Source organism: Bradyrhizobium sp. Y36 (genome assembly GCF_002531575.1).
GTDB lineage: Bacteria > Pseudomonadota > Alphaproteobacteria > Rhizobiales > Xanthobacteraceae > Bradyrhizobium.
Genome location: NZ_NWTI01000001.1, coordinates 542,216 through 597,125, shown reverse-complemented (window position 1 = coordinate 597,125; position 54,910 = coordinate 542,216). Strand labels below are relative to the sequence as shown.

57 protein-coding genes and 1 tRNA gene (1 of these 58 only partly in view) are annotated in these 54,910 nt (G+C 65.3%); 28 read left to right on the top strand and 30 right to left on the bottom strand.

The window, feature by feature from the left end; all coding sequences use genetic code 11:
* Positions 1–125 precede the first annotated feature (125 nt).
* Both CO669_RS35585 and CO669_RS02905 read right to left on the bottom strand, forming a co-directional pair.
* Complete coding sequence (locus tag CO669_RS35585; protein ID WP_158228732.1) at positions 126–716, bottom strand: DUF2846 domain-containing protein; 591 nt, start codon at positions 714–716, stop codon at positions 126–128.
* Between the two features lie 95 nt (positions 717–811).
* Positions 812–1,156, bottom strand: coding sequence for a hypothetical protein (locus tag CO669_RS02905; protein ID WP_097657664.1), 345 nt, complete (start codon positions 1,154–1,156; stop codon positions 812–814).
* Here CO669_RS02905 and CO669_RS02900 point away from each other — a divergent pair.
* Positions 1,155–2,162 carry an RluA family pseudouridine synthase gene (locus CO669_RS02900; RefSeq protein ID WP_097657663.1) on the top strand — a complete coding sequence of 336 codons (1,008 nt, stop codon included), beginning with the start codon at positions 1,155–1,157 and terminating at the stop codon, positions 2,160–2,162. The genes CO669_RS02905 and CO669_RS02900 overlap by 2 nt on opposite strands.
* A 217-nt stretch (positions 2,163–2,379) precedes the next feature.
* Complete coding sequence (gene rpoH / locus CO669_RS02895) at positions 2,380–3,279, top strand: RNA polymerase sigma factor RpoH (protein WP_018318222.1); 900 nt, start codon at positions 2,380–2,382, stop codon at positions 3,277–3,279.
* 282 nt (positions 3,280–3,561) lie between these two features.
* Here rpoH and CO669_RS02890 read toward each other — a convergent pair whose 3' ends face one another.
* Entirely contained in the window at positions 3,562–4,065 is a 504-nt protein-coding gene (locus CO669_RS02890; RefSeq protein WP_198963780.1) for a hypothetical protein, read from the bottom strand.
* Positions 4,066–4,172: 107 nt separating this feature from the next.
* Here CO669_RS02890 and CO669_RS02885 point away from each other — a divergent pair, with 107 nt between their 5' ends.
* Positions 4,173–4,514 carry a hypothetical protein gene (locus CO669_RS02885; protein WP_097657662.1) on the top strand — a complete coding sequence of 114 codons (342 nt, stop codon included), beginning with the start codon at positions 4,173–4,175 and terminating at the stop codon, positions 4,512–4,514.
* Positions 4,515–4,524: 10 nt separating this feature from the next.
* On the opposite strand, the gene CO669_RS02880 is transcribed toward CO669_RS02885, so the two are convergent.
* The 4 genes from CO669_RS02880 to CO669_RS02865 form a co-directional block, all read right to left on the bottom strand.
* Positions 4,525–5,148 (bottom strand): peptidoglycan recognition protein family protein, encoded by a 624-nt coding sequence (locus tag CO669_RS02880; RefSeq protein WP_097657661.1) that lies wholly within the window; start codon positions 5,146–5,148, stop codon positions 4,525–4,527.
* Between the two features lie 38 nt (positions 5,149–5,186).
* Positions 5,187–6,392, bottom strand: a complete 1,206-nt coding sequence (locus CO669_RS02875; protein WP_097657660.1) for a GGDEF domain-containing protein — start codon at positions 6,390–6,392, stop codon at positions 5,187–5,189.
* A gap of 756 nt (positions 6,393–7,148) precedes the next feature.
* Complete coding sequence (locus CO669_RS02870; RefSeq protein ID WP_097657659.1) at positions 7,149–7,760, bottom strand: LysE family translocator; 612 nt, start codon at positions 7,758–7,760, stop codon at positions 7,149–7,151.
* Positions 7,761–7,931: 171 nt separating this feature from the next.
* On the bottom strand, positions 7,932–8,306 hold the full coding sequence (locus CO669_RS02865) for a response regulator (protein ID WP_097657658.1): 375 nt from the start codon (positions 8,304–8,306) through the stop codon (positions 7,932–7,934).
* Between the two features lie 121 nt (positions 8,307–8,427).
* Between CO669_RS02865 and CO669_RS02860 the strand changes: the two genes are divergently transcribed.
* Positions 8,428–9,258: an SDR family NAD(P)-dependent oxidoreductase gene (locus CO669_RS02860; protein ID WP_097657657.1), complete on the top strand. Its 831-nt coding sequence runs from the start codon at positions 8,428–8,430 to the stop codon at positions 9,256–9,258.
* An 840-nt stretch (positions 9,259–10,098) separates the two neighbouring features.
* Here the strand turns inward: CO669_RS02860 and CO669_RS02855 are convergent.
* Positions 10,099–10,905: a lytic murein transglycosylase gene (locus CO669_RS02855; RefSeq protein ID WP_097657656.1), complete on the bottom strand. Its 807-nt coding sequence runs from the start codon at positions 10,903–10,905 to the stop codon at positions 10,099–10,101.
* 178 nt (positions 10,906–11,083) lie between these two features.
* Between CO669_RS02855 and CO669_RS02850 the strand changes: the two genes are divergently transcribed.
* From CO669_RS02850 to CO669_RS02835, 4 genes are all read left to right on the top strand, one after another.
* Positions 11,084–11,611, top strand: a complete 528-nt coding sequence (locus tag CO669_RS02850) for a hypothetical protein (RefSeq protein ID WP_097657655.1) — start codon at positions 11,084–11,086, stop codon at positions 11,609–11,611.
* A 116-nt stretch (positions 11,612–11,727) separates the two neighbouring features.
* Entirely contained in the window at positions 11,728–12,675 is a 948-nt protein-coding gene (locus tag CO669_RS02845) for an OmpA family protein (RefSeq protein WP_097657654.1), read from the top strand.
* 119 nt (positions 12,676–12,794) lie between these two features.
* On the top strand, positions 12,795–13,145 hold the full coding sequence (locus CO669_RS02840; protein ID WP_097657653.1) for a hypothetical protein: 351 nt from the start codon (positions 12,795–12,797) through the stop codon (positions 13,143–13,145).
* A gap of 502 nt (positions 13,146–13,647) precedes the next feature.
* Positions 13,648–13,884 (top strand): hypothetical protein, encoded by a 237-nt coding sequence (locus tag CO669_RS02835; protein WP_097657652.1) that lies wholly within the window; start codon positions 13,648–13,650, stop codon positions 13,882–13,884.
* Here CO669_RS02835 and CO669_RS02830 read toward each other — a convergent pair.
* The 3 genes from CO669_RS02830 to dnaG all read right to left on the bottom strand — a co-directional run bounded on the left by CO669_RS02830 (position 13,847) and on the right by dnaG (position 19,680).
* The gene (locus CO669_RS02830) at positions 13,847–14,875 is read right to left on the bottom strand and encodes a DUF817 domain-containing protein (protein WP_245444145.1); all 1,029 of its coding nucleotides are present in this window, start codon (positions 14,873–14,875) and stop codon (positions 13,847–13,849) included. The two genes, CO669_RS02835 and CO669_RS02830, sit on opposite strands and share 38 nt — an antisense overlap.
* A gap of 254 nt (positions 14,876–15,129) precedes the next feature.
* Positions 15,130–17,274 carry an RNA polymerase sigma factor RpoD gene (gene rpoD / locus CO669_RS02825; protein ID WP_097657651.1) on the bottom strand — a complete coding sequence of 715 codons (2,145 nt, stop codon included), beginning with the start codon at positions 17,272–17,274 and terminating at the stop codon, positions 15,130–15,132.
* A gap of 375 nt (positions 17,275–17,649) precedes the next feature.
* Complete coding sequence (gene dnaG, locus CO669_RS02820; protein ID WP_097657650.1) at positions 17,650–19,680, bottom strand: DNA primase; 2,031 nt, start codon at positions 19,678–19,680, stop codon at positions 17,650–17,652.
* Positions 19,681–19,840: 160 nt separating this feature from the next.
* Between dnaG and CO669_RS02815 the strand changes: the two genes are divergently transcribed.
* Positions 19,841–20,404, top strand: a complete 564-nt coding sequence (locus CO669_RS02815; RefSeq protein ID WP_097657649.1) for a chlorite dismutase family protein — start codon at positions 19,841–19,843, stop codon at positions 20,402–20,404.
* Here the strand turns inward: CO669_RS02815 and CO669_RS02810 are convergent.
* Positions 20,401–20,799 carry a gamma-glutamylcyclotransferase family protein gene (locus tag CO669_RS02810; RefSeq protein WP_097657648.1) on the bottom strand — a complete coding sequence of 133 codons (399 nt, stop codon included), beginning with the start codon at positions 20,797–20,799 and terminating at the stop codon, positions 20,401–20,403. The two genes, CO669_RS02815 and CO669_RS02810, sit on opposite strands and share 4 nt — an antisense overlap.
* Positions 20,800–20,874: 75 nt before the next feature.
* Between CO669_RS02810 and CO669_RS02805 the strand changes: the two genes are divergently transcribed.
* Positions 20,875–21,681 (top strand): N-formylglutamate amidohydrolase, encoded by an 807-nt coding sequence (locus tag CO669_RS02805; RefSeq protein WP_097657647.1) that lies wholly within the window; start codon positions 20,875–20,877, stop codon positions 21,679–21,681.
* Here the strand turns inward: CO669_RS02805 and CO669_RS02800 are convergent.
* From CO669_RS02800 to CO669_RS02790, 3 genes are all read right to left on the bottom strand, one after another.
* A complete protein-coding gene (locus tag CO669_RS02800; protein WP_097657646.1) occupies positions 21,678–22,661 on the bottom strand; it encodes a DUF3592 domain-containing protein in 984 nt (327 codons plus the stop codon). The two genes, CO669_RS02805 and CO669_RS02800, sit on opposite strands and share 4 nt — an antisense overlap.
* Before the next feature lie 85 nt (positions 22,662–22,746).
* Positions 22,747–23,367: a LysE family translocator gene (locus CO669_RS02795; protein WP_198963779.1), complete on the bottom strand. Its 621-nt coding sequence runs from the start codon at positions 23,365–23,367 to the stop codon at positions 22,747–22,749.
* Positions 23,368–23,624: 257 nt separating this feature from the next.
* Entirely contained in the window at positions 23,625–25,070 is a 1,446-nt protein-coding gene (locus CO669_RS02790; protein WP_097657645.1) for an LVIVD repeat-containing protein, read from the bottom strand.
* A 116-nt stretch (positions 25,071–25,186) separates the two neighbouring features.
* Between CO669_RS02790 and CO669_RS02785 the strand changes: the two genes are divergently transcribed.
* From CO669_RS02785 to CO669_RS02775, 3 genes are read left to right on the top strand one after another with little or no spacing between them, the layout of a single operon-like run.
* Positions 25,187–25,501, top strand: a complete 315-nt coding sequence (locus tag CO669_RS02785) for an ArsR/SmtB family transcription factor (protein WP_097657644.1) — start codon at positions 25,187–25,189, stop codon at positions 25,499–25,501.
* Positions 25,494–25,964, top strand: coding sequence for an SRPBCC family protein (locus CO669_RS02780; protein ID WP_097657643.1), 471 nt, complete (start codon positions 25,494–25,496; stop codon positions 25,962–25,964). The genes CO669_RS02785 and CO669_RS02780 overlap by 8 nt, the downstream gene beginning before the upstream one ends.
* On the top strand, positions 25,961–26,473 hold the full coding sequence (locus CO669_RS02775; RefSeq protein WP_097657642.1) for an SRPBCC family protein: 513 nt from the start codon (positions 25,961–25,963) through the stop codon (positions 26,471–26,473). Before CO669_RS02780 ends, CO669_RS02775 begins: the two co-directional genes overlap by 4 nt.
* A 177-nt stretch (positions 26,474–26,650) precedes the next feature.
* On the opposite strand, the gene CO669_RS02770 is transcribed toward CO669_RS02775, so the two are convergent.
* Positions 26,651–27,421: a DUF2189 domain-containing protein gene (locus CO669_RS02770; protein WP_097657965.1), complete on the bottom strand. Its 771-nt coding sequence runs from the start codon at positions 27,419–27,421 to the stop codon at positions 26,651–26,653.
* 238 nt (positions 27,422–27,659) lie between these two features.
* Between CO669_RS02770 and CO669_RS02765 the strand changes: the two genes are divergently transcribed.
* Positions 27,660–29,891: an ATP-binding protein gene (locus CO669_RS02765; RefSeq protein WP_097657641.1), complete on the top strand. Its 2,232-nt coding sequence runs from the start codon at positions 27,660–27,662 to the stop codon at positions 29,889–29,891.
* A 1-nt stretch (position 29,892) separates the two neighbouring features.
* On the opposite strand, the gene CO669_RS02760 is transcribed toward CO669_RS02765, so the two are convergent.
* The 7 genes from CO669_RS02760 to CO669_RS02730 form a co-directional block, all read right to left on the bottom strand.
* Complete coding sequence (locus tag CO669_RS02760) at positions 29,893–30,336, bottom strand: hypothetical protein (RefSeq protein WP_097657963.1); 444 nt, start codon at positions 30,334–30,336, stop codon at positions 29,893–29,895.
* 2 nt (positions 30,337–30,338) lie between these two features.
* Entirely contained in the window at positions 30,339–30,722 is a 384-nt protein-coding gene (locus tag CO669_RS02755) for a nuclear transport factor 2 family protein (protein WP_097657640.1), read from the bottom strand.
* 80 nt (positions 30,723–30,802) lie between these two features.
* Complete coding sequence (locus CO669_RS02750) at positions 30,803–31,270, bottom strand: MarR family winged helix-turn-helix transcriptional regulator (protein WP_097657639.1); 468 nt, start codon at positions 31,268–31,270, stop codon at positions 30,803–30,805.
* Between the two features lie 10 nt (positions 31,271–31,280).
* Positions 31,281–32,891, bottom strand: coding sequence for an acyl-CoA synthetase (locus tag CO669_RS02745; protein ID WP_097657638.1), 1,611 nt, complete (start codon positions 32,889–32,891; stop codon positions 31,281–31,283).
* Between the two features lie 127 nt (positions 32,892–33,018).
* Complete coding sequence (locus CO669_RS02740; RefSeq protein WP_097657637.1) at positions 33,019–34,155, bottom strand: epoxide hydrolase family protein; 1,137 nt, start codon at positions 34,153–34,155, stop codon at positions 33,019–33,021.
* A 228-nt stretch (positions 34,156–34,383) separates the two neighbouring features.
* On the bottom strand, positions 34,384–34,839 hold the full coding sequence (locus CO669_RS02735; protein WP_028140491.1) for a GatB/YqeY domain-containing protein: 456 nt from the start codon (positions 34,837–34,839) through the stop codon (positions 34,384–34,386).
* Between the two features lie 33 nt (positions 34,840–34,872).
* Positions 34,873–35,601, bottom strand: coding sequence for an alpha/beta fold hydrolase (locus tag CO669_RS02730; RefSeq protein WP_097657636.1), 729 nt, complete (start codon positions 35,599–35,601; stop codon positions 34,873–34,875).
* Between the two features lie 146 nt (positions 35,602–35,747).
* Between CO669_RS02730 and carA the strand changes: the two genes are divergently transcribed.
* Complete coding sequence (gene carA / locus CO669_RS02725) at positions 35,748–36,938, top strand: glutamine-hydrolyzing carbamoyl-phosphate synthase small subunit (protein ID WP_097657635.1); 1,191 nt, start codon at positions 35,748–35,750, stop codon at positions 36,936–36,938.
* Positions 36,939–36,980: 42 nt separating this feature from the next.
* Here the strand turns inward: carA and CO669_RS02720 are convergent, their stop codons facing one another.
* The gene (locus CO669_RS02720) at positions 36,981–37,262 is read right to left on the bottom strand and encodes a hypothetical protein (RefSeq protein ID WP_245444143.1); all 282 of its coding nucleotides are present in this window, start codon (positions 37,260–37,262) and stop codon (positions 36,981–36,983) included.
* Between the two features lie 77 nt (positions 37,263–37,339).
* Here CO669_RS02720 and CO669_RS02715 point away from each other — a divergent pair, with 77 nt between their 5' ends.
* Positions 37,340–37,861 carry a cupin domain-containing protein gene (locus tag CO669_RS02715; protein ID WP_097657633.1) on the top strand — a complete coding sequence of 174 codons (522 nt, stop codon included), beginning with the start codon at positions 37,340–37,342 and terminating at the stop codon, positions 37,859–37,861.
* A 122-nt stretch (positions 37,862–37,983) separates the two neighbouring features.
* On the opposite strand, the gene CO669_RS02710 is transcribed toward CO669_RS02715, so the two are convergent.
* Positions 37,984–38,508, bottom strand: a complete 525-nt coding sequence (locus CO669_RS02710) for a Dps family protein (RefSeq protein WP_097657632.1) — start codon at positions 38,506–38,508, stop codon at positions 37,984–37,986.
* Between the two features lie 114 nt (positions 38,509–38,622).
* On the opposite strand from CO669_RS02710, the gene CO669_RS02705 reads away from it, so the two are divergent.
* Positions 38,623–39,324, top strand: coding sequence for a class I SAM-dependent methyltransferase (locus CO669_RS02705; RefSeq protein WP_097657631.1), 702 nt, complete (start codon positions 38,623–38,625; stop codon positions 39,322–39,324).
* 54 nt (positions 39,325–39,378) lie between these two features.
* Positions 39,379–39,454: transfer RNA gene (locus tag CO669_RS35580), tRNA-OTHER, on the top strand.
* 107 nt (positions 39,455–39,561) lie between these two features.
* Here CO669_RS35580 and CO669_RS02700 read toward each other — a convergent pair.
* Complete coding sequence (locus CO669_RS02700; RefSeq protein ID WP_097657630.1) at positions 39,562–39,933, bottom strand: ArsR/SmtB family transcription factor; 372 nt, start codon at positions 39,931–39,933, stop codon at positions 39,562–39,564.
* Positions 39,934–40,044: 111 nt separating this feature from the next.
* Here CO669_RS02700 and CO669_RS02695 point away from each other — a divergent pair, with 111 nt between their 5' ends.
* The 3 genes from CO669_RS02695 (at position 40,045) to greA (ending at position 45,511) form a co-directional block, all read left to right on the top strand.
* On the top strand, positions 40,045–41,214 hold the full coding sequence (locus CO669_RS02695) for an MFS transporter (RefSeq protein WP_097657629.1): 1,170 nt from the start codon (positions 40,045–40,047) through the stop codon (positions 41,212–41,214).
* A 150-nt stretch (positions 41,215–41,364) separates the two neighbouring features.
* Positions 41,365–44,829: a carbamoyl-phosphate synthase large subunit gene (carB, locus tag CO669_RS02690; RefSeq protein ID WP_097657628.1), complete on the top strand. Its 3,465-nt coding sequence runs from the start codon at positions 41,365–41,367 to the stop codon at positions 44,827–44,829.
* A 208-nt stretch (positions 44,830–45,037) separates the two neighbouring features.
* Positions 45,038–45,511, top strand: coding sequence for a transcription elongation factor GreA (gene greA, locus CO669_RS02685; protein WP_097657627.1), 474 nt, complete (start codon positions 45,038–45,040; stop codon positions 45,509–45,511).
* Positions 45,512–45,873: 362 nt separating this feature from the next.
* Here greA and CO669_RS02680 read toward each other — a convergent pair whose 3' ends face one another.
* Positions 45,874–46,353: an Lrp/AsnC family transcriptional regulator gene (locus tag CO669_RS02680; protein WP_008135853.1), complete on the bottom strand. Its 480-nt coding sequence runs from the start codon at positions 46,351–46,353 to the stop codon at positions 45,874–45,876.
* A 266-nt stretch (positions 46,354–46,619) separates the two neighbouring features.
* Between CO669_RS02680 and trxB the strand changes: the two genes are divergently transcribed.
* The 5 genes from trxB (at position 46,620) to CO669_RS34885 (ending at position 50,531) form a co-directional block, all read left to right on the top strand.
* Positions 46,620–47,585 carry a thioredoxin-disulfide reductase gene (gene trxB, locus CO669_RS02675; RefSeq protein WP_097657626.1) on the top strand — a complete coding sequence of 322 codons (966 nt, stop codon included), beginning with the start codon at positions 46,620–46,622 and terminating at the stop codon, positions 47,583–47,585.
* Positions 47,586–47,590: 5 nt separating this feature from the next.
* Positions 47,591–48,514 carry a LysR family transcriptional regulator gene (locus CO669_RS02670; protein WP_026201990.1) on the top strand — a complete coding sequence of 308 codons (924 nt, stop codon included), beginning with the start codon at positions 47,591–47,593 and terminating at the stop codon, positions 48,512–48,514.
* Between the two features lie 460 nt (positions 48,515–48,974).
* On the top strand, positions 48,975–49,883 hold the full coding sequence (locus CO669_RS02665; RefSeq protein WP_097657625.1) for a 4-hydroxy-tetrahydrodipicolinate synthase family protein: 909 nt from the start codon (positions 48,975–48,977) through the stop codon (positions 49,881–49,883).
* A gap of 204 nt (positions 49,884–50,087) precedes the next feature.
* On the top strand, positions 50,088–50,234 hold the full coding sequence (locus CO669_RS35850; RefSeq protein WP_198963778.1) for a hypothetical protein: 147 nt from the start codon (positions 50,088–50,090) through the stop codon (positions 50,232–50,234).
* A 132-nt stretch (positions 50,235–50,366) separates the two neighbouring features.
* Positions 50,367–50,531 carry a hypothetical protein gene (locus CO669_RS34885; RefSeq protein WP_198963808.1) on the top strand — a complete coding sequence of 55 codons (165 nt, stop codon included), beginning with the start codon at positions 50,367–50,369 and terminating at the stop codon, positions 50,529–50,531.
* A 79-nt stretch (positions 50,532–50,610) separates the two neighbouring features.
* Here CO669_RS34885 and CO669_RS02660 read toward each other — a convergent pair whose 3' ends face one another.
* Positions 50,611–51,288, bottom strand: coding sequence for an AAA family ATPase (locus tag CO669_RS02660; RefSeq protein WP_028150667.1), 678 nt, complete (start codon positions 51,286–51,288; stop codon positions 50,611–50,613).
* Positions 51,289–51,648: 360 nt separating this feature from the next.
* A complete protein-coding gene (locus tag CO669_RS02655; RefSeq protein WP_097657624.1) occupies positions 51,649–51,993 on the bottom strand; it encodes a hypothetical protein in 345 nt (114 codons plus the stop codon).
* A gap of 479 nt (positions 51,994–52,472) precedes the next feature.
* On the opposite strand from CO669_RS02655, the gene CO669_RS02650 reads away from it, so the two are divergent.
* Positions 52,473–53,639 (top strand): CaiB/BaiF CoA transferase family protein, encoded by a 1,167-nt coding sequence (locus CO669_RS02650; protein WP_097657623.1) that lies wholly within the window; start codon positions 52,473–52,475, stop codon positions 53,637–53,639.
* A 2-nt stretch (positions 53,640–53,641) separates the two neighbouring features.
* On the top strand, positions 53,642–54,565 hold the full coding sequence (locus CO669_RS02645) for an HpcH/HpaI aldolase/citrate lyase family protein (RefSeq protein ID WP_097657622.1): 924 nt from the start codon (positions 53,642–53,644) through the stop codon (positions 54,563–54,565).
* Positions 54,566–54,765: 200 nt separating this feature from the next.
* Here the strand turns inward: CO669_RS02645 and CO669_RS02640 are convergent, their stop codons facing one another.
* Positions 54,766–54,910, bottom strand: partial view of a helix-turn-helix transcriptional regulator gene (locus CO669_RS02640; protein ID WP_097657961.1) — the 3' end only. It continues 995 nt past the right edge of the window; 145 of the gene's 1,140 nt are visible here — the last part of the coding sequence; its start codon lies beyond the right edge, outside the window; it ends in the stop codon at positions 54,766–54,768.

Here is a 54,910-nt window from a genome sequence, read left to right as displayed (position 1 = left end):
GAATTTTGCCCACGGCAAGCCTCGATCGGGTGCGAAAGTCCCGGATATTCTCGATGGGTGCGGGTCAGGCTTAACGGCGCGGCGGCCTTTCAGGCGCGCGCGTCCCGCAAAGACGCCGGGAACACTCACGGCGTCTTCAGTTTCTCGATCGCGGCGGCCCCAGCGGCAGGCTCGAACCGGAACAAGCCCGCGCCGGCGAAAGAGGCCTTGAAGGGCGATGACGAGCGGATCTGCTCGCCGCTGCTGCCCGCGATGGCCTGGTTGAGCAGATCCTGAACGGGGGCGCCGCCACGCCGGGTGCCGACGCCGAAATAATAGGTCTTGCCGGCCTCGATCGGGACTTCGATCTCGTAATCCGCGATCGACAGCTTCATGTGAGTGGCGATCTTGATGAGACCCGGCGGCCGATCGACGGCGAAGAATGTCCCCATGTCGACCTTTCCGGCGGACTTGCCGTCGATCAGTATCTCAGTGGAGGCGGCGAGCCCGCCCACCGCGCCCAAAATGCCCTTCTCGCGCAGGAAAAAGAGCCGCGCGTTCCGCGACCCCACCGGCTTGGCCTGTGCAGCGGCGCGCTTCGCCGGCGCCGCGAGTCCAGCCTGTTTGGCGGGGGCTGCGGGCTGCCCGGCCGGCTCTGCAAGCGCCGCAAATCCAGCACAACCGAGCGATCCGACGACGAATGTCATCGCAACCACGAGTGACTTGATATGCCCCATTCCCAGTCCCGACCCAACGTCCCCTCGCAAAAGCTAAATCAGAAGTTGCGTGGCAAGACAATGTGGACCGGGCACGATCCCCAGATCGCGCCGCCTTAAGGCTCGTTGGCGAATTTCAGCCGTCCGGACGGCTTCAGGGTGCGGGCATCGAAAGTGCGGATCTCGATAACCCCGCCCAAATCCAGCGTGACGACGAGGCGGTCGCCGGCAACCCCGGTGGAGACGATTTTGGCGCCCTTGGGCAGGGTGGCGGTGACGTCGCCAGCGGTCTCGACCGCCCTTCCCTCCGACTTGAAAAGGCGGTAGCCCACCGCGATCAGCACGGCGCAGACAGCCAGCGCCGTGGTCAACCCCGCGATCAGCATCATCCGCCGCACCCGCGCGAACAGCGCGGCCTGCTCGGGGGTCGGTTCGGGAACAGCGGTGTCAGACGTCGTCATGGAAAGCCCGGGTTCAGCGCAGAGGTTAGAGGTCGTGGTCGAGGGCGACGAGGGCTCGGCCCGGCTCGACCGCGTGCTGGCGGCGCGCCTGCCGGACCTGTCGCGATCAAGGCTCAAAGCCCTGATCCTGGCGGGCGCGGTGAGCCTGAAGGCCACCCCCGTCCGCGACCCCGCTTATCACGTCGCATCCGGCGATACGATCACAATCGAGGTGCCGGAGGCGGCGCCCGCCGAGCCCAAGGGCGAGAAGATCGCCCTCGATATCGTGTTCGAGGACGACGACATCGTCGTTCTCAACAAGCCGAAGGGGCTGGTGGTGCACCCCGCCGCCGGCCACGAGACGGGGACGCTGGTGAACGCACTGATCGCCCATTGCGGCGCCTCGCTCTCGGGCATCGGCGGGGTGCGCCGGCCCGGCATCGTGCACCGGCTCGACAAGGACACGACCGGGCTGATGGTGGTCGCCAAGAACGACATGGCCCACGCCTCGCTGTCGGCGCAGTTCGCCGACCACGGCCGCACCGGCGAGATGCGGCGCGGCTACATGGCCTTTGCCTGGGGCGTGCCCGGCCGGCATCGTGGCACCGTCGACGCGCCGATCGACCGTCACCCGCATGCGCGCGAGAAGATGGCGGTGCGCCAGGGTGGCCGCGAGGCGGTGACGCATTGGGAAATCCTGGAGAGCTTTACGGGGCGCGACGGCAAGCCCATCGCAACGTTGCTCGCTTGCGAGCTCGAGACCGGACGCACCCACCAGATCCGGGTCCATCTCGCCCATATCGGCCACCCCCTGATGGGCGATGCGGTCTATGGCCCGCATTTCAAGACCAAGGCGAACCAGCTTGGGCCCGAGTCGCAGGCCGCCCTCGCCGCACTCGGACGGCAGGCCTTACACGCTTACCTGCTGGTATTGGAGCACCCGAGAACCGGAGAATTACTCCACTGGGAGGCGCCTTTGCCGGAGGATTTGCTTCTCCTGCAGAGCGCTCTCAAAGCGGCGCTATGACGCAGGGCCCTTGAGAAAAGCGTTACATTACAAAAAGTTATAGCTGCCACACGGGGACGTGACGTCAGCAATCCTTCCCTTTTCGACCCCCGATGGGGTATATTGCGCCTGCGTTGGAAATGACCGACGCGGAACATCGCAGCCCGACCGGCTTTGACACAGCGGTCGTCTGCCTGGCCCGCCGCTATCGGGGGCCTGAACCTTTGGAGGGCGCACAATGGCCCGTACCGCTGCTTTGCCGGTCCTCAATGGAGAATCCGGCCTATCTCGCTACCTCGCCGAGATCCGCAAGTTCCCGATGCTGGAACCCCAGCAGGAATACATGCTCGCCAAGCGTTGGCGCGAGCATGACGATCGCGACGCGGCGCACCAACTCGTCACCAGCCATCTCCGGCTCGTCGCCAAGATCGCCATGGGCTATCGCGGCTACGGCTTGCCGATCTCCGAGGTCGTCTCGGAAGGCAATGTCGGCCTGATGCAGGCGGTGAAGCGTTTCGAACCCGAGAAGGGATTCCGTCTCGCCACCTACGCCATGTGGTGGATCAAGGCGTCGATTCAAGAGTACATCCTGCGTTCCTGGTCGCTCGTGAAGATGGGCACCACCGCGAACCAGAAGAAGCTGTTCTTCAACCTGCGCAAGGCGAAGAGCAAGATCAACGCGCTGGACGAAGGCGATCTGCGCCCCGACCAGGTGAAGATCATTGCCAAGCGCCTCGGCGTCACGGACCAGGACGTGATCGACATGAACCGCCGCCTCGGCGGCGACGCGTCGCTCAACGCACCGATCCGCGACGACGGCGAAGCCGGCGAATGGCAGGACTGGCTGGTCGACAATACGCCCAACCAGGAAGCCATGCTGGCCGAGCACGAGGAATATGACGAACGCCGCGACGCCCTCAACGGCGCCATGGGCGTGCTCAACCCGCGCGAACGCCGCATCTTCGAGGCGCGCCGCCTCGCCGATGAGCCGATGACGCTGGAAGACCTTGCCGCCGAGTTCGGCGTGTCGCGCGAGCGCGTCCGCCAGATCGAGGTCCGCGCCTTCGAGAAGGTGCAGTCCGCGGTCAAGGGCACGATCGCAAGGGCCGAGCAGGCCGCGCTGGAAGCCGCGCACTAAAGCGAGGCTTCGCCGCGACGAGAGATTGGCGGATCGAAAAAGACGGAAAGCCGGCGGCAACGCCGGCTTTTTTGTTTGGGTGGGCGAAGCTGTGGTCGAACAAGGCACAGCGGCAACCCCACCCTCGGTGTCATGCCCCGCGCAGGCGGGGCATCCAGTACGCCGCAGCGCTAATGGCATCAGCGAGATCTTCAACGCAGGTCTCTGGAATACTGGATCGCCCGGTCGAGCCGGGCGATGACAGTTGCCGGGGCGTTCTCAGTACCGGCCGCTCGACAGCGCTCAATAAAACGCCCGGAAATAATCCGCGAGCGATTCCGGCTCGACCTGATCCTCCAGCTGCGCCGGCGTCTCGTCGAGCAATGCGCTGGCCTGCGTCTTGTAGTCGGCGGAGACGATGTCGGGCTGGTCCGCGCCGCGGCTGAGCATGCCGCGATAGGCCGCATAAGCAGCCTGCGAGCCGATGAAGACGCAGACGCAATGAAGCGGCTCGGCGTAGAGATAGCGGATGTCGCCGCCGTTGCGGTGCATCACGAAGCGATGCGGCGGCAGCGCGCGCAACGCCTTCTGGCCCGCCGCATCGTTGGCAAGCTGCACGCGGAAGCCGGCGGAGGCGAGGTAAAAGCTGTTCTTGTCGAGGAAGGGTTTGCTCGGCATCTCCAGCGCCACCAGCAGCGACGTACAAAGCGACAGTACGATCGCCGGCATAACGCCGAACGCGCGCAAGCCGCGCGGCAACGCGTGACGAAGCCCGACGCATGCCGTGTTGCCGAATGAGACAGCCATCACATTCCCCTCCCCCTCGCTGCCGTAGAACGAGCTTGCCTTGAACCCGCGCGTCCGGTCAACCGACCCACGATGACCGAACCGACAGCATCGATTGGACGAACACCATGTCGATCATCCTGCAATCCACCGTCGGCGGCTTCTCGGCCCAGTTCATGCGCAAGCTGCCGCTGGTCGAGCAGGCGATGCGCGAGCATGGGCTGGAGCCATGCGAGTTCGTGATCTCCAAGGACTATGCGTCGACCGCGAGCTATCCGATCATGGGTCCGTTCTTCTACAGCTACAGCGTGTTCTTCGGCGACGAGACATTCACCGTCACCGAGCCGAACGACATGGTGTTCCTGGACTACTTCCTCAAACGCGTGCTGGCCGCGGACCAGCCGCCGGAATTGCCGCAGCGGCCGGGATTGATGCGACGGTTCTTCGGCTGGATGGCGCAGGCGTTGTGACGCCCTTCGCCTACTCCCCCCACATCCGCGCCAGCGTCGCCAGCCAGCAGCCTTCGCAATAGCGCGCGTCCTTGTAGTCGATCCAGTTGTGGGCATAGACGCGGTCGAGCGGGATGTCGTAGCGCGCGCGCAGCACCTTCACGAGGGTCTTCCACGCCGCGACCTGCGCGTCGGTCGGACCGGTCGTCACGTCAGGATAATTGCCGGCGAACTCGACGCCGATCGAATTGTCGCGCACCACTTGGCGGTAGGTCGCGCTGTTGTCGATGTACTTGTTGTCGTTGCGGTTGGCGCCGTCGCCATGGGTCGGCACCAGGTTTTCGGCGACCGCCCAATAGACCGTGCCGTCGGTCTCGACCCACACCGTGACGCCGCGCCGGGTCGGCTTCTTCGCCTGCTCCGCCGCACCGCCGCGCGCCGAGCCGGCCGGTCCCTCGGTCTGGTGCACGATGACGTTGCGCCAGGGATTTGCATTGCGGACATCGCCCCAGGGGGCAAGCCAGACGATCTTCAAGCCGGGAATGTCGGGCGTGCCCGAGGCGCGCGCGAGCGTCGTCAGGTCAGCGGCGGCGGCAGCGGCGGGTGAGATCAGAACGAGGGCGGCGAGAACGGCCGCGAGCAGGCGAGAGATCATCAGGCAGGTCCCGTTACGGCCCCTGATGTAGCACGGCCTCACGCGAATGTGCGCTGGCTCAGGTCCGTCAGGTCGGGCGACAGCGGCGGCACCGGATCGTAGACGGCGAAGTCGTTCTTGCCGTTCTTCTTGGCGGCATAGAGGGCGTTATCGGCATTGGCCAGCAGGCGATCCGGGAAGGCGCCGATGCCGGCATCCCATTGGGCGACGCCGATCGAGATCGCGATCGGGATGTCGCTGCCGGTGCAGGCCTCGGCATCCTGGCGGCAGACCTCGAGCACGCGGCGGGCGATCGCGGCGGCCTCGCGCAAGGACGAGGACGGCAGCACGACGCAGAACTCGTCGCCGCCGGTGCGGGCGAGCATGTCGCCGGGCCGCAGCCGCGTCTGCGCCATCAGCGTGAAGTGCTGAAGGCAGGCGTCGCCGGCGGCATGGCCGTGGGTGTCGTTGATGGTCTTGAAGCCGTCGAGATCGATCACCAGCAGCGAGAACGGTGCGCCGCTGCGCTCCGAGCGGGCGCACTCCTCGGTCAGGCGCTGCAACAGATGCCGCCGGTTGGCGACGCCGGTGAGATCGTCGAGCAGTGCGAGATCGGCAACCTCGCCGCGCAGGCGGTCCATCGCCATCAGCAGGAAGCCGAAATTGAGCGTCATCGACAGGAACAGCAGCCCCAGCACCATGACGGCATGGGTCTGGCCGCCGGCCTTCGCCGACAGATCGTAACCGAGCAGATTGCCGGCGGTGCGCACCATCAGGATCGCGATGATGGCGAGGATGACGATGCCGGACAGGCGCGCGCCCGGGCTGGCGCGGCCTTCGGGCGGCCACAGCAACAAACGCAGCGCCAGCACCAGCGGCAGGGCCTGACCGAGCGTGTAGCTGAGCATGCGCAGCTGCATGTGCTCGAAGCCGACCATGAAGAGAACGACGCCGCCGAGGCTCAGGCTGCCCGCGATACTCATCAGGCGCCAGGAGACCGGCCGGTCGTAGAAGCGCTGAATGCCCATGGCGGCAAGGCAACTGGCGGCGATGACGCCGGCAGCGCCGAGCAGAAGCGGCAAGGGAGAGGCAACGAACAGACGGATCAGCGCCGTCATCGCCCCGATCGCGCCGACGAAGGACGAGGCCATCCAGAACCGAGCGGCGGCGAATTTCGGATAGGACCGCGTCACGTAGGCCCAGATCACGCCGAGCGCCAGGAAGTTGACGACGAAGACGGTCCACAAGGTCGATACGTTCAGCATGACACGTGCAGCACGCGCAGCCTCGCGCCCCCCGTCCCTGGTAGCCGTCCGTCCATGACTCGTCCCCGTTTTCTTGCGGAGACGATGCGCCGGTTGCGCTTAATGGAGTCTCACTGCGATCGTCGAAAGTTCCCCTTTGGTTTTGGATTCATGAACGGCGCGCGGCCGTTGGCGGATCGTTAAGCGTGTCCGCGGCGATGACGAGGCGGCGCGTCGATGCGGATTCGCGGACCAAAATCACCCGAAAACGCATCTGAGCTGTGGATAACGCGATGACACGGATGTGACAGCGCGGGGCAGAAAGCTGCGAATCTGCTGATCTGATCGTCGAGGATGTTGCGAGGCTGGCCCTCCGCCGAGCATCCCTCGTGTCGCGTTCCACCATTAACCCTTAAGAGGATCCTATGGCTAAGAAAGCGAAGAAGGCGGCGAAGAAGAAGGCGAAGAAGGCCAAGAAGGCGAAGAAGAAGTAACGAGGCTTCTTTTTCTTTGCCCGGGTGGAGCCTCGCTCCGCCCGGGCGTCGGGAAGAGAGTTGAGAGGCAGCGGGCGCAAGGCCCGCTTTTTTATTGGCCGGCGCCCGGCTCTCCCTCGCCCGAGCGCACGCCTCGTCCGTCGAGACGACCGCTTCGCGGTCTCCTCGGGGTGAGGCCGAGCAGCATCGTTGCTCGTCGAGAACGGGTGCCGCGTACGCGGTCCTCATCCTGAAGGCCTGCCAACGGCGGGCGTCTCGAAGGATGGCCACAGGTGAGAAGAAGCTACCGCTCCGCGAAGGCCAGCTTGGCGCCGAGCGCGGCGAAGCCGGCCGCGAAGCTGCGGCGCAGCCAGGCCATGACGCGCGGACGGGAGATGACACGCTCGCGCACCGAGGCGGCGCAGAGGCCGTAGACGACGAACACCGCAAAGGTCATCGCCATGAAGGCGCCGCTCAATTCCAGCATGCGCGCCAGCACATGGGCCTCGTCCGCCGCGATGAACAGCGGCAGGAAGGCGAGGAAGAAGATCGACAGCTTCGGATTGAGGATGTTGATCAGAAAGCCGGTGACGATGACGCGGCCGCTCGAACGCTCGCGGATGTTGCCCTCGACCGAAAGCGCCCCGCTCTCGCGCAGCGCCTGCCAGGACATGTAGAGCAGATAGGCGACGCCGCCCCATTTCAGCGCGGCGAAGGCCAGCGCGCTGGTGTGCAGCACGGCGGCAAGCCCCAGCATCGCCGCAACCATGTGCGGCACGATCCCGAGCGTGCAGCCGAAGGCGGCGGCAACGCTGGCGCGCGAGCCGCGCGTCAGCGCGGCGGCCAGGGTGTAGAGCACGCCGGTGCCGGGCGAGGCGACGACGATGAGCGAGGTGAGCAGGAAGGACCAGGACATGGGCGGACCTTATCAGCCCGCCTCGCGGCCGGAAAGCCGGGCGGTCACCCTGAGAGCTTGTGACCCCATGAGTTGGGAGCAAGCTCTTAGGATGACAGATTGGGAGCGGACCTGCTTGGCAACAAAGCGAAGCCTTGTCTCAGGAAAGCCTTGCCTCGAGGAAGCCTTGCCTCAGGACAACTGCGCGAGCTCGGCCTCGCGGAGCACGTCGAGCGGCGCCCAGGGCTTGGCCCAGAATTTCGCACCCGCGGGCAAGGGCTGCATCAACGGGCGGCCGGAAGTGACGACGACGTCGAGCCTGGGATTGCGATCCTTGGCGACGTGGGCAAGCTCGACCCCGTTCATGCGGCCGGCAAGCTGCACGTCGGTCAGCATCAGGCAGAGGGCGCTGGCGTTCTTGTCGAGCACGCGTTCGGCGGCCTCGGCGCTTTCGCACTGGATGACCTGATAGCCGCTCTCTTCCAGCAGGAGACAAAGCATCTCTCGCTGCATGACGTCGTCCTCGACGATCGGTGCAGTCGCGCGGAATGGTTGTGCTTGTCCCATCAGCGTCTCCCAATGATTGCTCGCGTCACGTATGTTAAGGGGCCAGTTCGCCTGCGGTTCGGTTCCATTCTGAAAAAATGTAAAGCATAGTTCCCGGATCAGAGGCTTGACGGGGGACATCATGACTGCGATTCGCGGCGCCGCCGCCATCACGGGAGCTGCCAGCGGCATCGGCCGCGCGCTGGCCATCGAGCTCGCGCAGCGCGGCTGCGATCTGGCGCTGGCCGATCGCGACGAGGCCGGGCTGAAGACGCTGGCCGCCGAGATCGGGGCGGCGCGCAAGGTCAGCGTCCACCGGGTCGACGTCGGCAGCGCCGACGACATCGCGCAGTTCGCGCGCGAGGCGACCTCCGCACATCCCGCACTCGGCATCGTCATCAACAATGCCGGCGTCGCGCTGATGGGCTCGTTCGAGGAGATCGACCAGGCGCAGATGGACTGGCTGTTCGACATCAATTTCTGGGGCGTGGTGCACGGCACGCGCGCCTTCCTGCCGCATCTGAAGACGTTGAGCGAGGCGCACATCGTCAACCTCTCCTCGATCTTCGGCATCATCGCGCCGCCGGGACAATCGGCCTATGCGGCGGCGAAGTTCGCCGTGCGCGGCTTTTCAGAGAGCGTGCGGCATGAGCTCAGCGTGGCGGGCAGCCCGGTGAAGCTGTCGGTGGTGCATCCCGGCGGTGTCGCCACCGCGATCGCGCGCAACTCCCGCACCGGCGTCGGCGTCACCGACAATGCGCGTCGCGCGCAGTCGATCGAGCGGTTCGAGAACGCGGCGAAGACCACGCCGAAAGCCGCCGCGCTGCGCATCATCAGGGGCATCGAAAAGAACGAGCCGCGCATCCTGATCGGCAACGACGCCCGCTTCATGGACCTGTTGCAGCGCTTCCGCCCGGGGACATATTGGGCGCCGCTGCAGCGGAAGCTGGAGAAGATGGCGAAGGGGACGTAGTCGACGCGATGGCGTTGCCTCGCCCTCCGCTGTCGTAGGGTGGACAAAGCGAAGCGTGCCCACCACCCGTCAGCCATTTCAAAGATAACGTCGGCACGGCGCTATTGCGCCTTCCACCCTGCGAGCTGTCGCTTCCCCACCGCTGTCATGCCCCGGCTTGACCGGGGCATCCAGTACGCCGCGGCGTCTCGGCTCCATCACGGCTGTCTCTGGGATACTGGATCGCCCGGTCGAGTCGGGCGATGACACCGATCATGTGGCTCCTCACTGCCCCGCCAGGCGGTCCGCGAAATTGGCGATGCCTTGCCGCAGGGTGGGCAAAGCGGAGCGTGCCCGCGCATCTTGTGTCATCGAAAGAGAACGTGGGCACAGCGCTTTGCGCCTTCCACCCTGCGAGCTGTCGACTCCCCACCGCTGTCATGCCTCGGCTTGACCGGGGCATCCAGTACGCCGCGGCGTCTCGGCTCCATCACGGCTGTCTCTGGGATACTGGATCGCCCGGTCGAGTCGGGCGATGACACCGATCATGTGGCTCCTCACTGCCCCGCCAGGCGGTCCGCGAAATTGGCGATGCCTTCGCCGCAGGGTGGGCAAAGCGGAGCGTGCCCGCTCATCTTGTGTCATCGAAAGATAACGTGGGCACGGCGCTTTGCGCCTTTGCCCACCCTACGAGCTGTCGCCTCCCCACCGCTGTCATGCCCCGGCTTGACCGGGGCATCCAGTACGCCGCGGCGTCTCGGCTCCATCACGGCTGTCTCTGGGATACTGGATCGCCCGATCGAGCCGGGCGATGACACCCAGTCCGAGGCTCGAGCGCTCCGCCCCACTCGTCGTACGGAGTCACTGCCCCGCGAGACGATCCGCGAAATAGCCGATGGTCTTGCGATACACCACCGCCCTGTTCCACTCGCGCATCGCCTCGAAATTGGCGGTGCCTTCGCCGTAGGGCTGGCCCATCTTGAAGCCGTTGGTGTGGAGCAGGTTCGCGGTCGAGGCGAGCACGTCGGGCACGCTGTGGCGGAGGTCGACATGGCCGTCGCCGTCGAAGTCGACGCCGTACTTGATGTAGGACGACGGCAGGAACTGGGTCTGGCCGATCTCGCCGGCGAAGGCGCCGATGAGGTCGCGCAGCGGCAGGTCGCCGCGCTGCACGATCTTCAGCGCGGCGAGCAGCTCGCCCTGGAACAGATCGGTGCGGCGGCAATCATGCGCCAGCGTCGCCAGCGTGCGGACCACCGGCATCTTGCCGATGTCGCCCTTGCCGAAATCGCTCTCCAGGCCCCAGATCGCGACCAGGATGTAACGCGGCACGCCGAACTGCTGCTCGATGCGCGAGAGCAGCGCGGCGTGGCGCTGCAACAGCGCGCGGCCGCCATTGATCCGGCCGGGGCCGACGCGGGTCGAGACGTACTGCTCGAAGCTCTTGTTGAAGGTGTGGCGCTGGCGGCGGTCGAAAGCAAGCACGGCGCCATCCGGGGTCACGCCGCTGAGCGCCGCATTGGTCACTCCAGCCGAGACGCCGGCCGCCTGGGCCTCCTGCGCCATGGTGGCGACGAACGCGTTGAAGTCGCCGCCGCAGCGCGCGGCCTGCGCCGACCCGCCGGCCAGACACAGGACGGACACGGCGGCGAGAAGCAGTCTCAGCATGTGGAGCAATCCCTTGAAGGAAAATCGTGGCGCGAAGCAGCGCGCGGATCATGCCCGGGAAAGCCGCGAGCGTCAAAGCACCGGGTTTCAAAGCACACGGCTTGATCCGCATCAAACCGTCTCACGCCCTGCTTCCTACATTGAAAGCGAACAGGAGAGCCGCCCAGGAGACGCGTCCATGACCGGAATTACCTTGACCGCCGAGCAGATCCGCAATGCCCCCGCAGCGGTGCGGCAATGGATCGAGCAGGAGGTGATCACTGCGCTCGGCCTTGAGCCCCGTGCGCCCGTGACGATCCCGCCCCAGGCCTCCCACCTCGTCGCCTGCAGCGTGGAGGACGTCGCCGGCGTGCTCGAGCACATCAGGGGCGTGCTTCCGGCCGTGAACGTGCTGCTCGAGCTCGGCCGTCCCGGCATCAGCTTCGGCCAGCCCGCGGTGATGACGTTCCGCCTGATGGATATCCTGCATCACACCCGCCTGCCCGACATCGGCGGGGTCATCACGTGCCTGGAGATGATCAACCAGGCGCTGACGGAGGTGAAGAAGGACCCCTCCGTTCGGTTCTGCGGCTTCGACAATGAAGGCCACTGCCTGATCGCACCGCAGACGCAAGCGAGCATCGCAGCGCTGTGGCAGACCATGATGGAGCGGCAGCAGGCGGCGCAGCAGCGTGCGGCCGTCGGCCGGGCCGCGCCAGCCGCGTGAGGTGAGGCGGCGCGAGTTCCGGGACAATCGGATCGGGAATGATGCGTCGGTTAGAACCGGCAGGACGGCGCGCGAGACTAACGTCTTGCGCCCCCGTCCCCCGCAACCGACAGAGAATGCCGATGTCCGCGCCGCAGACCATCCCGGGAATGCTCGTCCTTGCCGCCCTGCTCTGCCTGCCCGCAATCCCCACCTCCGCGCAGACGCGCGACGTGGCGGGCGCGCGCGACTATCCCGGCATCGGCCGGTTCGCCGGCAGCGTCGTCACCGGCTATGTGGTGAAGGATTTCGACGCGGCGCGGATGCAGGCCGCAAGCTTCAGGGACGGCCAGCCGACCGATGCGCGGCGGCTCGAAGGCCGTATCGTCCGCATCGCCTATCGCACCAGCCCCGGCCCCTCGATCCTAGAGGTGTCGCGCAATTTCGAGACGCAGCTTGCCAAGGCCGGCTTCGAGACCTTGCTGGCCTGCGACACCGACGTCTGCGGCGGCATTCCCTTCACCGAGAGCATCGAGGCGCTGCCGATGCCGCAGATGTGGGTCGACGGTTTCAACTACCGCTACGTCGCCGGCCGCAAGGTCGAGGGCGGACGCGAGACCTATGCCAGCGTCATCGTCAGCCAGAACAACCAGGACGTCACCGCGCAGGTCACCGTCGCCGAGGTCGGCGCCATCGCGAACAAGATGGTCGACGCCGCGGCGATGGCGAAGGGCCTCGGGGAGACCGGCCATATCGCGCTCTACGGCGTCTATTTCGACACCGACAAGGCGGTGCTGAAGCCGGAAAGCCGCCCGACACTGGAGCAGATCGCAAAACTGCTCGCGAGCCAGCCGCAGCTCAGCGTGTTCATCGTCGGTCACACCGACAGCCAGGGCGCCTATGAGTACAATCTCGATCTGTCGAAGCGCCGCGCGGAAGCGGTCGCGGCCGAGCTTGTGAAGAGTTTCCGGATCGTGCCGACACGCCTGCGCACCGCCGGCGTCGGCTTGCTGGCGCCGGTCGGCTCCAACGCGACGGATGCGGGGCGCGCACTGAACCGGCGGGTGGAACTGGTGGCGCCGTGAAACATCGTGTGCGAGTTTGATGCGGGTCAATATCGCGGCACGGACGACGTGAGATGGATGGCTGCGGACATCCTCTCTCTCGTCATTCCCGGGCGCGACAAAGTCCGAGGCAACCGGCCATGCCCGACCATCAGAACAAGCCGACCCGCGCTTTGCTCCGCATCCCGCTGTTCCGCCTGCTCGCCATCAACCTTGCGATCGGCGCCTGTGCGGCGACGATTCTCGTCGGCGGCCTGCTCTGGCTCAATCCCGGACATCTGCGCGAATTGATCTTCGCCGACACTTCGCCCGGCATCGCGCTCGCACTGCTGCTGGCGTCCTTCCTCATCACCTTCGGCTCGGCCGCGATGGGCAGCGCGATCATGGCGCAGGGGCGCAAGGAGGACGGTGGCAAAGGCGGCGGCAAGGACAGCGGACGGGGATCGCGACTCGCCGTGCAGGAGGTGGCGCAGCGCACGCACACGCGTTGAGATATGCGCTGCGACAATGGAGCCGCCCTTGCGCGCGTGGGATCACAGTATCTGCACGCAGGCGGGAAGATATGCAGACTGATGCGCCCTTCCGCACGACGCGCGTCACGCGCTGCGTTGCGCGGGCCTCGCGAACATGAACAAAGTGGTTCGATAATCCAAACAATTACTTCGACGCGTGCGAGAACCGGATATCGCAACCAGCGCATATCTGATGCGCTCGCTGCGACACCAGCGCGCCACGATTTGCCTTGCCATCGCAGGGCGTCTTCTATAGCCTTCTATTTTAGGTTGTCGCCCCGCCAGCCCCGGGCGACACTGAAGACCAAAATAAACGGCGGGCTCCGAGCCCGCCGTTTATTGAGGCAGGGTGTTTTGGCGCCCCGCAGCCCGTTTCCGCAGCCCATTCAATCAGCCGCATCGTGCTCCGCCCGACCGCAGCCAAGGTCGATCGCCGCCAAAGTCATTTGACTGCGGCGCTCCAATCGACGAAAAGCCGGCCATGGCCAAGAAACCCGGAACCAATCCCAAAGGCGAATTTGCCTTCTTCAACGTCGTCTATGAAGACGATTCCCAACGCTCCAACCGCCGCGTCCCCTCCGAGCTGCTCGGCGGCCTCGACGGCGACGAACCCGCGCGCAACTTCATCATGGAGCAGGACCGCGAGATCGCCGAAAAGAGCGGCCGCCCGGCGCTGGAGATCAAGCGGCTCGAGCGGGTCGGGGCGAAGAAGAAGTAGCGGCCACCGCCGCCAACGCGGGCATGGCCGGAGCCGTCTTGCTCGGCCCACGCCGAACCCGCGGTTTGTTGATCAGGCTCACCAGCGTGTAGCTGATGATCAGCAGCAGGAACCACGCACCGAACTTGGCGGGCGAGACCATCGCCCAACCGTGCTGCTGGGACGGATAGAGCCATGTCCGCGTGAAGGTGCCGATATTCTCGGCGAACCAGATGAACGCCGTCACCAGCATAAGTCCGAGCAGCAGCGGCATCGAACGGTCATCGTTCCAGACTCTGAAATAGACCGTCGTGCGCGCGAACAACAGCGCGGCTGCGCCGAACAGAACGAGACGCAGGTCCGGCACATAGTGATGGCTGAAGAAGTTGACGTAGATTGCCACGCTCAGCGCCACCAGCGCCCAGCGCGGTGGATGCCGCTCGAAACGGAAATCGAATAGGCGCCACACGCGGCAGAGATAGCTGCCGATGCATGAATACATGAAGCCGGTGAACAACGGCACGCCGGCGATCCTGAAGAAGCTCGGGTCGGGGTAGATCCAGGAGCCGACCGACGTTTTGAAGATCTCCATCGCCGTGCCGACGACGTGATAGATCAGGATGATTTTCGCCTCGTCCAGCGTCTCCAGCCGCGTCGCGAGCAGCATGATCTGGACCACGATCATGCAGAGAAACAGGAAGTCGTATCGGGCCAGCGGCGCTGCTGCCGGATAGTAGCGCCAGGTCGCGATCATCAGCGCAACCGCGATGCCGCCGAACAGACAGGCCCAGCCCTGCTTGATACCGAAGCGAAGGAATTCATAGGCAAACGCCGTCGCTCGGCGGCGGGCCATGAAGCGACCGAGCCGCCGTTCGCCGACGATGAAGCGACGCAGGGGCGGCCAGATCGCGGCGGCGCTCGGCGGCGTGACGCCGGGTGCAGACGCTTCGGACAGAGGTGGTTGATCGGAGGCATGAAACACGGTCGAGATATGGCGGTGGAGCGCGGTCAAAGCATGACGTTTTCATGCAAGGTTTGAGCAGACCAAACAATGTGGCGGGAACAGCCTGCCTATGAAGCAACGGCTGCTTGCGTGGGGACGCAGGCCTCTCCGCCCGTCATTGCGAGCGCAGCGAGGCAATCCAGAATCCCTCCGCTGAGACGGACTGGATTGCTCCGCTGCGCTCGCAATGACGGAGAGAACGGGATCGAAACAAAAACGGCGGGCTTTCGGCCCGCCGTTTTGCTCTGGATTGGTATTTGCGCTCAGTTGTCGAGGAACGACCGCAGCTTCCGGCTCCTTGACGGATGCTTCAGCTTCCGCAGCGCCTTCGCCTCGATCTGACGGATACGCTCGCGCGTCACGCTGAACTGCTGGCCGACTTCTTCCAGCGTGTGGTCGGTGTTCATGCCGATGCCGAAGCGCATGCGCAGCACGCGCTCTTCGCGCGGGGTGAGCGAGGCGAGGACGCGCGTGGTGGTCTCGCGCAGGTTGGACTGGATCGCGGCGTCGATCGGCAGGATCGCGTTCTTGTCCTCGATGAAATCGCCGAGATGCGAATCCTCTTCGTCACCGACGGGCGTTTCCAGCGACAGCGGCTCCTTGGCGATCTTCAGGACCTTGCGGACCTTCTCCAAGGGCATGCCGAGCTTCTCGGCGAGTTCTTCCGGGGTCGGCTCGCGGCCGATCTCGTTGAGCATCTGCCGGGACGTGCGCACGATCTTGTTGATCGTCTCGATCATGTGCACGGGGATGCGGATGGTGCGGGCCTGGTCCGCAATCGAGCGCGTGATCGCCTGCCGGATCCACCACGTGGCGTAGGTCGAGAACTTGTAGCCGCGGCGATACTCGAACTTGTCGACCGCCTTCATCAGGCCGATGTTGCCTTCCTGGATCAGGTCGAGGAACTGCAGGCCGCGGTTGGTGTACTTCTTCGCGATCGAGATCACGAGACGGAGGTTGGCTTCCACCATCTCCTTCTTGGCCTGGCGGGCTTCGCGCTCGCCCTTCTGCACGGAGTGCACAATCTTGCGGAACTCGATGATCTCGAGGCCCGTGAGCGCGGCGAGCTGATGCACCTCGTGACGGAGGTCCTTGATGCGGTCCTTCTCGTGGTGGACGAAGTTCTTCCAGCCCTTGGCGGACAGCTTCGAGACACGGTTGAGCCAGCGCGGATCGAGCTCCGAGCCGGTGTAGTTGCGCAGGAAGTCCTCGCGCGCGACGCCGTGGCTGTCGGCGAGGCGCATCAGGCGGCCCTCATGCGAGACGAGGCGCTTGTTGATGTCGTAGAGCTGCTCGACCAGTGAATCGATACGCGCCTGGTTGAGGCGCAGCGACTTCACCTCGACGATGATCTCGTCCTTGAGCTTGCGGTACTTGCGCTCCTGGTGCGGCGACAGCGAGGGACCGTGCGAGGTGCTCTCGAGCTGGTTCTGGATGTCCTGCTCTTGCAGCTTGCGCAGCTTCTTGTAGCTCTCGGCGATCTTGTCGAAGATCTCGACGACCTTCGGCTTGAGCTCGGCCTCGATCGCCGCAAGCGACATCTGGTTCTCGAACTCGTCGTCCTCGTCCATGTCGGCTTCGGCCGCGGACTCGGCGGGATCCTTCTCGGCTTCGCCACCGGCGGGCGCCGCGCGGAACGGGGTCGGCGCCGGAGGCGCCGCGGGCGGGGCGACATGCGCGGGCGCGCCGGCGGCAGCGGCAGGCTGGCCGCCCTCGGCGGAGGCTTCACCGTTCTCGCCGGTGGGACCTGCGATCATCGCATTGTTCATGCCGCCCTTGGCGTCGGGGCCGGCATAGGTGGCTTCGAGATCGATGATGTCGCGAAGGAAGATCTTTCCTTCGTTCAGTTCGTCGCGCCAGATGATGATGGCCTGGAAGGTCAGCGGGCTTTCGCAGAGGCCCGCGATCATCGCCTCGCGGCCGGCCTCGATGCGCTTGGCGATCGCGATTTCGCCTTCGCGGGACAACAGCTCGACCGTGCCCATCTCGCGCAGATACATGCGCACGGGATCGTCGGTGCGCTCGCCCGGCTCGCTCTTCTTGACCTCGGTGACGGCCTTCTGGGTGACCTCGACGAGCTCGTTGTCGGTCTCGTCCTCGCCCTCGTCCTTCTCCTCCTCGCCTTCGCTATCGTCGGCTTCGGTGACGTTGATGCCCATGTCCGAGAGCATCGACATGATGTCCTCGATCTGTTCGGGCGAGGTCTGGTCGGACGGCAAGACTTCGTTGAGCTGATCGAAGGTCACGAAGCCGCGCTTCTTGGCCTGCTTGATCATCTTCTTCACCGCCGCGTCGGACAGATCGAGCAACGGCGAGGGCGCGTCCTGGGAATCCTTCTCCGGAGCATCCGCTGCCTTGTCGTCTTTTTCCTTGTCCTTCGCCTGCAGCGTCTTTGCCTTGGTGGCCATCCATTGCTCCTAAACGCGCTTCATGCGAGGCGCTTCGCCGCGCCTGCCTGAATTCACATGAACCTGTTGCCCGACGCTCTCGCTTCGGCAGTTCTCGACACGGAAAGGGCGGCGCACATGTCTCTCGCCACCCCCAACTCTCTCTCGCCGGAATTGCCTAACGCTTCGTCAGCCTCTTTGTCGCAGCGGATGCAGGTGTAGTGCCAACAGCGATTGCGCGGATTCATTCCTGACGCGTCTGTTCTGCCTGCGGCCGCCTCTGGGCCAAAGTGCTACAAGACCGTTAAGCCTCGATTAACCCTGTTTTGTCGCCAAACCTTGGATTTGGCGAGTCTTTTAGCGGTTCCGACTTCGGCCGTCCGCATGATTCTTTCATCACACGCTCTTCTGGAACCGGCCCGACAGCTCGCCAAAACCCTCGATCAGGGCCTCGGTGCCATCGACCTCGGCCAGCCGAGCCTTGATATCACGCAGCCACGTCCAGTCGGCCTCGCTTGGGTTGTCCCCCAAGGCCAGCTCGGCATCCTTCAGCTCTCTAAGTAGTGAATGGTATTGGCGATGCAAGGCAACCAGCTGATGCCAGGTGGCAAGAACGTCGTCCCGCGCCGCGCCCTCGCGTGCGCCAAACACCGCGGCGGTCGTGATGCCGTTCTCAACCCTTTGAAGAACCTGCGAAAATCCTCCCTTTTCGAGATCGCCGCGCATCTTCTCGGCCTGCTCCTCGGGGTCAGGCGAATGGTGATGGTCGTTGGCGAAGGCGGCGATGATGCCGGCCCGGAGCTTGTGGGCCTCGGGATGGGCAAGCTCCAGCGCCGCGACCTCCTCGAGGTGGTCATGCAGCAGCCAGGGGTGGTTGATCAGGCATTGCAGGATCAGGGCCTCCCGGCGGGAGATGGCGCTGCGCTGGCCTTTCATGATCGGACTGGCCGCCAGCTGGGGACTGGCTGCCTGATAGGGGCCTGACGGTAACGGGGTGGGGCCAGGCGGTCCGCGGCGCCCGCCGCCAAATCCGCCGCCAAATCTCTGGCCGCCGAATCGATTCGCGCCTCCCCCGCCGCCAGCCTGGAATGGGCGGCCGCCACCGCCCTGGCCCTGGCGGAAATTGCCACGGCCGCCGAAGCCGCCGCGCCCGCCTTCGGGGGCGAAGGTGCGCTGCAGCCGCTCGACGAATTCGTCGCGGTAATAGCGCCGCACCACCTCGTCGCGGATGCCGTTCGTCAGCTCCTTGATGCGCGCCTCCAGCGCGGCGCGGCGCTCGGGCGTGGCAAAGTTGCCGCCTTCGAGCTCGCGCGACCAGATCATGTCGGCGAGCGGACGGGCAGCACCGATCACCTCCTCGATCGCGCCGCGCCCGCCGGAGCGGGCGAGATCGTCGGGGTCCTGCCCTTCCGGCAGCAGCGCGATACGAAGACTCTTGCCGGGCGCAAGGAACGGCAGCGCGAGATCGGCGGCACGATACGCCGCCTTCTGGCCGGCACGGTCGCCGTCGAAGCAGAGGATCGGCTCGTCCGCCATCTTCCAGAGCAGCCCGAGCTGGCTTTCGGTGAGCGCGGTGCCGAGCGGCGCCACAGTGCCGGGAAAGCCTGCGGTGACCATCGCGATGACGTCGACATAGCCTTCGACCACGATCAGCGCGCTGCCGTCATGGGTGGCTTTGCGCGCGGTCTGGTGGTTGTAGAGATTGTCGCCCTTGTGGAAGAGCGGCGTCTCCGGCGAGTTCAGGTACTTTGCCGGAACGTCCTTCTCCAGCGCGCGCCCGCCGAAGGCGATGACGCGGCCGCGCAAATCCGTGATCGGAAACATCACGCGGTCGCGGAAGCGGTCGTACGGCACGGGGATGTCGTCGCCGCCGATCAACAGGCCGGTCTCGACCATGTCCTGGACGGAAACGCCGAGCTTGCCGAGATGCTCCTTCAACGCGAAGCGATCGGGCGAGGCGTAGCCGAGACGGAACTGCAACTGCGTCGCCGGCGAGATCGCCCGGTCGGCGAGATAGCCGCGCGCTTTCGCGCCCACGCGCGAGGCCAGCGTCTCCGCGAAATAGGTCGCGGCGAGATCCATGACGTCGTGCAGCGTGCGGCGCCGCTGCTCCTGCCGCGCCGCATCCGGCGTCACCGCGGGCAGCGCCAGGCCCGCCATGCTGGCGAGCCGCTCGACGGCTTCCGCGAACGGCAGGCCGTCGGTCTCCATCACGAAATTGATGATGTCGCCGTGCTTGCCGGAGGAGAAGTCGTGGTAAAAACCCTTCTGGTCGTTGACGTAGAAGGACGGGGTCTTCTCCTGCTGGAACGGCGACAGCCCCTTCCACTCCCGCCCCGCCTTCTTCAGCTTGACGCGCTTGCCCACGACTTCGGAGACCGAAAGCCGGGCACGAAGCTCGTCGAGGAACTGGGGCGTGAAGCGCATGGGCTGATTTCTGGGCTGAGTCGGGCGTTATGGCCAACCGGATAGGCATATAGGGACGGCCCCGGGAAATACGAAGCATGTGTGGCTTCTCCCGGCTATTCACAGGCGAAAGTTTCGACGGAGAGCTTGAACCGCGCCCGGTTCCACGCTTCCATAGGTCATGTTCAGGACATTTCGGGGCGGCCAGAGCGGGGGCTGGCGGGTGACCTCGATTGCACCGGTGACGGGCGAGCCCCTGCCCTTCATGCCGGCGCTATCGGTCACCGACAGCGAGGCCATCGCATTACCGCTGGTGCCCTCGCGCAACGCCTGGCGGCTGGTCGGCGTGGCCAGCAGCCTGCGCTACACCGAGCGAGCCGAGAAGGAGCAACTGGTGGCCGTGCAGGCCGGGCTCGGCCGGATGGAGGCAACCAGCGCGGCGCTGATCCCGATCCGCAAGTCGCAGGCCTGGTGGGACCTGACCCAGGAGGAGCGCCGCAGGATCTTCGAGGACAAGTCGCACCACATCGCGAGCAGTCTTCGCTTCCTGCCTGCGATCGCGCGCCAGCTCTATCACTGCCGCGACCTCGGCGAGCCCTTCGATTTCCTCACCTGGTTCGAATTCGCCCCCGCGCACGCCTCGCTCTTCGAGGAGCTGGTGGGGGAATTGCGGCGGACCGAGGAGTGGAGCTACGTCGAGCGCGAAGTCGACGTGCGCGTGGTGAAGGAAGTGCTGTCGGCCTAATGGTCGAGAAAGCGCCCGGACTCGATGCGCGGCAGGTCGGTGACGGGCCAGTTGTAGACATAGGTCCACGCCTTCTCGACGCTGCCGTCAGTGCGCGTCACGTCGACCAGCCGGCGCAGATACTCGGTCGGCTCGGCAAATCCCTCGCCGCACGCCTCGTACATGTCGAGCTCGCCCAGCAGCTCGTCCGGCACGCGCATCTGAAAGAGCTCGCCATGGACGATGTCGGTGGCGGCCTTCGACAGCAGCAATCCCGGATAATGCTTCACCAGGACGAGCCGGCCGCGGCAGGTCGCTTCACCCAGAAAATCCGCGTGCCCCGCGAGCAGCCGCGCCATCGGATGGTCGAAGCCGCGCATCAGGGTGCCGTAGACGAAGAGGCGATCGGAGGTCATGCTGTTCTAACGTTGCGACGTCGGTGCAATCAGGTTACTCGGTTTAGACAATTTATTGTTTCATAGGCAATCAGGATGGACCTGCACATAGCCGAGACGGCCGATCAACTGCTCGGCGAGGGCGATATTCCGCCCGTCCACGAGGTGAATGCGGCAGGCACATCGCCCTTCCTGCTCACCTCCGATCATTACGGGCGGGCGCTGCCGCGCGCGCTCGGCGATCTCGGCATCCCGGAAAGCGAGCTCGTCAGGCACATCGGCTGGGACATCGGCATTGCCGGCGTCGCCGACCGGCTGGCCAAAATGCTCGACGCGCATCTGATCGCGCAGCACTATTCGCGGCTCGTGATCGACTGCAACCGCCCGCCCGTGGCGGCAAGCTCGATCCCCGTCATCTCCGAAGCCACCGCGATCCCGCGCAACGAAGGGATTTCGGACAGGGAGCGCGAGGCGCGGCGCCGCGAGATCTTCGAGCCCTATCATGACCGCATCGATGCCGCGATCGAGGCCCGTCAGAACGACAAGCGGCCGACGGTGCTGGTGTCGCTGCACAGCTTCACGCCCGTCTATGCCGGCGTCGCGCGGCCCTGGCACATCGGCGCGCTGTACAACCGCGACACCGTGCTGCCGCATCTGCTGCTGAAGCATCTGCGGGGCGAAGGCGATCTCGTCGTCGGCGACAACGAGCCCTATGCCGTGAGCGATCTCACCGACTACACCATTCCCGTGCACGGCGAAGGGCGCGGCCTCGTCAACACCGGCATCGAGATCCGGCAGGACCTGATCGCGGACCAGGCCGGCCAGCAGCAATGGGCCGAACGGCTGGCAAGGATCCTCGGCGAGATCGAGGTGGCGCTGCGGACCGAGCTGCCGGTCGACTAGCCGCCGCGCGTTGCGACGAACAGCGCGAGCGCGGCGAAGATCGCAGCGATGCCCCACAGCACCCACGCCATGCGCCCGTCGGCGCGGGCGTCGAGCGTCGCCTCCGCCGGATTGTCGGGATTGACGCGCACCTCGACGGTGGCGCCGTCCTGGTAGCGCGACATCAGCTTTTTCAGCATCTCGTCGGAGGCGTCAGGCGTTTCCGCCGCGACGCGCGCGCATTCGTTGGTGTAGCTGATGTTCTGATAGCGATAGGTGTAGGTCACCCGCTTGCCGAACATCTCGAGGCCGCGCGCCGCGGCCGCCTCGCTGGCCTCGTGATACTCCTCGACGCCCGACAGCTTGATCGTGCCCGGCACGACCGGCCAGCGCGTCGCCATCGACGCCTGCCGCCGCACCGCCCAGGCCATCAACGCGATGACGAGGCCGAACGCGCCAAAGGCGACGACGAGGCCGGCAAGATCGGGACGGCCGATGTGATGGGCGAGATATTGGTAGCTCTGGTTGAGGCCGAACACCGAGCCGAGGATGATGGCGAGCACGATCGCCGTGCCGATGCCGAGGCAGCCCCACAGGCCCTTGGGCAGATCGCGCTCGAGCACGGCCTGATCGGGGTGGCGCGGATTGTAATAGACGGTGACGATGCTGCCGGCCGGATATTTTGCCAGCTTCTCGGCGACCTGGAAATTGCCGAGGTCCTCGCCGATCGAGATGCGATTGCAACGCAGCTTGCGGCCGCCGACGGAATATTCGTAAGTGACGTTCGCGAAATTGCGGCTCTCGGTGCGGTAGCCGTCCTCGCGCTCGTCGTCGGACACCTTGACCTCGCGCACCTCGGCCACTGAGGTGACGACCTTGCCCGCGGCTTGCGGCCAGCCTCGCGCCTCGCGCACCTGCCAGGTCTTGACGATCGCGGCAATCAGGATGAGCGCGAGCGGCGCGAGCAGCATCGCGTAAACCAGCGGCGGTAAATTCGGCACGGCAAGAATCCTTCGTCGGCGGCAATGCCCGATTGGACGCTGTGCCGCCGCGAAGGGTTCAAGCCGGTCCGGCTCGGCCTCGAGGTTATTTCGCCCGGGTCAGCGCCAGCCAGATGCCGCCGCCGATCATGAAGCCGCCGGAGATGCGCGACATCATCCGGGTGCGGCGGGCCGAGAAGAACTTTCGCGCGCGGCCGGCGGCGATGGCATAGAGCGCGTCCGTCATCACGGCGGTGACCATGAAGGTCGCGCCGAGCAGCGCGACCTGCGGAAAGTGCGGCTGGTTCATGTCCATGAACTGCGGAATGAACGCGCCGAAGAACACCAGCACCTTCGGGTTCGACAGCAGCACCAAAAACCCTTGCAGGAAGAAGCCGCCGCGCGGCGGCGGTGGCGGCGAGTCCACCTCGACTCCCTCGACCGGCGCCCAGATCAATTTGATGCCGAGCCAGACCAGATAAGCGGCGCCGGCAAAGCGCACCCAGTCGAACCAATAGCCCATGGTCGCCATCAGCGAGGTCAGGCCGATCGCGACGATGCCGATCACGATGGCGAGACCCGCCTGCGCACCGGCCACGTTGGTGAGCGCCGCACGCGTGCCGTGGCGCAGGCCGTTGGCGATGACGAGCGTGACGATCGGCCCCGGCAGCAGCGCCAGCGCGATGCAGGCGGCGAGGAAGGCGAAATAGGCTTGCATGGACATCATGGGGAGGACTCGGCTGAAGGCGATTTGGAGGTATTAATGCATGGGACGGGCGAGCTGGGAAGTGAGATGAGCAAAAGGTGCGCGCTCAAACGGCAGTGTCATCCTCCGCGGAAGCGGGGGATCCAGTACGCCGCAGCTTCTCCGTATCCCATGAGTGTCTCTGGAATACTGGATCCCCCGCCTTCGCGGGGGATGACAGCCGAGAATGTGGAAGCAATGGACCCACATCGAGACAGACATCGCCCCGCACCTTATCGTCAGTTCTTCGGCAGGCCGGCGGCCGCGCGCGCCGCCCCGGTCAATTCGAGGATGTGCAGGCCGGTATTGGCGCGATCGACGATGTAGATGAAGCCGCGATCGTCGGTCTCGACATTGTTGGTCTGGATCGCGACCTTGCAACGCTCGCCGCCCTCGATCGGGATGCAGCGCTTGTCGGTCGCCTGCGTGATCGACGGAATGAAATAGCCGACTTCCTTCGGATGATAGGGATCGCGGATGTCGAGCGCGCGCACGCCGGCATTGAAGAAGGCGATGAAGGCCATCTTCTTGTAATAGACCGGCGCCATGCTCTCGTTGGACGAATGCGCGCCGAAGCGGCCGCCGCGCTGGCAGAACTGCCCGCTCGCTTCCGGCACGGTGAAGCTCGAGATCATCATCGGCCGCGTCTCGGTGGTGACGTCGGCGAACCACACCATCTGCCTGGCCTCGCCGCATTCGTTGAGGATCGCCTCGTCCACGATCATCACGATGTCGCGGGTCTTGCCGTCCTTGTCCTCGGAAAACTCGGCGATCGGCATGTCGAGCATCGGAAACGTCGTGTGCGCGCCGTTGAAGGCGGACATCGGCAAGCGCGCGATTTCGGGATAGCGCAGATTCTCCGGCGTCGGCTCCTTCGGTCCGCTCAGGAGCTTGTCGCGATCGACGATCTGCAGGATGCCGCCCTTGTTGGTGCCGTAGCCGAAATAGACGCGGTTGCCATCGGGGCCGGTCGAGATCGGCCCGTGCAGTTCGGTCGGCACCGCGCCGGTCGAACCGGGCTCCTGGCCCGGCAGACCGAAGTCACGGATCTTCTGCGGACGCGCGGGATCGGAGAGATCGTACACTTGCGTCATGCGCCGCGTGCGCCAGTCCGGCGCACCCGAGACGAGATAGGCAATGCCGGTGTTGCATTCCCACCAGCTCTTGTGCGTGTCCTTCAAGCCGGCGATGCGGGTGATGAGCACGGGGCTCGCGGGATCGCTGACGTTCCAGATCTCATGCGCCTCGCTGCCGAAGGTCCTGAGCATGTAGACCGCATTGGGATCGCCCTTCGGCAGCGATTTGCCGTCGCAGACCCGCACCATCTGCGCGCCGCCGGATTCGTACTTGCCCTCCTGCCCCGGCAGGTGCCGCAGATATTTCGGCCGCGCGGGATCGGTGACGTCGACGATCGAGGTTCCGTTCGGCTCGGCCTTGCCGGTCATCGGATTGACGGGAGCGGGCACGTCGTCGGTGCCGCCGTGGTGGCCGATATAGGCGATCCAGCGATCGCCCTGGTGATGGATGGTCGGCTGATACGCGCTGCGGGCCTGCAGATCATTGCTGCCGACGAGCTTCATGTTGGACGCTTCGGGCGGCGCGCCGATGGTTTGCTTCTGGGCGTGAACGGCGGTGCTGCACGCGAAAAGAACGAGGGCGGCAGCAAGTGAAACGCGACGGAGCATCAACGTCCTCCCGGAACCAATCTGTGCTGGCTGAGCCTCGACGCTAACACAGCCGAACGCGCGTGCCCAACACATCATCTTGACATGCAACCATTTGGTTGCCTATTATCGCGGCCATGGATGAGGTCTTCAAAGCGCTCGCCGATGCATCACGACGCTCGCTGCTCGACAGGCTTCACGCCAGGAACGGCCAGACGCTGAACGAACTCTGCGAGGGCCTCGCGATGACGCGGCAGGCCGTCACCAAGCACCTTGTGATCCTGGAAGAGGCCAACCTCGTCACGACCATCAAGCATGGCCGCGAGAAGCTGCACTACCTCAATCCGGTGCCGATCCATCAGATCGGCGAGCGCTGGATCAGGAAATTCGAGCGCGGCAAGCTCGCCGCGCTCGGCGAGTTGAAACGTCAGTTGGAGAAGCGCGATGAGTAAGCCTGAGTTCGTCTACGTCACCTACATCGAGACCACGCCGGACAAGCTATGGGAGGCACTGACGTCGAGCGAGTTCACGAGGCAATACTGGTTTGGCGCCGAAGTCCGCTCGGACTGGAAGCTCGGCTCGTCGTTTGCACTGCTGCTCGACGGCGAGGTCACCGATTCCGGCGAAATCCTGGAATCCGATCCGCCGCGGCGACTGTCCTACAGCTTCAAGCACCACAAGTTCGAGGAGCTCCGCGGCGAGCCGATCTCGCGCGTCGTCTTCACCATCGAACCGTTCGGCTCGCTCGTGCGTTTGACCGTGCTGCATGACGGCTTCGCCGAGGGCGGAAAGTATCTTGGCGCTGTCTCCAATGGCTGGCCGGCGATCCTGTCCGGGCTGAAGAGCCTGCTGGAAAGAGACCAGGTGATCGCCATCCCGCGCGCAGCTCTCAACAAGGGATTCGACGCAAAATGAAGCTCGATCAATTCAAGCCGCTGACCGTCTACACCATCTACATCGCCTCGACGCCGGAGAAGGTGTGGGACGCCCTGACCTCGGCCGAGTTCAGCAGGCAATATTTCTTCGGCAACACCGTGGAGGTCGAGCCTCGCCTTGGCGGCGCGTTCATCGTGCGCACGCCGGACGGCGCGATGCACATCAGCGGCGAGGTTCTCGCTTACGATCCGCCGCGAAAGCTCGCGGTCACGTTCAACGTGAACTGGCCTGAGCTGATCGAGAAATTGGGGCCGACCCTCGTGACCTACGAGATCGAACAGGCCGGTGATGCGGTCCGGCTCACGATGAGCGAGGGCCACGACCGGCCGCTCAGCGACGACATCCTCGCCGGTGGCCGCTCGGGCTGGCCCGCGATCCTGTCGAGCCTCAAGAGCCTGCTGGAAACCGGCAAGCCCCTGGCGGTGAAGATGGGCCCGCCGCAGCGCATGCTGGACGCGCTGAAGGCGATGGGGATCAAGACGCCGTAGGCGAGACCGGGTCTGCATCCGCGAACTCGGAATCATAGGGTGGGCAAAGGCGCACTTGCGCCGTGCCCACGGTCGAGCCGATATCGCAACAGGCGCGTGGGCACGCTTCGCTTTGCCCACCCTGCGGCACTGTCGTCCCGGGACGCGCGAAGCCCCGCCTTCGCGGGGGCGACGACCTCACACCGGCGCCACCAGCCGCCGATAAAGATGCCAGGTCGCGTGTCCCAGCACCGGCAGCGTCACGATCAGGCCGAGAAAATAGGGCAGCGCCGACACGATCAGCAGCATCACGATGACGGCGGCCCAGCCGATCATCGGCAACGGGCTGGTGACGACCGCGCGCACGCTCGTCACCATCGCCGTGACGAAATCGACCTCGCGATCGAGCAGCAGCGGAAACGACACCACGGTCAGCGAGAACAGGATCAGCGACAGCACGGCCCCGACCGCATTTCCGATGCCGAGGAACAGCAGGCCCTCATTGGTCGTCAGCACCACCGTCATGAATTCCTGCAGACTGGAGAAGGAGGCGTGCAAGCCGAGCAGCAGCGCGATCAGGAGCCGCACCTGGTACATCCAGACCACGAACACGAACAGCGTGACGAATGCCATCCAGCCGATCTCGCTGCGCGAGCGCACCGCCGACCAGATCGCACCGAAGGACACCGGCTCGCCGCGCTCGCGGCGGCGGCTGACCTCGTAGAGGCCGATCGCCACGAACGGTCCGATCAGCGCAAAGCCTGCCGCGAGGGGGTAGACGAGATAGACCATGCCGAAGGCGGTCAGGCACAGCATGATCGCGATGCCGCCGGCCGCGTAGAGCGCGCCGAAGCAGAGCCCGTAAAGCGGCACCGCCTGGAAATCGCGCAAGCCTTCGACCAGTGCCTCGGCGATGTCAGTCGTCGCGACTGGACGCACCACCGGATCGACCTTGCCCGAGATGGACATCAGCTTCCTCCGCAGATTGGCGCGATCTTTCGTCGCGCGCATGCTGCGATATTAGCGCCGCCGCGCGCGGGCGCAACTTGCTGCCGCCTGCGCGAACAGGAGTGGCGAGGCGACAATGCTCGCGATGGGAAATCTTTAGGGTTTGGTGCGATTTTCGCGCCGATGGCTATGGACGAGGCAGATGATCGTGCCGCAAATTGTACCTCCGAGCACCCTCGCCTGAGCGGATCGCCCACCGATGAGCCTGCGTACCCGGTTACTGATCCTCGTCATCGCGGCCATGCTCGTGCCGGCGTTCCTGGTCGGGCTGCGCTTCGTGCAGAACCGGACCAGCGAGATCGACGCGGCGCTGGCCAACCTGGCTGCGTCCGCCGACGACATCGCCAGCGATCTGGACGAGAAGATCCAGGGCACCGCCCAGCTTCACTACGGGCTCGCCCGAGCCCGCGACCTCGACACGCGCGACAGGGCGGCGTGCTCGGCGTTTCTGTCGGATGTGCGTGAAGAGTATCCGCAATTCACGGGTATCCTGACCATCGATCCCGACGGCAGCCTGTTCTGCGATTCCTTACGGACGAACCGCACACTCGACCTGAACGACCGCGGCTACTTCAAGCAGGTCAAGGGCCAGCAGGGCGTCGTGGCGGTGGAGCCGGTGTTCGGCCGCCTCACCGGGCTGTCGGTGCTGCAGATCGCCTACCCCGTGCGATCGGATGCGGGCGCGCTGAAGTTCGTGCTGCTCGCGTCCTTCAACCTGAACAAATTCACGGAGTTTCACGACAAGCGGCTGCTCGCCGAGAAGGACATCCTGCTCGTCGACGCCAAGGGTACGGTCCTGGTCGCTCCCAAGGGCGGCGGCTGGAGCGTGCCCGTCGGCGGGTCGATGGCGGGCTCCGACCTGTTCCGCTTTGCGGCAGCGCCCGATGGCGAGCCATTTCGGGAGGTCACCGATCCCGCGGGCCGCACGCAGATCTGGGGCGTTGCCCGCTCGCCCTCGATCCGCAAGGCCGGCCTCTACATCCTGGTCGGGCGATCCAAGGACGGGCTGGTCGCGGCGGCCAACCGCCGGCTCTACGAGGACATGGCGATTCTCGCGGTGGCCTTGCTGCTGCTCCTGGCCGGCCTGTGGATCCTCACGACCGTGAGCATCGGACGACAAGTCGGGCGGCTCGCCGCGATGGCAAAGAGCCTCGGGCGCGGCGATCTCAGCGCGCGCATTCCGGAGCCCCATCCGAGCGGCGAGCTCGGCGGCCTGATGAGTTTGCTCAACAGCACGGCCGAATCGCTCGAGCAACAGCGCGCCGCCATCGCCGATCTCAGCCACAAGCTCAGCCAGTCCCAGAAGATGGAGGCCATGGGCCAGCTCACCGGCGGCGTGGCGCACGACTTCAACAATCTGCTGACCGTCATTCTCGGCAATTCGGAGCACCTCGCCGACAGGCTTGCGGGCAACAAAGAGCTGCACCGGATCGCCAACGACATAGCCACCGCGGCCGAGCGCGGCTCCGACCTGACGCGGAGCCTGCTCGCCTTCGCACGCAAGCAGCCGCTGCGGCCGCGCGAGATCGACATCGCCGAGCAGGTGACCGGCATGAAGCAGCTGCTGCGGCGGACCATGGGCGAGCACATCGAGTCCAGCTTCACCTTCGCACCGGATCTCTGGATCGCCAGCGTCGATCCCGGCCAATTGGCGACGGCCGTGCTCAACCTCGTGCTCAACGCGCGCGATGCGATGCCTGACGGCGGCAAGCTGATGGTCGAGGTGCGCAACGCTTCGCTCGGCGAATCCGACCTCGACGTCAACGGCGAGCCGCGGCCGGGCGATTATGTCATGCTGGCTGTGAAGGATACCGGAACCGGCATGAGCAGCGAGGTGTTGGGACGCGCGTTCGAGCCGTTCTTCACCACCAAGGAGGTCGGCAAGGGAACGGGCCTCGGCCTCAGCATGGTCTATGGCTTCGCGCGGCAATCCGGCGGCCTCGTGCAGATGCAGTCCGAGCCGGGTCAAGGCAGCGTCGTCAGGCTGTTCTTCCCCCGCCTTTCGACACCGCCGAACGAGGAGCCGCGGCCGGCAGAGCGCGTCTCCGCACCCGACGGGCATGAGACAGTCCTCGTCGTCGAGGACGACGACATGGTGCGAGCCTATGTCGAGAACGAGCTGAAGGCGCTCGGCTACCGCGTCATCGCGGCATCGAACGGGCCCGCGGCGCTGGACGTGCTGCGCCAGGCGGGGGACATCCAGCTGCTGTTCACTGACGTCGTGATGCCCGGCGGCATGTTCGGGCCTGAGCTGGCGAAGCAGGCGGTTCAATTGCGGCCCGGCCTCAAGGTGCTCTTTACCTCCGGCTACAGCCAGAATCCCGTCAAGGCGCCCGACGGCATCGGCGACGCCCGCATCCTGACCAAGCCGTTCCGCCGCAAGGATCTCGCCGCCATGCTGCGGGCCGCGCTCTCCGAGCCGTCGCGGTAGATCAGGACGCGATCGCAAGGCGGAGCGCCACCGCGAGATTGGCCGCGAACAGGCCCGCATCGATCACGAAGATCCGGAGCATCGGGCCCTTCAACACCGGCCAGTAGGCGACGCCAACGCGTCCACCACGCATCAGCACCGGGAGGTTGTAGGCGAACTGGCTGAAATGGCAGGCGGAGAAGAACAGGAACAGCGCGAGCTGCGCCTCGGCCGGCTGGAAGAAGGCCGGACGCGCTGCGAGAAGATAGAGCGACAACGGCCCGATCGGCAGGTTCATGCCGCCCAGGAACGCCACGCTCGCCGCGAGCGTCGGCGCGATCGGATTGCTGCGCTCTTCCCGTGGCAACAGGATCTTCAGCGTGTTGCGTTGAGGGATGCTGAACTGGATGAAGGCGCCGGCGAACCAGAGCGTGTTGAGAAGCAGGACGATATCCGAAGCGCGCATGGTCATTTTCCGTAGAAGGCTTCGCTGCGGACGACACGCCCCATTTCGTCGAAATCCATGAACTCGCTGGCCCTGACGTCGCCGAGCTGCCACCACACGACCAGCCGCGCGATCGTATCGTCCCAGCTCCAGCTCAGGATCTTGAGGTCGGCGCTTGCGATGTGGCCATAGGCCTTCTGCCAGTAGGCGCGGATGCTCTCGGCACCGCTCACGACCGGCGAGCCGGTCAGCGTCAAGGCCAGAGGACTTCGCATCTGCGCGTCGTCGGCAAAATGCGCGACGACGGCATCGATATCGACCCTGCACCAGCTGGCGCACCATGCAGCGACAAAAGGCCCGGCCGCCGCGCGATTCATTGCCTGTCCGTGCACTGCCTGTCCGCCCATGACGCGGCCCTCCCCTCGCTCGTTGGCGAGGAAGGTGACAAAGCCGGCCTCTCATGTCAACTATATTGACTTGAGATTCGTCAATTGTGGTCGGCGATCGCCTCCATGACGGCGATCCAGGCCGCCGTGCTGGACGACCCGGCGCGATCGAACGCCTGGCGCATGACGTTGCGCTCGTGGTCGGAGGCGCGCTGCTCGATGCGCTGCCCGGCCGCCGTCAGGCGCAGCAGTTTCGAACGGTGCTGCTCGGGCGAGCGCCTGGACGTCACGAGCTTGCTTTCAATCAGCAGATTGAGCGGCCGGTTGAGCGCCTGCTTTGAAATGCCGAGGACCTCGAGCAGCGCGCCGATCGCGATATCGGGTCGGCGCGCCACGACATAGAGAATGCGATGGTGCGGGCGCGACAGGCCTTGCTTCGCAAGGTATGCGTCGGCCTCGAGCGTCATGCCGCGCCAGCCGTAATACATCAGCTCCAGCGCCGCATCGAGATCGTGCAGCTTGTCGAGCGAGGCGCGGTGAAGTCCCGCGGCTTGAGACGTCTTTGCCATGGCGGGGAAGCTAGCCTTTCGCGCGCAGCTCGCGCCGCAGCACCTTGCCCGTCGCCGTCATCGGCAGCGTGTCGGCGAACGCGACGAAGCGCGGATATTCGTGGGCAGCGAGCTGCACCTTCACGAACTCCTGGATCTCGCGCGCGAGCGCATCGGTGCCGGCAAAGCCGGGACGCAGCACGATCCAGGCCTTGATCGACTCGGTGCGGATCGGATCGGGGATGCCGACGACCGCGGCCATCGCCACCGAGGGATGCTTCATCAGCGTGTGCTCGATCTCGGACGGACCGACGCGATAGCCGGCGGTGGTGATGACGTCGTCCTCGCGGCTGACGTACCAGAAATAGCCGTCCTCGTCCTGCACGCCGAGATCGCCGGTGAGCAGGAATTCGCCGGCATATTTCTTCGCCGTCGCCTCCGGATTGCGCCAGTATTCGAGCATGGTGACCGGGCACGGCTGGCGCACGCCGATGATGCCGCGCTGGCCGCGCTTCTGCTCTTCGCCCTTGTCGTTGACGATGCGGACGTCGAAGCCCGGCGTCGCCTTGCCCATCGAACCCGGGCGGATCGGAAACAAATTGGAGTTGCTGCCGATCACGAGATTGCACTCGGTCTGGCCGAACACTTCATGTGCGTCGATGCCGAAGGTCTCTCGCACCCAGCCGAGCAGCTCGCCGCCGAGCGATTCACCGCCGGTGAAGATGCTGCGCAGCCGGACGTCCGGATGCTTCACGCCGGCCTGCCGCATCAGCTTCAGCGCGGTCGGCGGCAGGAAGACATTGCGCACGCCAAGATCGGCCATCATCTGCATCGCCGCCTGCGGCTCGAATTTTCGCGCGCGATGGCCGACCAGCGGAATGCCGTGATACCAGAACGCGAGCAGGCCGTTGACGAGGCCGCCGATCCAGGCCCAGTCCGCCGGCGTCCACATGAGATCGCCGGGCCTGGGCAGGAAGTTGTGGCACATCTCGACGTTGGGGAGATGGCCGAGCACGACGCGGTGCGCATGCAGCGCGCCCTTCGGGTTGCCCGTGGTGCCCGAGGTGTAGATGATCAGCGCCGGATCGTCGCACGACGTATCGACCCGCGTGAAGTCGGGCGATGCGGCCTTCACCGCGTCCCAGAACGAGGTCGTGCCCGAAGGCGCGCGCGCGCCGACGACATAGACGGTCTTCAGCTGCGGCAGGCGATCGCGGATCTTGGCGAGTTTTTCCCAGCCGCCCTCGTCGGTCACGATGGCCTTGGCCTCGGAGTTCGACAGGCGGAATTCCAGCGCGTCCTCGCCGAACAGCGCGAACAGCGGGATCGAGATCATGCCGGAGCGGAACGCCGCCATATGCGCGACCGGCAATTCCAGCGATTGCGACAGGAAGACCGCAACGCGGTCGCCCCGGGAAAGCCCGTCCGCCTTCAGCACATTGGCGAAGCGGCGCGACATCTCGGCGATCTCGTCGAAGGAGGTGCGGCTGGTCGCACCGTTCTCGTCGACATAGATCAGCGCAAGCCGCCCGATGCCGTCGGCATGGCGATCGCAGCACGCCTCCGCCATGTTGAAGCGATCAGGGATGTCCCAGCGGAAATTGCGATAGAGCTCGTCGTAGGTCTTGGCTTCGGTGAGCATCGGCTTGGTCGTCTTCCCGGTGTCTTCTTGTTGGGTCCAGTCTAAAGCTGTGAGTGCTCGGGACAAGAGCCTCTCGGCGTCATTCCGGGGCGACGCGTCAGCGTCGAGCCCGGAATGACAGCAGGGCTCACCGCACCGTCGCGAAGAACGTCCTGACGTCGCGCACGAACAGCTCCGGCTGCTCGAAGGCGGCAAAGTGCCCGCCCTTCTCCATCTCGCTCCAATGGGTGATGTCAGGGAAGTTCGGCTCCATCCAGCGCCGCACCGGCGTGATGATCTCCTTGGGAAACACGGCAACGCCGGTCGGCACGGTCACCTTGGGCGTGGTGCGGCGCTTGCCAAAACTCTCCCAGTAGAGCCGCGCCGAGGACGTCGCGGTCTCCGTCGCCCAATAGAGCATGACGTTGTCGAGCAGCTCGTCCTTGCCAAAGATGTTCTCGGGATGCCCGTTGCAATCGGTCCAGGCCCAGAATTTTTCCAGGATCCAGGCCGCCTGCCCGCTCGGCGAATCCGTCAGGCCATAGCCGAGCGTCTGCGGGCGCGTCGACTGCTGCTTGGAATAGCCCGAATCGAGATCGACATAATGCTTGAGGCCGGCGAGCGCGCGCTTCTCTTCCGCCGTCGGCTCGCCCTCGACCTTCGGCGCCGCGTTGAAGGCGAGCGTGATGTGGATGGCGGCGCAGTGTGTGGGGTCCTGCGCGCCGAGCGAGGTGGTCACCGCCGAGCCCCAGTCGCCGCCCTGCGCGCCGTAACGGGCATAACCCAGCCGCGCCATCAGCTTGGCCCAGGTCGCGGCGATGCGGTCGACGCCCCAGCCGGTCGTCCTGGGCTTGGCCGAGAAGCCGAAGCCCGGCAGCGAGGGACAGATCACGTGGAAGGCATCGGCGGGATTGCCGCCATGCGCGACGGGATCGGTGAGCGGCGCGATCACCTTCTGGAATTCGACGATCGAGCCGGGCCAGCCATGGGTGATGATCAACGGCAGCGCGTTCGCTTGTTTCGAGCGCGCGTGGATGAAATGGATGTCGAGCCCGTCGATCTCGGTGGTGAATTGCGCGAACCGATTGAGCTTGGCCTCGCGGGCGCGCCAGTCATAGTCGTTGGCCCAATAGGCGCAAACTTCCTGAATCCACTTCAGCGGCGCGCCTTGGCTCCAGTCGTCGACCAGCTCCGCTTCCGGCCAGCGCGTGCGGGCGAGGCGTGATTTGAGGTCCGCGAGGATGTCGTCGCTGATGGCGATGCGGAACGGTTTGACGGCGGTCATCGGCTGCCTCCCTTCTTTTCTTATGGAGAGAGTAGACCGAACTGATGCCGCATCAAAGGTACCCATCCTCCCCTGGAGGGGGAGGATCGGTTCGCATAGAGCGAAGCGGCGTGCGAACCGAGGTGGGGTGACAGTCTCTCCACGGAAGCGCTGCCCGAGTGGAGAGATCACCCCACCCCGCTCGCGCTACGCGCGATCGACCCTCCCCCTCCAGGGGAGGGTAAGCAGTTAGCCCGACAGCGCGGCCTTCACCAGACCGCTGGCCTTGCCGAAATCCATCTGCCCCGCGTACTTGGCACGCAGCACCGCGATCACCTTGCCCATGTCCTTCATGCCGGCGGCACCGGTTTCAGTGATCGCATCCGCGATCGCCTTCTTCACCTCGTCGTCGGCCATCTGCTTCGGCAGATAGGCCGAGATCACCGCGATTTCCTCGCGCTCCTGGGCTGCGAGCTCGGCGCGGCCGCCTTTCTCGTAGAGCTCGACCGATTCCTGGCGCTGCTTGATCATCTTCTGAAAGACGCCGAGCAGGTCGGCATCCGACAGCGGCGGCTTGCCCTGGCCGCGCGCGTCGATGTCGGCGTTCTTGATGGTCGAGTTGACCATGCGCAGCGTGGACAGCTTGCGCTCGTCCTTGGCCTTCATGGCCTCCTTGACCGCATTGTTGATGTCGTCGCGCAGCATGATCGTGATCCCTTCGAATATATGACGCCTGATCTAGGCCGTTCGCGCCCGTGAGACAACCTCGGTTCCAAGCCATTCGGCCAGCGCCCGTGCCGTTGCTTCCGGCTGCTCGGCTTGCGGCAGGTGTCCGCAGCGCTCGAGGATCACGAGCCTTGCGCCGGCGATGCCCGCGGCCATTTCCTTCGAGAGCGCATTGGGGATGGTGTTGTCGGCATCGCCCGTCAGCACCAGGGTCGGACACTTGATGGCCCAAAGCGTCGGGCGCGAGTCCACCCGCGCGATGATCGCGGTCTGCTGCCGCAGATAGCCCTCGACGCCGACGTCCTCGTCCTGCGCGTGCACGAGCTTCAGGATGGCGGCATCATCGCGCCGCGAGGGGTGCACGAGCTCGGGAAAGCTCTCCTCGCGGATGGCGCGCAGCTCGCCGCGCCTCGCCCGCTCCATCAGGCCGCGGCGGCGCTGGGTCGCCTCCGGCGTGTCGGGCCGCGCCTGGGTATTGATCAGCGCGAGTTTTGCCACCCGCTCGGGGGCCTGGCGCATGATCTCGAGCGCGATGTAGCCGCCCATGGAATGGCCGGCGAGCGCGAAGCGCGGCGGCGCCTCGCTCAGCACCCGGGCGGCGATATCGGCCATGCTGTCGTCGCGGATATGGTTGGCGATCATCACCGGGCCGAACCGCCATAGCGCCGGGACGACGGGAGCGTAGATCCGGGCCGAGGAGGCCAGCCCCGGAACCAGCACAATCGGGGTGGTCTGGTCCATTATTGCCTCGCAAGCCGCTCAAATTGCCGGAAATTATCGACGCAAGCTTAAGTGCCCGAGGCGGGCTGTCAAATATGCAAAAACGCATGTGAATCGGCGCATCTGCGCTTTGACGGCGGCGCCCGCGGGGACTATGAAACGCGCTCATGACACAACATGACAACGATACCGCCTGGCCGGACCACAAACCGACCGCGCTCCTCGTGCTTGCCGATGGCACGGTGCTCGAAGGCTTTGGCCTCGGTGCCGAGGGCCACGCCGTCGGCGAGGTCTGCTTCAACACCGCGATGACCGGCTATGAGGAGATCCTCACCGATCCCTCCTATGCCGGCCAGCTCATCACCTTCACCTTCCCGCATATCGGCAACGTCGGCACCAACGACGAGGATATCGAGACGGTGAACATGGCAGCGACGCCGGGCGCGCGCGGCGTGATCCTGCGCACCGCGATCACCGATCCCTCGAACTACCGCGCCACCAAGCATCTCGACGCCTGGCTCAAGGCGCGCGGCATCATCGGCCTCTCCGGCATCGACACCCGCGCCCTGACCGCGCTGATCCGCAGCAAGGGCATGCCCAATGCCGTGATCGCGCATGCCAAGAACGGCGAGTTCGATCTGCATGGCCTGAAGGAAGAGGCGCGCGAATGGCCCGGCCTCGAGGGCATGGATCTCGTGCCGATGGTGACGAGCGGCCAGCGCTTCACCTGGGACGAGACGCCGTGGCTGTGGGACAAGGGCTTCGGCCGCCAGGACAAGGCGGAGTTCAACGTCGTCGCCATCGACTACGGCATCAAGCGCAACATCCTGCGCCTGCTCGCCGGCGTCGGCTGCAAGGTGACGGTGGTACCGGCAACGACCTCGTCCGCAGACATCCTGGCGATGAAGCCGGACGGCGTGTTCCTGTCGAACGGTCCGGGCGATCCGGCCGCGACCGGCAAGTACGCCGTGCCCGTGATCCAGGACGTCATCAAGTCGGGCACGCCGACCTTCGGCATCTGCCTCGGCCACCAGATGCTCGGGCTCGCCGTCGGCGCCAAGACCAAGAAGATGCATCAGGGCCATCACGGCGCCAATCATCCCGTCAAGGACGAGACCACCGGCAAGGTCGAGATCACCTCGATGAACCACGGCTTTGCCGTGGACGAGGCGACGCTGCCGAAGGGCGCGACGCAGACCCACATCTCGCTGTTCGATGGCTCCAATTGCGGCATCCAGCTCGACGGCAAGCCCGTGTTCTCGGTGCAGTACCATCCCGAGGCCTCACCGGGCCCGCGCGACTCGCACTATCTGTTCCAGCGTTTTGCCGATCTGATGCGGCAGAAGAAGAGCGCATAGGACAAGAACGCCAGCGGACAATGCCGCCGGCTGTGGGGCCCGTCACGGACGCATGAACATGAAGTCCGTGTCGGGATCGCAGTTCTCGGCGACGAAGCGCAGCTCCGCCTGGATGTCGGCGACGGACCTCGTCTCCAGGTATTTCGAGATCACCAGACCCAGCAAGGCGCGGCAGACGGCTTCGTGCCCGAGACCCGACGCCTCGGCGTCGTCGATGGCCGCCGAGAAATGACGCTGCGCAACGTCGGATGCGTACATGGCGTTCCCTTTTTCTTCCAGTTCGATTTGCCCGCCATTGGCTCGCCGTGCCTTGATCCCGGTCAAGCCGGCCCGGAGCGGCGCAGGAACAAGGGGACGTGCATCGTCTTGATCCCAAAACGGTTGTTACCCGGAGCCCCGCCATGTCCGCCGTCCGCGACAATGCCGAGCCGCTCGCCATCTTGTTCAGGGATGACGGGCTGGTGCCGAACAACATCCTTCCCTTCCTGGTCTACCAGGACGCGGTGAAGCTCGATCCCGAGCGACCCGAGGAGACCATCGAGCATCTGTTCGAAGCGAACGGCTGGGGCGGCACGTGGCGCAACGGCGTTTACGACTATCTGCACTATCACGCGACGGTGCACGAGGTGCTCGGCGTCGCCCGCGGCAGCGCGCGCGTCCGCTTCGGCGGCGACCACGGCCAGGAGCTGGAGATCAAGGCCGGCGATGTCGCGATCCTGCCGGCCGGCACCGGGCATCAATGCATCAAGGCGAGCGATGATTTCTGCGTGATCGGCGCCTATCCGCCCGGCGCGAAGATGGAGATCACGCGCGCAACGCCGGAGAACCATGCCAAGGCGCTGAAGACGATTCCGCAAGTCGCGCTGCCGCCGGCCGATCCGGTGACGGGCAAGAATGGCGCGTTGGCGAGGTTGTGGCGGTAGCCAAGCAGATGGTGCCGTAGGGTGGGCAAAGCGGAGCGTGCCCACGCATTTTTCGCGATCGAGAGAGAGATGGTGGGCACGGCGCGCGAAGAGCGCGCCTTTGCCCACCCTACGATATTCCGCTACGCCTCGTTGCCGCCTTCCTGACGCGTCGCCTCGAACAGGAACCAGGTCCGGCGCTCGGTCTCGTCGATGAAATTCTCGAGCAGGCTCGCGCTCGCCACGTCTTCGGCCTTGTCGCAGACGTCGTGCGCTTTGCGCATCGCGGCGGCGACGTGCTTGTTGTCCTGCATCAGCTCGCGCAGCATCTCGCGCGGCGGGACATAGTCCTCGTTGTTGTCCTTGATGGTCTGGAGCTTTGCGATCTGTCCGATCGACTTCAGCGTGGTGCCGCCGATCTTGCGGACGCGCTCGGCGAGCTGGTCGGTGGTGGCGAAGATCTGGTCGGACTGCTCGTCGAGCAGCAGATGGTAGTCCCGGAAGTGCCGCCCGCTGATGTGCCAGTGGAAATTCTTGGTCTTCAGGTACAGCGCGAAGGCGTCGGCCAGAAGCACGTTGAGCGCCTCGGAGACCTTCTTGACCGCGTCGGGCGACAGATCGGTGGGGGTATCGAGATCGGGCGAGACCTTGTTGTTGGTTTTGCTCACGGGAAACCTTCCTGTTAGGACGCGGACATTGACGGCGCGCCGTCACACCCCTAACGCAAGGCGGGCAGCGCCGGTTCCAGAGCAGGAACTGATTGGCCGGGACCTTCGAAGACCATGGACGATTGGATCGATTATTACGACTCCACGCACACGATCTATGTCAGCAAGCTGCATCGCGACTTGCACTTCCAGATCATCGCGCGGGACATCATCGGCTACATCACCTCGCCGGACGCGACGGTGCTGGACTATGCCTGCGGGGAGGCGCTGTCGGCGAGCCAGGTGGCATCGGCTTGCGGCAAGCTGATCCTCGCCGAGCCCGCGCCCGGCGTACGCGGCCGGCTGATCGCGCGGTTTGCCCCGAACACCAAGATCCGCGTCCGCTCGCTCGACGACGTCCGCAAGATGCAGGACCAGTCGATCGACCTCGTGGTGATGAACTCAGTCGCGCAGTACATGACGCCGGACGAGCTCGATGCCGCGTTTCTCAACATCCGCCGTATCCTGACGCCCTCCGGCAAGCTGGTGCTGGGGGACATCCTGCAGCCCAATGTCGGCATGTTCAGGGACGTCATGGCGCTGCTCGGCTTCGGCCTGCGGCACGGCTTCCTGAAGGACGCACTGATCGGGCTGATCAGCACCGCGCTGTCGGATTACCGCCACTTGCGCACGCGCATCGGGCTGCAGCGCTACAGCGAGGACGAGATCACCGCCAAGCTGAGGGCCGCGGGCTTTGCGGTTCAGCGCGCCCACACCAATATCGGCCATAATCGCTGGCGCATGACCTTCATCGCCCGGCCGCCGCTGGTTCGTTAAGCATAACAATTAGCCGTTGTAGCTTGTCGCACTGCAATCGGACATGATCGCCGCGGCCCGGTGGCGGAAGCGTCTACGCGAGGGCGGTGCAACGCTCTTCATCCTGGTTCAAATCCAGGCCGGGTCTCCAGCCTTCGCTGGCTTCGCCAGCTTCGGCTCGGCAAGCCCTATCGTGCGAAGGCTGCCGCGGCGAAGCCCGAAGGGCGAAGCCGGGCGTGACGGATCTCATCGGCGACCTCAATCCGCCTCAACCACCTCACACCCCGCCAACAGCTGCAGCCGCTCCGCATCCTTTGCGGCTGATTTGATCACCGCATCGAGCAGGCCGGGAAAGCGCGCCTCCAGATCCTCACGGCGCAGCCGCATGAAGCGGTTGGTGCCGGCGACGCGCGTCTGCATCAGGCCGCATTCGCGCAGCTTGGCGAAGTGATAGGCGAGATTCGACTTGGCCCCGAGACCGCTGAAGTCGCCGCATCGCAACTCGCTGCTGACACGTTCCTGCTGGGCGAGCTGATAGACGATCGCCAATCGGATCGGATCGCTCAGGCAATCCAGAACCATCGGCAGCTCGATCTGCTCGCGGGTGGGGTGGAGGGGTGTGCGGCTCATGGTCTTGAATCATAGCGAGCCGGCCGCAATGTTCAATAGTTCTTGAACCGATTGACAGCATCGCCCCGACGCTCAATAGTTCAATAAACATTGAACATAAGGTTGGACCCGATGAGCGTTTTCTGGCTGGCCCTGGCGGCCTTTGCGATTGGAACAGAAGGCTTTGTAATCGCGGGGCTTTTGCCCGGCATCGCCGCGGATTTGCAGATTTCGGTCCCGGCCGCCGGCCAGTTGGTCACCGCCTATGCCCTCACCTACGCCGTGGGTTCCCCGGTCCTGGCCGTCGCGCTGAACAATATCGACCGCCGCACCGTGCTGGCCCTGGCCCTTGCGACCTTCATCGCCGGCAATCTCGCGGCGATGGTGGCGTCCAGCTACGCCCTGCTGCTGGCCTCGCGCATGCTGATGGCGCTGGGCTCCGGCCTGTGCGTGCCGACGGCCATGGCCGTGTCCGTCGCGGTCGCCGCTCCCGAACGCCGCGGCCGCGCGGTGGCGCTGGTCACCTCGGGCATCACGGTCGCGACCGTCATCGGCGTTCCCCTCGGCAATCTCGTCGGCAGTCTGCTCGGCTGGCGCGCGACCTTTGCGATGGTCGCCCTGATCAGCGCCGTTGCGCTCGCCGGCCTCCTGCTCGGGCTGCCCCGCGGCCTGCCGCGCAACACGGCCTCGCTCGGCGAGCGGCTGGCGGTGGCGCGCCACAGCCACGTGCTGGTCGCACTCCTGATCACCATCCTCTGGGCGCTCGGCGGCTTCACCGTGTTCACCTATTTCGCGGTTCCCCTGCGCAGCCTCGGCTTCGACGCTTCGCAGATCAGCCTGGCGCTGCTGGTGTTTGGCGGCGCGGCGGCGATCGGCAACATGCTCGGCGGCGTGCTGGCCGACCGGCTCGGCACGCTCGCCACCGCAGGCCTCGGGCTTGCCGGCATGGCGGCTGCGCTGGTCCTGCATTCGCTGGTCCTGAAGCTGATGCCCGGCGAGGCCCATTACGCGGTGCTGGGCGCGATCTTCCTCTGGGGTATCTCGGGCTGGGCGTTCTATCCGGCCCAGGTCGCCAGCATCATCCGGATCGAGCCGCAGGCCTCGATGATCGCGCTCTCGCTCAACGCCTCCGCCATGTATCTCGGCTTCGCCATTGGCGGAGCCCTGGGCGGCGCGGTGCTGGCCACCCTCTCCCCGAACGACCTCGGCTGGATCGGCGGAACGAGCGTTGCGGCCTCGCTTCTGGTCCACCTCGCCCGCGGCTGGCAGGCCCGGCCAAAACCGGTCAAAATTGCCGGTTGATGGGCATTTTTCGGGGTTTCGCCGCCCCGAAAACTGGTCTAAGACCCACCCGCGCGCGAGGGAGACCACCGCGCTCTCGGCTTAAGGGGACGCGCGGCAAGCGCGCCCTTTTTTTGTGCCCAAATTCCACTTCGACTTCGGCGAGAGTTGATGCCCAAACGTACAGACATCACCACCATCCTGATCATCGGCGCCGGTCCCATCGTGATCGGCCAGGCCTGCGAGTTCGACTATTCGGGCACCCAGGCGGTGAAGACGCTGAAGGAAGAGGGCTATCGCATCGTCCTCGTCAATTCCAATCCGGCCACCATCATGACCGATCCGGAATTGGCCGATGCGACCTATATCGAGCCGATCACGCCCGAAATAGTTGCGAAGATCATAGAAAAGGAACGTCACGTCCTTCCCGGCGGCTTCGCGCTGCTGCCGACCATGGGCGGACAGACCGCGCTGAACTGCGCGCTGTCGCTGCGCCGGCAGGGCACGCTGGAGAAGTTCGACGTCGAGATGATCGGCGCAACTGCCGACGCCATCGACAAGGCGGAGGACCGCCAGCTGTTTCGCGAGGCCATGACCAAGATCGGGCTCGAGACGCCGAAGTCGCGGCTCGCCAACGCCTCGGCGCTGAAGAAGTCGTTCCGCGACAAATACCTCGCCGAGCGCGAAAAGCTCTCGGGCGCCGCGCTCGAAGAGCATGAGCGGCAGTGGACCCTGGGCGAGAGCGACCGCCGCAAGCGCTATCAGGAATACGCGCTCGGACAGGCGATGATGGCGCTGTCCGAGATCGGCCTGCCCGCGATCATCCGCCCCTCCTTCACCATGGGCGGCACCGGCGGCGGCATTGCCTACAACAAGGAAGAGTTTCTCGACATCATCGAGCGCGGTCTCGATGCGTCTCCGACCAACGAGGTGCTGATCGAAGAATCCGTGCTCGGCTGGAAAGAGTACGAGATGGAGGTGGTGCGCGACAAGAAGGACAATTGCATCATCGTCTGCTCGATCGAGAACCTCGATCCGATGGGCGTGCACACCGGCGACTCCATCACGGTCGCGCCGGCGTTGACGCTGACCGACAAGGAATACCAGATCATGCGCGACGCCTCGCTGGCGGTGCTGCGCGAGATCGGCGTCGAGACCGGCGGCTCCAACGTGCAGTTCGGCGTCAATCCCGAGGACGGCCGCATGGTCGTGATCGAGATGAATCCGCGCGTGTCGCGCTCCTCCGCTCTGGCTTCGAAGGCCACCGGCTTTCCGATCGCCAAGGTCGCGGCAAAACTCGCGGTCGGTTACACGCTGGACGAGATCGCCAACGACATCACCGGCGGCGCCACCCCGGCTTCGTTCGAGCCGACCATCGACTACGTCGTCACCAAGGTGCCGCGCTTCGCCTTCGAGAAATTCCCCGGCGCCTCCACCACGCTGACCACATCCATGAAGTCGGTCGGCGAAGTCATGGCGATCGGCCGCACCTTCCAGGAGAGCCTGCAAAAGGCGCTGCGCGGGCTCGAGACCGGGCTCACCGGCCTCGACGAGATCGAGATCGAGGGTCTCGGCCGCGACGACGACAAGAACGCGATCCGCGCCGCGCTCGGCACGCCGACGCCGAACCGTATCCTCCAGGTCGCCCAGGCCATGCGGCTCGGCTGGTCGAACGAGGAGATCTTCAACTCCTGCAAGATCGACCCCTGGTTCCTCAGCGAGATGCGCGGCATCGTCGACATGGAGGAGAAGGTCCGCAAGAACGGCCTGCCCGGCAATGCCTTCGGCATGCGCACGCTCAAGGCCATGGGCTTCTCCGACGCGCGGCTTGCCGTGATCGCGCAGACGACCGAGGCCGAGGTGACGGCGAAGCGCCACGCGCTCGGCGTTCGCCCCGTCTACAAGCGCATCGACACCTGCGCGGCCGAGTTCGCTTCGCCCACCGCCTACATGTACTCGACCTATGAGTCGCTGTTCGCGGGCGCGCCCGCGGACGAGAGCACCCCGTCCGACAAGAAGAAGGTCATCATTCTCGGCGGCGGCCCGAACCGCATCGGCCAGGGTATCGAGTTCGACTATTGCTGCTGTCACGCCTGCTTCGCGCTGCATGACGCCGGCTACGAATCCATCATGGTCAACTGCAATCCGGAGACGGTGTCGACCGACTACGACACCGCAGACCGGCTCTATTTCGAGCCGCTCACCGCCGAGGACGTGCTGGAGATCATCGCCAAGGAGCGCAGCAACGGCACGCTGCACGGCGTGATCGTGCAGTTCGGCGGCCAGACGCCGCTGAAGCTCGCCCGTGCGCTGGAAGCCGCCGAAGTGCCGATCCTCGGCACGTCGCCCGACGCGATCGACCTCGCCGAAGACCGCGACCGCTTCAAACGCGTGCTCGACAAGCTCCGTCTCAAGCAGCCGAAGAACGGCATCGCCTATTCGGTCGAGCAGGCCAGGCTCGTCTCCGCCGATCTCGGCCTGCCATTGGTGGTGCGTCCGTCCTACGTGCTCGGCGGCCGCGCGATGCAGATCATCCGCGAGGAGAACCAGCTCAACGACTACCTGCTCGGCACGCTGCCGGAGCTTGTGCCGGCCGACGTCAAGGCGCGCTATCCCAACGACAAGACCGGGCAGATCAACACCGTGCTCGGCAAGAACCCACTGCTGTTCGACCGCTATCTGTCGGATGCCACCGAGATCGACGTCGATTGCCTCTGCGACGGCAAGGACACCTTCATCGTCGGCATCATGGAGCACATCGAGGAAGCCGGCATCCATTCCGGCGACAGCGCCTGCTCGCTGCCGCCGCACTCGCTCGACGCGAAGATGATCGAGGAGCTGGAGCGGCAGACCCGCGAACTCGCGCTCGGTCTCGACGTCGTCGGCCTGATGAACGTACAATACGCCATCAAGGACGGCGAGATCTACGTGCTCGAGGTCAATCCGCGCGCCTCGCGCACGGTGCCCTTCGTCGCCAAGGTGGTCGGCACGCCGGTCGCCAAGATCGCAGCGCGCATCATGGCCGGCGAGAAGCTCGCCGACTTCAAGCTGCAGAAGGCGAAGCTCAAGCACGTCGGCGTCAAGGAATCGGTTTTCCCGTTCGCGCGCTTCCCCGGCGTCGACACCGTGCTCGGCCCCGAGATGCGCTCGACCGGCGAGGTCATGGGCATCGACCGCAACTTCGAGGTCGCCTTCGCCAAGAGCCAGCTCGGCGGCGGCACGCGAGTCCCGCGCAAGGGCACGGTGTTCGTCTCTGTGCGAGAGAGCGACAAGACGCGTATCGCCGAGGCCGTTCGCGAGTTGCATTCGCTCGGCTTCAAGGTGCTGGCAACCTCGGGCACCCAGCGCTTCCTGGCTGATCAGGGCATCCCGACCGAGAAGGTAAACAAGGTGCTGGAGGGCCGGCCGCACATCGTCGATGCCATCACCAATGGCGACGTCCAGCTCGTCTTCAACACCACCGAAGGCCCGCAGGCGCTGGCCGACAGCCGTTCGCTGCGGCGCGCGGCCCTCTTGCATAAAGTGCCGTATTACACCACTCTTTCCGGGGCCGTGGCGGCCGCGCAGGGCATCCGCGCCTATCTTGGCGGGGACCTTGAGGTTCGTACCCTGCAGAGCTACTTTTCGGAAACCTGATCGCTAGCGGCGGTAAGACCGCCGCTAAGTGATTGGCAATGAAGCCACAATGACCGGAGGAACTGTCCGGCCGTTGTGGTTGTTCTGTTCCGACGCCAGACCCACATAACACCCCGGCGGGCGCCTGTTCAGCCCCGGGAGTACCGACGAATCAAGGTTGCCGCGCCCCGGTTTGTGTGGGGCGCGCAGCTGAAGGACGAGAGAAGCGATGGAAAAGGTTCCGATGACCCAGGCCGGCTTTGTCGCGCTGGGGGAAGAATTAAAGAAGCGCCAGTCGGAAGATCGTCCGCGGATCATCGAGCATATCGCGGAGGCACGCTCGCACGGAGACCTGTCGGAGAACGCGGAATATCATGCCGCGAAGGAAGAGCAGTCCCACAATGAGGGTCGCATCGCCGAACTCGAGGACAAGCTCGCGCGTGCCGACATCATCGACATCTCCAAGCTCTCCGGCGACACCATCAAGTTCGGCGCCACCGTGACCCTGGTCGACGAAGACACCGAGAAGAAGGCGGTGTGGCAGATCGTCGGCGAGGTCGAGGCCGACGCCAAGAAGGGCCGCATCTCCATCACCTCGCCGCTCGCACGCGCGCTGATCGGCAAGAAGAAGGGCTCGACGGTCGAGGTCAATGCACCCGGCGGCGCCAAGGCCTATGAGATCACCAAGGTGGAGTGGCGGTAAGGATTTGCCGCTGCGCTGAGACAACGTTTCGAAAAGGCCGCGCAACGCGCGGCCTTTTTGTTTCGGCGTCTTGCTCGGCGGATGTGAGGGCTCGCTTTCACCCCACGTCGTTGCGAGCCGCAGCAAAGCAATCCAGACTGTCTCTGCGGAAGGATTGTGGATTGCTTCGCTGCGCTCGCAATGGCGGCATACGGAGAGTAACAGCGCTCCCCACTCTCGTGTCCCGGACGCGCCGCGGCACGCAGTGACGCTGCGCTGAGCCGGGATCCGGAAACCGACACGGGAAGACCAGATGAGATGGGCCCCCGCTCGGCAGCGCCCCACTGCGTGATGCGCTGCGTCCGGGGCACCAGAGCGGAGATCTACCGTCTTCCCTTCACCTCCAGCGGCACGGCGGCTTCATATTTCGAGTTATGCAGCACCAGCGAGGTCCGCACGTTGCGCACATGGGGCGCGGCGGTGAGGTGGGTGACGAAATCCTGGAAGGTCGCCATGTCGGGCGCGACGCATTTGAGGATGAAATCGACCTCGCCCGACAACATCCAGCATTCGCGCACCAGGGGCTCGGCGCGGACGAACTCCTCGAAGGCGCGCAAATCCGCCTCGGCCTGGCTGGACAGGTGCACGGCGGCGAACACGGTCACGTCGAAGCCGAGCTTGCGAGCGTCCAAGAGGCCGCGATAGCCGTGGATGTAGCCCTCCTCCTCCAGCGCCCGGACACGGCGCAGGCAGGGCGGCGGCGAGATGCCGACGCGCTTGGCCAGCTCGACATTCGTGATTCGACCGTCGGCCTGAATCTCGGTGAGAATTTTCAGGTCGATCTCGTCTAGGTTCCGCGACACGTGATTGGAACTCCTGGCCTTTGGGGCCGCTTTGGTGGGTTTGTCGCAATCCTCATAGCCTAGTCCGCACGGCCAGCGCAATTTTATTGCGCGTGCACCGCAATCGACTTTTGTTCCCCGTTGGAAAAATCCGCCGAGAGGCAATGCAATTCTTGCATGGCTCACCAGAAGGCTTAGATTAGCTCTGATATTTCAGCGCCTCCGCGAGGCCTCCTGGCTCCTTCCGCGCCCGCGCTGCAGATCCCCCGTGAAAGGCGTCCATCGAAATGTCCGCTCCTGTTCATGCAAAGGTCGTCATTCTCGGCTCCGGCCCCGCCGGTTACACGGCGGCGATCTACGCCGCGCGGGCGATGCTGGAGCCGATCCTGATCCAGGGCATCCAGCCTGGCGGCCAGCTCACCATCACCACCGACGTCGAGAACTATCCGGGCTTCGCCGACGTGATCCAGGGCCCCTGGCTGATGGAGCAGATGGAGAAGCAGGCGGTCCATGTCGGCACCAGGATCGTTTCTGACCTCGTCATCAAGCTCGACACCTCGCAGCGGCCGTTCCGCCTCACCTGCGACAGCGGCGACGTCTATCTCGCCGACGCCGTGATCCTCGCCACAGGCGCGCAGGCGCGCTGGCTCGGGCTGCCGTCGGAGGCCAAGTTCCAGGGCGGCGGCGTCTCGGCCTGCGCCACCTGCGACGGCTTCTTCTACCGCAACAAGGAGGTCGTGGTGGTCGGCGGCGGCAACACCGCTGTCGAGGAAGCGCTGTACCTCACCAACCATGCCTCGCAGGTCACCATCGTGCACCGCCGCGACCACTTCCGCGCCGAGCGCATCCTGCAGGAGCGCCTGTTCAAGCACCCGAAGATCAAGGTGATCTGGAACTCCGCCGTCGACGAGATCTGCGGCACCGAGAACCCGAACAAGGTCACCCATGTGCGCCTGAAGAACGTCAAGACCGGCGCGCTGACGGACGTGAAGACCGACGGCGTCTTCATCGCCATCGGCCACGCGCCGGCGACCGAGCTCGTGAAAGACCAGATCAAGCTCAAACCGTCGGGCTATGTCGAGGTCGCCCCGAACTCCACCGCGACTTCGGTGCCCGGCCTGTTCGCCGCCGGCGACGTCGCCGACGAGACCTATCGCCAGGCCGTGACGGCCGCAGGCCTGGGCTGCATGGCAGCGCTCGAGGCCGAACGTTTCTTGGCCCTGCGCGCCAGCGAGCGCGCGGCAGCGGAATAACGATCATGCCTCGAACACGCGACGGATTCACGGATATGGACTGGGACAAGCTGAAGGTGTTTCACGCAGCGGCGGAAGCGGGCAGCTTCACGCATGCGGGCGAGCAGCTCGGCCTGTCGCAATCGGCGGTCTCACGCCAGGTCTCGGCGCTGGAGCAGGAGCTCTCGGTCTCGCTGTTCCACCGCCATGCCCGCGGCCTGATCCTCACTGAGCAGGGCGACCTGCTGTTCCGCACCGCGCATGACGTGTTCATGCAGCTCCAGGCGGCCCGCGCCAAGCTCACCGACAGCCGCGAGCGGCCGAGCGGCGACCTCAAGATCACCACCACGCCCGGCGTCGGCATCAACTGGCTGATCCCCCGCCTCGGCGAATTCACCGCGCTCTATCCGGAGATCCGCATCTCGCTGATCGTCACCGACGAGGAGCTCGACCTCTCGATGCGCGAGGCCGACGTCGCGATCCGCACCCGCAAGCCGACGCAACCGGATCTCATTCAGCGCAAGCTGTTCGCGATGGGCTTCCACGCCTATTGCTCGCCGGAATACATCAAGCGCTTCGGCACGCCGCGCACGCTGGAGGAGCTCGACTCCCACCGCATCATCACGCTCTCGGACGGCAACTTCGCGCCGCATTTGCAGAACCGCAACTGGCTGGTCGAAGCCGGCCGCAACGGCTCCGGTCCGCGCGAGGCCTATTTCAGGGTCAACAACATCCTCGGTCTCGTGCGCGCCTGTCAGCAGGGTCTCGGCATCGCCGCGCTGCCCGACTACCTCGTCGAGGAACAGAGCAAACTCGTGCAGTTGTTCGGCGAGTCGGATTCGATCCAGCTCGATACGTACTTCGTCTATCCCGAGGAGTTGAAGACGGTCGCGCGCGTGCAGGTGTTCCGCGACTTCGTCGTCAGCAAGGCGCAACGCTGGCCGTCCTGATTTCCGCATGACTGACATGCGGCCTCGGCTGTTGCTGCAGGCCGCTCGTCAAGCCCATACTGTTTGCACGCTGAGCCTTCGCGTTGCGCATTTGTCCCCCTCCTCCAGTGGCGCGGGAGTTCAGTAATCCCTCTTGGAAGGTGATTGTGTCGGCCTCACGTGGCCAATACCTTAAGCCGGGCTCTTTGGGCCCGGCTTTTTTTCTGTCGGATCAGCCTTCGCCCTCCGCGTGTATTGACAGTTCCGCGCATACCCCGCATCATTTCCCCATGATCACGAAGTCGTGCGCAATCTCGTTTAAGGCCGCCGCCTCGAAAAAAGGCCCCCATCCCGGGGCCTCGGATTTTTGCGCGCGCTAGCCAAGCTTCGTCATCGCAAGCAAATCCCGAAAACCCCGCCGCCTGGACGGGGTTTTTTCATGTGCCCTCCGTCTCAGGTTTCCCGAGAAGGAGATGGAAACATGACCGGACTTGAAGATCATTTGCACGGGCTGTGGCTGCCGCTGGTGACGCCATTCCGCGATGGCGCGCTCGACGAGCGGTCGCTGCGGCGGCTGACGCGGCACTACAGCGCGCAGGGCATCGACGGCTTCATCCTGGGGGCGACCTCCGGCGAAGGCATGACGCTGCGCGAGGCCGAGCTCGAGCGCCTCGTCGCCATCGTGCGCGACGAGATGGCGGCGGGCCGGCGCAACCAGCCGATCTGCCTCGGGCTGTCGGGCGCCGACACCGCGCGGCTGAAGGAACGCCTCGACGAGACCGCGGACTGGCCGATCGACGGTTACCTGATCGCGAGCCCCTATTATGTGCGGCCCTCGCAGCGCGGATTGCTGGCGCATTTCGAGACGCTTGCCGATCACGCCGCCTGGCCGCTGGCGCTCTACAACATCCCCTATCGCACCTCGGTGAACATCACCAACCAGACCATGCTGCGGCTGGCCGAGCACAGGAACATCGTCGGCCTGAAGGATTGCGGCGCGAGCCGCGAGCAATCGATCGCCCTGCTGCGAGACCGCCCCAGGGAGTTTCGCGTGCTCACCGGCGAGGACGCGAACTTTTTCGAGGCACTCGGCGACGGCGCCGACGGCGGCATCGTGCTGTCGGCCCATGTCGAGACCGCGACGTTCGCGGCGGTCTATGCCGAGATGAAGCACGGCAATCATGAGGCCGCGCAGGCGCGCTGGAACGAGGTCGCCGAGCTGACGCGCCTCTTGTTCACCGAGCCGAGCCCGGCGCCGGCAAAGTACTGGCTATGGCGCAGCGGCCTGATCGACAGTCCCGAAGTGCGCCTGCCGATGGTCGAAGTGAGCAGCGAGCTCGCCGCGACGATCGATCGCGAGATCGAGCGGCGGGTGAAGGTCGCGGCGTAGCGGCCTTCCCGTCACGCCAGGCGCATGTCGTTCCGGGTTCGCGACTCCGCCGCGCCCCGGGATGACGGCGGTGGGGCGACGGAGCGCGCCCTTGGTTAACCGCGCCCCAACGCCCTTCGCGCACGCCGCAGTCGGCATCCACGCCTCGTTTACGCTCTGGTGCCTATCGTTGTCCTCCGAAGGCTTCTCACAGGGGGAATGACCATGGGGCATCGCACCCGGCCTACGGCCGCGCAACAATTCGCGCCCGCCGATCTTTTGCAGGGAATTCTCGTCGTTTCGTCGTTCGGGTTCTGGGCAGTGATGCTCGGCCTGATCCCGGTGCTGCTGTATCGGGTCTGGCTCGCTTGAGGCGAGAGCCGGCGCGGATGGTTAAACCGCGGTCACAAATGCGTTCAAAATGCAAGCGGCGTCGCAAGCCGGAATCTTAAAACATCCCGGCTATGGTTCACGCCCATAAGCGAAGAAATCGCGGGGGCATTTGTGAATAGTCAGAATGAAATGGTGTCGTATTTCGGCGCCGGACAGGAGAAGCTGTCCAACGAGCAGAGCTTTACCACCGAAGACATTCTCTGGGCCGTCGGCATCTGGTCGGTGATCCTCACGCTGTCGCCGGTCATCGTGTTCTACATGCTGATGGTGGCGTAAGCCTCGGTCGGCAGATCCCGGAAACGCAAAACGCGCGGACATTCCCGCGCGTTTTTCGTCCGGGGAATGATTTAAAGAATTACGCCGCCTGCTTGTGCATTGCGCCGGATGCCGACGCCGTGCCGCGAATGGCCTTCACCGAACGCTCGATCGCCGCCCACAGCCTTGCGATTTCCTGAGCCGCACGGCTCTCGGCCTGGTATTCCCGCGCGCCTTCGCCGTGGCTCAGCGCCATCAGCAAATCCGAACGGTTGGTGATCTGGCCGCCCCACACCGGCGCACGGAATTTCGCCAGGGCTTCGCGGGCGATGGTGACGATCGGGCTTTCGGACTCGTCGCGCCTGGCCGGCGCACCGTTCAGCACGACCGCATAGGGCTTGCGCGCCGCGCGGCACATCTGGATGGTTTCCTGCACCGCATTGACGTCGAACACGCCGGGGCGGGCGGGAATCACCACCATGGTGGCGTTCTTGATCGCGTCGTCGACCACGGCCGACAGGTTCGGCGGCGTATCGATCAACACCCATTCATAACCGTCGCGCTTGGCAGCGGAGACGATGCCGCTGACGGAGTTCACGGCCGCCTTGATCGGCGGTTCGTTGGTGCCGCGCAGCTTGTGCCACAGCGTCAGCGAGCCCTGCGGATCCGCATCCACGAGCATGACCTGCTTGCTCGCCTTGATCTGTGCGGCAAGATGTGCGGCGAGGGTACTCTTGCCCGAGCCGCCTTTACGCGAAGCGAAAACAATAACGTTCATACCTTCGGCCTCCAGATTGACCCCAGGCCGCGAAAATGAATCACCGCGCTGATTCGTGAAAGAAAAATTTATCGAGGGTTGCGTTACGGCCACGAAATAACAAGGCGTGTTGGCTTTTGAGTCACACTGCGATGTGCGAGGCGCGACACGAACTGCAATGAAACGCTGCGCGCGTCCCTTGTGTGCGCTTTTTGAGCAGTCGTCCGGGAGAAAGCGGAATGCAACCTCGCCGCGCAAAACGACATCCGACTCTTTTCCGTCGCACCCGTCCGTCGCCCGCAAGCCTCGCGCCAGCCTGCGAACAAAAGGAGTCCGTCACATCGAGGAGTTTCGAGATGGGAACGCGGCCCTGCCCGGCCCTCAGCCGTCGCTGGTCTTCTTCTTCTTCGGTGCCGGCTTGGTGCTCTTCTTCGCGGTTTTGGGCGCGATGTTGGTCGGCTTGCCGGCGCGCTGCTCGCCCGGCTCCGGTCCGCGGCGGAAGAACACCGCGCATTGCGGCGAGAGCTGCGCCTTCTTCTTGATCATGCAGGCGGTGATGGCATCGACGTTCGGGACGAACTCGCCGCACAGCCGCATCGCATCCGGCGTGCAGGCCTGCTGCTCCTCCGGGGTGTAGGCGAAGCCGGCGCCGGGCTGCACCAGCACGGAAAGAGCCATCCCGAGGGTCGCAGCAACCAAGGATGTCTTGAAGCGAAGCGCCGGCATCGATCCCCCCACATGTCGAGTCGCAGCGGATAGTGGGTGAACCGCCGTTCGTTGGCAACCGAGGGGGGATGCGAAAGGTCGGACCTGTGCGGTCTCGGCAACAGCAGCGCGGCATCAGCCAAGCGCAGTGCGAACGGTCCGGTGAGATAGGTGGAGTCGTTCCAACCCACAGCTGTCATCCCCGCGAAGGCGGGGATCCAGTACGCCGCGGCTTCTCGGGGAACGTCGAGCGTCTCTGGAATACTGGATCCCCCGCCTGCGCGGGGGATGACAGCTGGGGCCCACCCCAAAAGTGGAAAAACAACCCCATGCACAGTAGCCAAGCCCCGGCAATCGCTACGGATTTCTCCTTAGGATTTGGCGAAGCCACGTTTGACTCGTCGGGCAAAACAGGGGCATCATGTCACATCCAAGAAGATGCGCGTGGGTGGCCTGTCTCCTGCGCAGGCCGACAAAGCGCACATGAGGAGGACGATCGCATGACGGGGACTGAGGCGGAGCTGCCGCTTTCGGGCGTCACGGTGGTCTCGCTGGAGCAAGCGATCGCAGCGCCGCTGGCCAGCCGGCACCTGGCCGACTGGGGCGCGCGGGTGATCAAGATCGAGCGGCCGGGCGCCGGCGATTTCTGCCGGGACTACGACCACGTCATGAACGGCCTATCGAGCCAGTTCGTCTGGACCAACCGCTCCAAGGAGAGCCTCGCCATCGACATCAAGAGCGAAGACGGCCGCAAGGTGCTCGACGCCCTGCTGCCGCAGGCCGACGTGTTCATCCAGAACCTTGCGCCCGGCGCGGCCGAGCGGCTCGGCCTCGATGCGGCGTCGCTGCTGCGCAAACATCCCCGCATCATCGCCTGCGACGTCTCGGGCTATGGCACCGGCGGTCCCTACAGCGACAAGAAGGCCTATGACCTGCTGGTGCAGTGCGAGGCGGGCGTGCTCGCCATCAACGGCACCGAGGCGGAGCCGGCCAAGGTCGGGCTGTCGGTGGTCGATATCGCGACCGGCATGTACATCCTCAACGGCGTGCTGATGGCGCTGTACCGCCGCGAGCGCACCGGCAAGGGCACGGCGTTCCAGGCCTCGCTGTTCGACTCCATCACCGACTGGATGAGCTATCCCGCCTTCTACACCCAAAGCACCGGCCGGCCGCTGCCGCGCACCGGCGCGAAGCACGCGACCATCGCGCCCTATGGCCCGTTCCGGGTCGGCGACGGCAACACCATCTTCTTCGGCATCCAGAACGACCGCGAATGGCGCTCGCTGTGCACCATCGTCCTCGGCGAGCCTGGCTTCGCCGACGACTCGCGCTTCCGCACCAATCCGCTGCGCATGCAGAACCGCGACGCGCTGCAGGCGCATATCGAGCAGCGCTTTGCGTCCATGACCAGCGAGGCGGTGCTGCGCCTGCTCGACGAGGCCGGGGTCGCCAACGCGCATCTGAATTCGGTCGAGGCCTTCCTGCAGCACGAGCAGCTTCACGCGCGATCTCGCGTGCAAAGCGTGGGATCGCCGTGCGGGCCGGTGATGAGCTTCCTGCCGGCGCTGACCATTCCGGGCCTGAGGCCGCGGATGGATCCGGTGCCGGATGTGGGCCAGCACAACCAGGCCATTCTCGGCGAGCTCGGTCTTTCGAAGGACATTTGACGATGACGCAGCAGCGGCCAACGCGGGCCTATCTCGCCGTCCCCGCGCATCGCGCCCGTCTCGTCGCCAAGGCGGCGGCCTCCGCGGCGGATGCGGTGTTCATGGATCTCGAGGACGCGGTGCCGCCCTCCGAGAAGGACCTTGCGCTGGCGGAAGCCGTCCGCTCCCTCGCCGCGCTCGACTGGGGCAACAAGCGCGTCACGGTGCGGATCAACGCCGTCGACAGCCCCTTCATCGCCGAAGAAATCCGCGCGCTGGCGGCCGCGCCGCGGCTCGATGCGCTGATCGTACCGAAGGCAGAGCGCGCGAGCGACATCGTCGCGATCGCCGATCGCTTGCGCGCGGCCGCGCTCGATCGCGCTGCGCCGGTCGCGCTGGACCTGCTGATCGAGACCGCGCTCGGCCTCGTCAATGTCGACGCGCTCGCCGCGTGCCACGACAGCGTCGCCGCGCTGCATCTCGGCGTCGGCGATTTCGCGGCCTCGATCGGCGCGCGCTCCTCCGACATCGGCGTGTCGCCGGACGGCTACCGCCATGTCGGCTCGGCGCAGAGCGGCTACGCCGCCGCCCCGCTCGACCTGTTCGCCTATCCCATGATGCGCGTCCTGGTGGCCGCCCGCGCGCATCGCCTGATCGCCATCGACGGCCCCTGCGGCGCGTTCCGCGATGAACGACTGACCGAGAGCAGCGCGCAGAAGGCCGCGGCGATGGGCTTTGACGGCAAGCAGGTCATCCACCCCGACCAGATCGCGCCGACGCTGCGCGCCTTCATGCCGTCGGAACAGGAGCTGACGCAGGCGCGGCGGATCGTCGAGGCCATGGAGCAGGCGGAGGCGCAAGGCCAGGGCGCGGTGACGCTGGACGGCAAGATGATCGACTATGCCAATGTGCGCATGGCGCGCCGGATCATCGCTCTGGGGTCGTAGCGGCGATTTCGCGGCGACATCGGAGCAAGTGCCTCGTCCTTCGAGACGACCGCTTCGCAGTCTCCTCAGGATGAGGCCAGGCGGCAATCGAGCCCGTTGAAGCGAGCGGAGCGCACGCGGTCCTCATCCTGAGGGCCCGCCAACGGCGGGCGTCTCGAAGGATGGCCGCGGGCGGCGGCACCAGGATGCGAGTCCGGTGATCAAGGCCCCCGCAACACGAGCCGGCCGAGCAGCGCCGCGAGCTCGCTTTGCCTGGATATGCCGAGCTTCTGGAAGACGCGCTTCAGCACATTGCGCGCCGTGTCCTCGGCAATCCCGAGGCGGCCCGCAGCCTGTCTCGGCGGA

Bases quoted from the DNA above. Each gene is read 5' to 3' on its own strand.
- CO669_RS35585 (WP_158228732.1), bottom strand. From the start codon at position 716: ATGGGGCATATCAAGTCACTCGTGGTTGCGATGACATTCGTCGTCGGA.
- CO669_RS02900 (WP_097657663.1), top strand. From the start codon at position 1,155: ATGGAAAGCCCGGGTTCAGCGCAGAGGTTAGAGGTCGTGGTCGAGGGC.
- CO669_RS02905 (WP_097657664.1), bottom strand. From the start codon at position 1,156: ATGACGACGTCTGACACCGCTGTTCCCGAACCGACCCCCGAGCAGGCC.
- rpoH (WP_018318222.1), top strand. From the start codon at position 2,380: ATGGCCCGTACCGCTGCTTTGCCGGTCCTCAATGGAGAATCCGGCCTA.
- CO669_RS02890 (WP_198963780.1), bottom strand. From the start codon at position 4,065: ATGGCTGTCTCATTCGGCAACACGGCATGCGTCGGGCTTCGTCACGCG.
- CO669_RS02885 (WP_097657662.1), top strand. From the start codon at position 4,173: ATGTCGATCATCCTGCAATCCACCGTCGGCGGCTTCTCGGCCCAGTTC.
- CO669_RS02880 (WP_097657661.1), bottom strand. From the start codon at position 5,148: ATGATCTCTCGCCTGCTCGCGGCCGTTCTCGCCGCCCTCGTTCTGATC.
- CO669_RS02875 (WP_097657660.1), bottom strand. From the start codon at position 6,392: ATGCTGAACGTATCGACCTTGTGGACCGTCTTCGTCGTCAACTTCCTG.
- CO669_RS02870 (WP_097657659.1), bottom strand. From the start codon at position 7,760: ATGTCCTGGTCCTTCCTGCTCACCTCGCTCATCGTCGTCGCCTCGCCC.
- CO669_RS02865 (WP_097657658.1), bottom strand. From the start codon at position 8,306: ATGGGACAAGCACAACCATTCCGCGCGACTGCACCGATCGTCGAGGAC.
- CO669_RS02860 (WP_097657657.1), top strand. From the start codon at position 8,428: ATGACTGCGATTCGCGGCGCCGCCGCCATCACGGGAGCTGCCAGCGGC.
- CO669_RS02855 (WP_097657656.1), bottom strand. From the start codon at position 10,905: ATGCTGAGACTGCTTCTCGCCGCCGTGTCCGTCCTGTGTCTGGCCGGC.
- CO669_RS02850 (WP_097657655.1), top strand. From the start codon at position 11,084: ATGACCGGAATTACCTTGACCGCCGAGCAGATCCGCAATGCCCCCGCA.
- CO669_RS02845 (WP_097657654.1), top strand. From the start codon at position 11,728: ATGCCGATGTCCGCGCCGCAGACCATCCCGGGAATGCTCGTCCTTGCC.
- CO669_RS02840 (WP_097657653.1), top strand. From the start codon at position 12,795: ATGCCCGACCATCAGAACAAGCCGACCCGCGCTTTGCTCCGCATCCCG.
- CO669_RS02835 (WP_097657652.1), top strand. From the start codon at position 13,648: ATGGCCAAGAAACCCGGAACCAATCCCAAAGGCGAATTTGCCTTCTTC.
- rpoD (WP_097657651.1), bottom strand. From the start codon at position 17,274: ATGGCCACCAAGGCAAAGACGCTGCAGGCGAAGGACAAGGAAAAAGAC.
- dnaG (WP_097657650.1), bottom strand. From the start codon at position 19,680: ATGCGCTTCACGCCCCAGTTCCTCGACGAGCTTCGTGCCCGGCTTTCG.
- CO669_RS02815 (WP_097657649.1), top strand. From the start codon at position 19,841: ATGTTCAGGACATTTCGGGGCGGCCAGAGCGGGGGCTGGCGGGTGACC.
- CO669_RS02810 (WP_097657648.1), bottom strand. From the start codon at position 20,799: ATGACCTCCGATCGCCTCTTCGTCTACGGCACCCTGATGCGCGGCTTC.
- CO669_RS02805 (WP_097657647.1), top strand. From the start codon at position 20,875: ATGGACCTGCACATAGCCGAGACGGCCGATCAACTGCTCGGCGAGGGC.
- CO669_RS02795 (WP_198963779.1), bottom strand. From the start codon at position 23,367: ATGATGTCCATGCAAGCCTATTTCGCCTTCCTCGCCGCCTGCATCGCG.
- CO669_RS02790 (WP_097657645.1), bottom strand. From the start codon at position 25,070: ATGCTCCGTCGCGTTTCACTTGCTGCCGCCCTCGTTCTTTTCGCGTGC.
- CO669_RS02785 (WP_097657644.1), top strand. From the start codon at position 25,187: ATGGATGAGGTCTTCAAAGCGCTCGCCGATGCATCACGACGCTCGCTG.
- CO669_RS02780 (WP_097657643.1), top strand. From the start codon at position 25,494: ATGAGTAAGCCTGAGTTCGTCTACGTCACCTACATCGAGACCACGCCG.
- CO669_RS02775 (WP_097657642.1), top strand. From the start codon at position 25,961: ATGAAGCTCGATCAATTCAAGCCGCTGACCGTCTACACCATCTACATC.
- CO669_RS02770 (WP_097657965.1), bottom strand. From the start codon at position 27,421: ATGTCCATCTCGGGCAAGGTCGATCCGGTGGTGCGTCCAGTCGCGACG.
- CO669_RS02765 (WP_097657641.1), top strand. From the start codon at position 27,660: ATGAGCCTGCGTACCCGGTTACTGATCCTCGTCATCGCGGCCATGCTC.
- CO669_RS02760 (WP_097657963.1), bottom strand. From the start codon at position 30,336: ATGCGCGCTTCGGATATCGTCCTGCTTCTCAACACGCTCTGGTTCGCC.
- CO669_RS02755 (WP_097657640.1), bottom strand. From the start codon at position 30,722: ATGGGCGGACAGGCAGTGCACGGACAGGCAATGAATCGCGCGGCGGCC.
- CO669_RS02750 (WP_097657639.1), bottom strand. From the start codon at position 31,270: ATGGCAAAGACGTCTCAAGCCGCGGGACTTCACCGCGCCTCGCTCGAC.
- CO669_RS02745 (WP_097657638.1), bottom strand. From the start codon at position 32,891: ATGCTCACCGAAGCCAAGACCTACGACGAGCTCTATCGCAATTTCCGC.
- CO669_RS02740 (WP_097657637.1), bottom strand. From the start codon at position 34,155: ATGACCGCCGTCAAACCGTTCCGCATCGCCATCAGCGACGACATCCTC.
- CO669_RS02735 (WP_028140491.1), bottom strand. From the start codon at position 34,839: ATGCTGCGCGACGACATCAACAATGCGGTCAAGGAGGCCATGAAGGCC.
- CO669_RS02730 (WP_097657636.1), bottom strand. From the start codon at position 35,601: ATGGACCAGACCACCCCGATTGTGCTGGTTCCGGGGCTGGCCTCCTCG.
- carA (WP_097657635.1), top strand. From the start codon at position 35,748: ATGACACAACATGACAACGATACCGCCTGGCCGGACCACAAACCGACC.
- CO669_RS02715 (WP_097657633.1), top strand. From the start codon at position 37,340: ATGTCCGCCGTCCGCGACAATGCCGAGCCGCTCGCCATCTTGTTCAGG.
- CO669_RS02705 (WP_097657631.1), top strand. From the start codon at position 38,623: ATGGACGATTGGATCGATTATTACGACTCCACGCACACGATCTATGTC.
- CO669_RS02700 (WP_097657630.1), bottom strand. From the start codon at position 39,933: ATGAGCCGCACACCCCTCCACCCCACCCGCGAGCAGATCGAGCTGCCG.
- CO669_RS02695 (WP_097657629.1), top strand. From the start codon at position 40,045: ATGAGCGTTTTCTGGCTGGCCCTGGCGGCCTTTGCGATTGGAACAGAA.
- carB (WP_097657628.1), top strand. From the start codon at position 41,365: ATGCCCAAACGTACAGACATCACCACCATCCTGATCATCGGCGCCGGT.
- greA (WP_097657627.1), top strand. From the start codon at position 45,038: ATGGAAAAGGTTCCGATGACCCAGGCCGGCTTTGTCGCGCTGGGGGAA.
- trxB (WP_097657626.1), top strand. From the start codon at position 46,620: ATGTCCGCTCCTGTTCATGCAAAGGTCGTCATTCTCGGCTCCGGCCCC.
- CO669_RS02670 (WP_026201990.1), top strand. From the start codon at position 47,591: ATGCCTCGAACACGCGACGGATTCACGGATATGGACTGGGACAAGCTG.
- CO669_RS02665 (WP_097657625.1), top strand. From the start codon at position 48,975: ATGACCGGACTTGAAGATCATTTGCACGGGCTGTGGCTGCCGCTGGTG.
- CO669_RS35850 (WP_198963778.1), top strand. From the start codon at position 50,088: ATGGGGCATCGCACCCGGCCTACGGCCGCGCAACAATTCGCGCCCGCC.
- CO669_RS02660 (WP_028150667.1), bottom strand. From the start codon at position 51,288: ATGAACGTTATTGTTTTCGCTTCGCGTAAAGGCGGCTCGGGCAAGAGT.
- CO669_RS02655 (WP_097657624.1), bottom strand. From the start codon at position 51,993: ATGCCGGCGCTTCGCTTCAAGACATCCTTGGTTGCTGCGACCCTCGGG.
- CO669_RS02650 (WP_097657623.1), top strand. From the start codon at position 52,473: ATGACGGGGACTGAGGCGGAGCTGCCGCTTTCGGGCGTCACGGTGGTC.
- CO669_RS02645 (WP_097657622.1), top strand. From the start codon at position 53,642: ATGACGCAGCAGCGGCCAACGCGGGCCTATCTCGCCGTCCCCGCGCAT.